Origin of the sequence: Bacillus sp. USDA818B3_A (assembly GCF_009928415.1) — a bacterium.
Lineage (GTDB): Bacteria > Bacillota > Bacilli > Bacillales > Cytobacillaceae > Neobacillus.
Map to the genome: position 1 here is coordinate 57672 of NZ_JAABNN010000015.1, position 57671 is coordinate 115342.

General features: G+C 39.5%; 54 protein-coding genes (2 of these 54 cut by a window edge). 6 read left to right on the plus strand and 48 right to left on the minus strand.

The genetic code is table 11. From position 1 onward, the window contains the following. Together GXK58_RS19550 and pdxA are read right to left on the minus strand one after the other, a co-directional pair. Positions 1-712: the 5' portion of a four-carbon acid sugar kinase family protein gene (locus GXK58_RS19550; protein ID WP_160724863.1), read on the minus strand. The gene continues 650 nt to the left of window position 1, outside the view; the window shows 712 of its 1362 coding nt (coding positions 1-712); the start codon lies at positions 710-712; its stop codon lies beyond the left edge, outside the window. A gap of 78 nt (positions 713-790) precedes the next feature. Further along, complete coding sequence (gene pdxA, locus GXK58_RS19555; protein WP_160724864.1) at positions 791-1816, minus strand: 4-hydroxythreonine-4-phosphate dehydrogenase PdxA; 1026 nt, start codon at positions 1814-1816, stop codon at positions 791-793. A gap of 436 nt (positions 1817-2252) precedes the next feature. Here pdxA and rpiB (GXK58_RS19560) point away from each other — a divergent pair, with 436 nt between their 5' ends. From rpiB (GXK58_RS19560) to glpX, 3 genes are all read left to right on the plus strand, one after another. Then, positions 2253-2717: a ribose 5-phosphate isomerase B gene (gene rpiB, locus GXK58_RS19560; protein WP_160724865.1), complete on the plus strand. Its 465-nt coding sequence runs from the start codon at positions 2253-2255 to the stop codon at positions 2715-2717. Between the two features lie 48 nt (positions 2718-2765). Continuing rightward, a complete protein-coding gene (gene tkt, locus GXK58_RS19565; RefSeq protein WP_160724866.1) occupies positions 2766-4781 on the plus strand; it encodes a transketolase in 2016 nt (671 codons plus the stop codon). Positions 4782-4945: 164 nt separating this feature from the next. Beyond that, positions 4946-5920 carry a class II fructose-bisphosphatase gene (gene glpX / locus GXK58_RS19570; protein WP_160724867.1) on the plus strand — a complete coding sequence of 325 codons (975 nt, stop codon included), beginning with the start codon at positions 4946-4948 and terminating at the stop codon, positions 5918-5920. Positions 5921-6530: 610 nt separating this feature from the next. Here the strand turns inward: glpX and GXK58_RS19575 are convergent. The 33 genes from GXK58_RS19575 to GXK58_RS19735 form a co-directional block, all read right to left on the minus strand. Beyond that, a complete protein-coding gene (locus tag GXK58_RS19575) occupies positions 6531-7865 on the minus strand; it encodes an MFS transporter (protein ID WP_160724868.1) in 1335 nt (444 codons plus the stop codon). 207 nt (positions 7866-8072) lie between these two features. Continuing rightward, positions 8073-8558 (minus strand): ribose 5-phosphate isomerase B, encoded by a 486-nt coding sequence (rpiB, locus tag GXK58_RS19580; RefSeq protein WP_160724869.1) that lies wholly within the window; start codon positions 8556-8558, stop codon positions 8073-8075. A gap of 318 nt (positions 8559-8876) precedes the next feature. After that, entirely contained in the window at positions 8877-9212 is a 336-nt protein-coding gene (locus GXK58_RS19585) for a molecular chaperone GrpE (protein WP_160724870.1), read from the minus strand. 36 nt (positions 9213-9248) lie between these two features. After that, positions 9249-10127, minus strand: a complete 879-nt coding sequence (locus GXK58_RS19590) for a CoB--CoM heterodisulfide reductase iron-sulfur subunit B family protein (protein ID WP_160724871.1) — start codon at positions 10125-10127, stop codon at positions 9249-9251. Beyond that, entirely contained in the window at positions 10124-11083 is a 960-nt protein-coding gene (locus GXK58_RS19595; RefSeq protein ID WP_160724872.1) for a succinate dehydrogenase/fumarate reductase iron-sulfur subunit, read from the minus strand. The genes GXK58_RS19590 and GXK58_RS19595 overlap by 4 nt, the downstream gene beginning before the upstream one ends. After that, positions 11083-12792 (minus strand): FAD-binding protein, encoded by a 1710-nt coding sequence (locus tag GXK58_RS19600; RefSeq protein WP_160724873.1) that lies wholly within the window; start codon positions 12790-12792, stop codon positions 11083-11085. Before GXK58_RS19600 ends, GXK58_RS19595 begins: the two co-directional genes overlap by 1 nt. Positions 12793-12816: 24 nt before the next feature. Continuing rightward, positions 12817-13377 carry a Fe-S-containing hydro-lyase gene (locus GXK58_RS19605; RefSeq protein WP_160724874.1) on the minus strand — a complete coding sequence of 187 codons (561 nt, stop codon included), beginning with the start codon at positions 13375-13377 and terminating at the stop codon, positions 12817-12819. 12 nt (positions 13378-13389) lie between these two features. Then, on the minus strand, positions 13390-14235 hold the full coding sequence (locus GXK58_RS19610; protein WP_160724875.1) for a fumarate hydratase: 846 nt from the start codon (positions 14233-14235) through the stop codon (positions 13390-13392). A gap of 24 nt (positions 14236-14259) precedes the next feature. Beyond that, positions 14260-15732 carry an anion permease gene (locus GXK58_RS19615; protein ID WP_160724876.1) on the minus strand — a complete coding sequence of 491 codons (1473 nt, stop codon included), beginning with the start codon at positions 15730-15732 and terminating at the stop codon, positions 14260-14262. A 477-nt stretch (positions 15733-16209) separates the two neighbouring features. Continuing rightward, on the minus strand, positions 16210-16968 hold the full coding sequence (locus tag GXK58_RS19620; RefSeq protein ID WP_160724877.1) for a response regulator: 759 nt from the start codon (positions 16966-16968) through the stop codon (positions 16210-16212). Further along, the gene (gene dcuS / locus GXK58_RS19625) at positions 16965-18572 is read right to left on the minus strand and encodes a DcuS/MalK family sensor histidine kinase (RefSeq protein WP_160724878.1); all 1608 of its coding nucleotides are present in this window, start codon (positions 18570-18572) and stop codon (positions 16965-16967) included. The genes GXK58_RS19620 and dcuS overlap by 4 nt, the downstream gene beginning before the upstream one ends. Before the next feature lie 303 nt (positions 18573-18875). Continuing rightward, positions 18876-19919 carry a Gfo/Idh/MocA family protein gene (locus GXK58_RS19630; RefSeq protein WP_160724879.1) on the minus strand — a complete coding sequence of 348 codons (1044 nt, stop codon included), beginning with the start codon at positions 19917-19919 and terminating at the stop codon, positions 18876-18878. A gap of 47 nt (positions 19920-19966) precedes the next feature. After that, on the minus strand, positions 19967-20788 hold the full coding sequence (locus tag GXK58_RS19635; protein WP_160724880.1) for a carbohydrate ABC transporter permease: 822 nt from the start codon (positions 20786-20788) through the stop codon (positions 19967-19969). A 2-nt stretch (positions 20789-20790) separates the two neighbouring features. Next, positions 20791-21729, minus strand: a complete 939-nt coding sequence (locus GXK58_RS19640) for a carbohydrate ABC transporter permease (protein WP_160724881.1) — start codon at positions 21727-21729, stop codon at positions 20791-20793. A gap of 59 nt (positions 21730-21788) precedes the next feature. Then, complete coding sequence (locus tag GXK58_RS19645) at positions 21789-23090, minus strand: ABC transporter substrate-binding protein (protein ID WP_160724882.1); 1302 nt, start codon at positions 23088-23090, stop codon at positions 21789-21791. Between the two features lie 225 nt (positions 23091-23315). Beyond that, positions 23316-24332: a LacI family DNA-binding transcriptional regulator gene (locus tag GXK58_RS19650; RefSeq protein WP_160724883.1), complete on the minus strand. Its 1017-nt coding sequence runs from the start codon at positions 24330-24332 to the stop codon at positions 23316-23318. Between the two features lie 352 nt (positions 24333-24684). Continuing rightward, entirely contained in the window at positions 24685-25851 is a 1167-nt protein-coding gene (locus GXK58_RS19655) for a nucleotide sugar dehydrogenase (protein ID WP_160724884.1), read from the minus strand. Between the two features lie 88 nt (positions 25852-25939). Further along, positions 25940-27391, minus strand: coding sequence for an oligosaccharide flippase family protein (locus tag GXK58_RS19660; RefSeq protein WP_160724885.1), 1452 nt, complete (start codon positions 27389-27391; stop codon positions 25940-25942). 27 nt (positions 27392-27418) lie between these two features. Beyond that, positions 27419-28303, minus strand: a complete 885-nt coding sequence (locus GXK58_RS19665; RefSeq protein ID WP_160724886.1) for a glycosyltransferase family 2 protein — start codon at positions 28301-28303, stop codon at positions 27419-27421. Positions 28304-28385: 82 nt separating this feature from the next. Continuing rightward, the gene (locus GXK58_RS19670) at positions 28386-29210 is read right to left on the minus strand and encodes a glycosyltransferase family 2 protein (RefSeq protein WP_160724887.1); all 825 of its coding nucleotides are present in this window, start codon (positions 29208-29210) and stop codon (positions 28386-28388) included. Between the two features lie 54 nt (positions 29211-29264). Beyond that, positions 29265-29429: a hypothetical protein gene (locus GXK58_RS19675; RefSeq protein ID WP_160724888.1), complete on the minus strand. Its 165-nt coding sequence runs from the start codon at positions 29427-29429 to the stop codon at positions 29265-29267. A 433-nt stretch (positions 29430-29862) separates the two neighbouring features. Beyond that, entirely contained in the window at positions 29863-30024 is a 162-nt protein-coding gene (locus tag GXK58_RS19680; protein WP_160724889.1) for a hypothetical protein, read from the minus strand. Positions 30025-30100: 76 nt separating this feature from the next. Further along, the gene (locus GXK58_RS19685; protein WP_160724890.1) at positions 30101-30781 is read right to left on the minus strand and encodes a transaldolase family protein; all 681 of its coding nucleotides are present in this window, start codon (positions 30779-30781) and stop codon (positions 30101-30103) included. A 77-nt stretch (positions 30782-30858) separates the two neighbouring features. Further along, the gene (locus GXK58_RS19690) at positions 30859-31224 is read right to left on the minus strand and encodes a PTS glucitol/sorbitol transporter subunit IIA (RefSeq protein ID WP_160724891.1); all 366 of its coding nucleotides are present in this window, start codon (positions 31222-31224) and stop codon (positions 30859-30861) included. Positions 31225-31306: 82 nt separating this feature from the next. After that, positions 31307-32320 (minus strand): PTS glucitol/sorbitol transporter subunit IIB, encoded by a 1014-nt coding sequence (srlE, locus tag GXK58_RS19695; RefSeq protein ID WP_160724892.1) that lies wholly within the window; start codon positions 32318-32320, stop codon positions 31307-31309. Positions 32321-32339: 19 nt separating this feature from the next. Then, on the minus strand, positions 32340-32888 hold the full coding sequence (srlA, locus tag GXK58_RS19700) for a PTS glucitol/sorbitol transporter subunit IIC (RefSeq protein ID WP_160724893.1): 549 nt from the start codon (positions 32886-32888) through the stop codon (positions 32340-32342). A gap of 18 nt (positions 32889-32906) precedes the next feature. Next, on the minus strand, positions 32907-33356 hold the full coding sequence (locus GXK58_RS19705; RefSeq protein ID WP_202171404.1) for a transcriptional regulator GutM: 450 nt from the start codon (positions 33354-33356) through the stop codon (positions 32907-32909). A 27-nt stretch (positions 33357-33383) separates the two neighbouring features. Next, positions 33384-35306 carry a BglG family transcription antiterminator gene (locus GXK58_RS19710; protein WP_160724894.1) on the minus strand — a complete coding sequence of 641 codons (1923 nt, stop codon included), beginning with the start codon at positions 35304-35306 and terminating at the stop codon, positions 33384-33386. Between the two features lie 88 nt (positions 35307-35394). Further along, positions 35395-36195, minus strand: a complete 801-nt coding sequence (locus tag GXK58_RS19715; protein ID WP_160724895.1) for an SDR family oxidoreductase — start codon at positions 36193-36195, stop codon at positions 35395-35397. A gap of 616 nt (positions 36196-36811) precedes the next feature. Beyond that, on the minus strand, positions 36812-37717 hold the full coding sequence (locus GXK58_RS19720) for an ROK family protein (protein WP_160724896.1): 906 nt from the start codon (positions 37715-37717) through the stop codon (positions 36812-36814). A 53-nt stretch (positions 37718-37770) separates the two neighbouring features. Beyond that, positions 37771-39765, minus strand: a complete 1995-nt coding sequence (locus tag GXK58_RS19725; RefSeq protein WP_160724924.1) for a beta-galactosidase — start codon at positions 39763-39765, stop codon at positions 37771-37773. Between the two features lie 236 nt (positions 39766-40001). Next, on the minus strand, positions 40002-41267 hold the full coding sequence (locus GXK58_RS19730) for an MFS transporter (protein WP_160724897.1): 1266 nt from the start codon (positions 41265-41267) through the stop codon (positions 40002-40004). Between the two features lie 594 nt (positions 41268-41861). Then, positions 41862-44639 carry a glycoside hydrolase family 3 protein gene (locus tag GXK58_RS19735; RefSeq protein WP_160724898.1) on the minus strand — a complete coding sequence of 926 codons (2778 nt, stop codon included), beginning with the start codon at positions 44637-44639 and terminating at the stop codon, positions 41862-41864. A gap of 153 nt (positions 44640-44792) precedes the next feature. Here GXK58_RS19735 and GXK58_RS19740 point away from each other — a divergent pair, with 153 nt between their 5' ends. After that, positions 44793-45983 (plus strand): helix-turn-helix domain-containing protein, encoded by a 1191-nt coding sequence (locus GXK58_RS19740; protein ID WP_160724899.1) that lies wholly within the window; start codon positions 44793-44795, stop codon positions 45981-45983. A 6-nt stretch (positions 45984-45989) separates the two neighbouring features. Here GXK58_RS19740 and GXK58_RS19745 read toward each other — a convergent pair whose 3' ends face one another. The 7 genes from GXK58_RS19745 to groES form a co-directional block, all read right to left on the minus strand. Continuing rightward, positions 45990-46400, minus strand: a complete 411-nt coding sequence (locus tag GXK58_RS19745) for a glycoside hydrolase family 30 beta sandwich domain-containing protein (RefSeq protein WP_237389720.1) — start codon at positions 46398-46400, stop codon at positions 45990-45992. Positions 46401-46723: 323 nt separating this feature from the next. Beyond that, positions 46724-46987 carry a replicative helicase loader/inhibitor gene (locus tag GXK58_RS19750; protein ID WP_160724901.1) on the minus strand — a complete coding sequence of 88 codons (264 nt, stop codon included), beginning with the start codon at positions 46985-46987 and terminating at the stop codon, positions 46724-46726. Continuing rightward, complete coding sequence (locus GXK58_RS19755; RefSeq protein WP_160724902.1) at positions 46980-47696, minus strand: conserved phage C-terminal domain-containing protein; 717 nt, start codon at positions 47694-47696, stop codon at positions 46980-46982. Before GXK58_RS19755 ends, GXK58_RS19750 begins: the two co-directional genes overlap by 8 nt. Positions 47697-48112: 416 nt before the next feature. Further along, positions 48113-48742, minus strand: coding sequence for a MarC family protein (locus tag GXK58_RS19760; protein ID WP_160724903.1), 630 nt, complete (start codon positions 48740-48742; stop codon positions 48113-48115). 488 nt (positions 48743-49230) lie between these two features. After that, positions 49231-49464 (minus strand): hypothetical protein, encoded by a 234-nt coding sequence (locus tag GXK58_RS19765; protein ID WP_160724904.1) that lies wholly within the window; start codon positions 49462-49464, stop codon positions 49231-49233. Positions 49465-49729: 265 nt separating this feature from the next. Beyond that, positions 49730-51361, minus strand: coding sequence for a chaperonin GroEL (gene groL, locus GXK58_RS19770; RefSeq protein WP_160724905.1), 1632 nt, complete (start codon positions 51359-51361; stop codon positions 49730-49732). 69 nt (positions 51362-51430) lie between these two features. Then, positions 51431-51718: a co-chaperone GroES gene (gene groES, locus GXK58_RS19775; protein WP_160724906.1), complete on the minus strand. Its 288-nt coding sequence runs from the start codon at positions 51716-51718 to the stop codon at positions 51431-51433. 380 nt (positions 51719-52098) lie between these two features. Between groES and GXK58_RS19780 the strand changes: the two genes are divergently transcribed. Then, complete coding sequence (locus tag GXK58_RS19780) at positions 52099-52821, plus strand: CPBP family intramembrane glutamic endopeptidase (protein ID WP_160724907.1); 723 nt, start codon at positions 52099-52101, stop codon at positions 52819-52821. Next, positions 52818-53018: a YdiK family protein gene (locus tag GXK58_RS19785; RefSeq protein ID WP_160724908.1), complete on the plus strand. Its 201-nt coding sequence runs from the start codon at positions 52818-52820 to the stop codon at positions 53016-53018. Before GXK58_RS19780 ends, GXK58_RS19785 begins: the two co-directional genes overlap by 4 nt. Before the next feature lie 49 nt (positions 53019-53067). On the opposite strand, the gene GXK58_RS19790 is transcribed toward GXK58_RS19785, so the two are convergent. The 6 genes from GXK58_RS19790 to moaC form a co-directional block, all read right to left on the minus strand. Further along, the gene (locus tag GXK58_RS19790; protein ID WP_160724909.1) at positions 53068-54579 is read right to left on the minus strand and encodes an MDR family MFS transporter; all 1512 of its coding nucleotides are present in this window, start codon (positions 54577-54579) and stop codon (positions 53068-53070) included. 12 nt (positions 54580-54591) lie between these two features. Next, a complete protein-coding gene (locus GXK58_RS19795) occupies positions 54592-55302 on the minus strand; it encodes a cytoplasmic protein (RefSeq protein WP_160724910.1) in 711 nt (236 codons plus the stop codon). Positions 55303-55318: 16 nt separating this feature from the next. Then, positions 55319-56041 carry a polymer-forming cytoskeletal protein gene (locus GXK58_RS19800; protein ID WP_160724911.1) on the minus strand — a complete coding sequence of 241 codons (723 nt, stop codon included), beginning with the start codon at positions 56039-56041 and terminating at the stop codon, positions 55319-55321. 11 nt (positions 56042-56052) lie between these two features. Further along, the gene (locus GXK58_RS19805) at positions 56053-56676 is read right to left on the minus strand and encodes a YhbD family protein (protein WP_160724912.1); all 624 of its coding nucleotides are present in this window, start codon (positions 56674-56676) and stop codon (positions 56053-56055) included. Between the two features lie 104 nt (positions 56677-56780). Then, entirely contained in the window at positions 56781-57434 is a 654-nt protein-coding gene (locus tag GXK58_RS19810) for a redox-sensing transcriptional repressor Rex (protein ID WP_160724913.1), read from the minus strand. 33 nt (positions 57435-57467) lie between these two features. Further along, a protein-coding gene (moaC, locus tag GXK58_RS19815; protein WP_160724914.1) for a cyclic pyranopterin monophosphate synthase MoaC crosses the window boundary here: on the minus strand, positions 57468-57671 show its end. Its footprint extends 294 nt past the window's final position; 204 of the gene's 498 nt are visible here — the last part of the coding sequence; its start codon lies beyond the right edge, outside the window; the stop codon is at positions 57468-57470.

Sequence of the window (57671 nt, forward strand, 5' to 3'; positions counted from 1 at the left end):
CTGCCACAAACCCCCTTGCAACCGCCAGTTTCTCTGAAAACGGACCAGGGTCAACGGCTAGTACATTCCATTCTAATTCAGTAACCGCTTGCGCAATCGCTTCCACATCTTCGATTGAAATAGCATCGGCAATGATGAATCTCGCACCATGGTCACGCTCACTTTGTAACTTATTCTTTAACGCTTCTTTTCCTGCCAACAAGGCACTGAGTGGCACAAAACCAATTTGATGTGCGGTTTGCTCGGACATTAAGGTTGGGACATGCGATTCGGTAACTGGTGTTCTGACATCGTTGGCAACCGGCGTTTTTGACAGGGCTACCCCATCAATCACGGAATATCCACCGACGACAATCCGTCTTGATTGCGGCATCGATGGCACCATGACAGCAATCGTATCCGAGCTCAATTCCTCAAGCATGGCATCTACTTCAAAGCCAATTCCGCCTCTTAAAGTTGTATCAATTCTTTTTGAAAAATAAACCGCGCCTTTTTCTTTCAAGGCGGCAACGGCTGATTTTACTTTTTGCTGTGCGGCCTCCTTTGGCAGCGCCCGGCTGTCGCTGCTTAGGACCATCGCTATATGCCCTTTGTCTGAATCAAGGGATTGCTCATTAAAAAATGCAGCAGTTGAAATCCCGGCTCGTGCTAACAGGACGCCAACTGTAGTTGCTCCGGTTAAATCATCTGCAACTATACCGATTTTACACATAACTTCCCCTCCCCTTTTTATTTAAAAAGAACCTCAAACAAGGGGAAATATCCCTTCCTGTTTGAGGATAACATTCATTTATCCTTGAGCAACAAGTGCTTCCTGCTTCTTTTTCCAGTAATCAATAGCAACTAATGTAGCCTCGTGCATACTGATCGTTCCAGCAATCCCCTTACCTGCAATGTCATATGCAGTTCCATGGTCAACGGAGCTTCTCATGAATGGCAAGCCCCATGTAATTGTAATTGACTTCTCAAAATCGTAAGTCTTACAAGCAATGTGGCCTTGGTCATGGTAAAGAGAAAGAATCGCATCATAATTTCCTCTTAATCCAAGCATGAATACTGAATCGGCCGGTACCGGACCTACAGCATTGATACCAAGTTCTTGTGCAGCTTTAACCGCTGGAATGAGATGCTCCGCTTCTTCTGTTCCGAAAAGACCGCCATCGGAAGCATGTGGATTAAGTGCAGCTACAGCGATTTTCGCATTTGTTAGACCAATTCCGACCATTTCATTTTGAATTTGCTGTACGCAATCTAAGACCCTTTCTTTATTTGCATAATCACAAGCTTCTTTAAGCGCTTTGTGGCGGCTTACAAAGAATACTTTTAGGTTGTGGCAGTTAAACATTGTTAACGCATATGGTGAATTTGTTAATTCGCCGTAAATTTCAGTGTGGCCAGGTTGTTTAACTCCGCATAGCTTAATCGCTTCTTTATGGATAGGAGCTGTTGCAACAACGTCAACTTCTTTATTCATACCTAATTCGATCGATTTTACAACATAATCATAAGACATCTGGCCAGCCAATTTTTGAACTTTTCCGTATTCGATGCTGGCACAATCATAATCACCCGTTTCAAGAACATCGATCGTTCCAAATTCAAACTTACCTTCAGATGGCTTTTCAATTTTATTAATGGCAAAGTTGCAGTTTTTTACTTCCATAGCACGTTTAACAATATCGACTGATCCAATAAGGAAAGGATTTGATTCTTCGTACACTTTTTGATTCATCATGGTATCGACAGTAATTTCAGGGCCGATTCCAGCTGGGTCTCCGATAGTGATTGCAACGATTGGTTTTTTTATGTTTGTCATAATTATCGCTCCTTAAAGGTAGTATTCTAAATCTTCATGTTTATCAGTTTTAATAACGTTTTCAATTATTCTATAAACATATCTTATTGTTATTTTCGTTATTTGTCAATTACTATTTTAAATTTATAAAAACAACAAAAAATGAAAGAACTTTAATTAATAATGAAAGAACTAAATGAAAACACAAGCCCCTAAAATATAGGTTTCTTCCTTATTATATATATTGAGGCTCCCTCAGCTATACCTTCCTGATTTCTTCAACCATTACACATGATCCACTCTATAAACCGGTTAAAATTATTATGTTTTTTCATCATTTCACCTTTAATACTTTCATTTATTTTCATTATTTATCATTTATCGAAAAAATTATTGACAAAATCGAAAGAAAATGAAAAAATACAGTTAGATAAAACAAAAAGGGAGTTGGAGTTAAATGAAAATCGGAATTGGTTCAGATCACAATGCATTTCAATTGAAAGAAGAAGTCAAAGCATATATCGAAGGCTTAGGCCACACTGTTGAAGATTATGGCTGCCATTCTGAAGAAGAGGTAGATTATCCGGGCCTTGCTTTTAATGTAGCAACTGATATTACAAAGGGGAGTTTAGAACGCGGCATCCTATTATGTGGAACAGGCATCGGCATGTCGATTGCCGCCAATAAAGTACCTGGTATCCGTTCTGCTCAATGTCATGATGTTTACTCTGCAGAGCGTGCACAACTTAGCAATAATGCCCAAATCATTACCATGGGGTCAAAAATCGTCGGGCCTGAGCTGGCAAAGAAAATTGTCGAAGCGTACCTTTCTGTTTCTTTCCAAGGCGGAAACTCAGCACGGAAAATTGATCAAATCATGGATAAAGAGAAAGAGTACTTGCTTCAGGGTTCTTGCTGCTAACTTTACTTATCTATCAAACAATTAAATTGTAAAAGGAAGCGATTAGCCATGAAATTAGATAATCAAGTAGTTCAATCATTACGTGTCCTTTCTATTGATATGATTGAAAAATCAAAGTCCGGTCACCCTGGGCTGCCCATGGGAGCTGCCCCTGCTGTCACAGCTTTATGGAAAAATCATCTTAAATTCAGCCCAACGAATCCAGAGTGGTTTGATCGCGACCGCTTTATCCTTTCTGCCGGGCATGGTTCCGCCCTTCTTTACAGTTTACTCCATGTATTTGGTTATGACTTGCCGATGTCTGAACTGCAGCAATTCCGCCAAATGGGCAGCTTAACCCCTGGTCATCCGGAATATAAGCATACAGCTGGGGTTGATGCTACAACAGGCCCGCTTGGCCAAGGTATTGCGATGGGAGTCGGAATGGCGATGACCGAAGCCCATTTAGCTGCTTTATATAACCGCCCGAATTATCCGATTGTAGATCATTATACCTACCTCTTGTGCGGTGACGGCTGTTTAATGGAGGGAATTTCTTATGAAGCTGCTTCTCTTGCCGGTCATCTGCAATTAGGAAAGCTGATCTTACTCTATGATTCCAATAATATCTCCCTCGACGGCGACTTGGATAAAGCGTTTTCAGAGGATGTTCAGGCACGATTCCGTTCCTGTGGCTGGCAAACGCTTGTTGTAGAAGACGGAAATGATCTCGAAGCACTCAATAATGCGATTGTGGAAGCGAAGCTTGAGAAAAATAAACCCACTCTTATTGAAGTGAAAACCGTTATTGGCTATGGCAGTCCAAATAAAGCAGGTTCTTCTGCGGTACATGGTTCCCCGCTAGGCGCTGCCGAAGCTGCATTAGTTAAGCAAAACTACAATTGGGACCTTCCTCCTTTTACTCTTCCAGAAGAAGTAGAAGAACTTAAAGAAGTTTACCGTAAGCAGGGTGCCCAGTTAGAAAATGAATGGTTTGAAACCCTACAACGTTACTATCAGGAATATCCCGAATTACAAGAAGAAGTGGAAGCTGTTGTGTACAACAGTTTACCTGCAAACTGGGACCACGCATTAGAGCTTTACAACGAAGACCATAAGGCAGCGGCTACACGTGATGCATCGGGTACGGCTCTTAATCAAATTTCTAAGAATCTCCCTACTCTTTTTGGCGGTTCTGCTGACTTGGCTTCTTCTAATAAAACAATGCTAAAAAATGAAGGGGATTTTACAGCTTCCAATTACGCAGGGAAAAATATTTGGTTCGGTGTCCGTGAGTTCGCGATGGGCGGCATTTTGAATGGAATGGCCTTGCACGGCGGAGTCCAGCCGTTTGGTGGAACATTCTTCGTCTTTTCTGATTATCTGCGCTCTGCGGTTCGTTCGGCTGCCTTAATGGGTATTCCGGTAACCTATGTGATGACGCATGATTCCATTGCAGTTGGTGAAGATGGTCCGACCCATGAACCTGTCGAACAAATATCCTCTTTCCGTGCCATGCCTGGCGTGACCGTCATTCGACCTGCTGATGCTAACGAAACGGCAGAGTCATACCGCTACGCTTTAAGCCAAAAGGATAACCCGGTTATGCTTGTTTTAAGCCGTCAGAACCTACCGATTTTACCGGGAAGCCAAGAGAAGGCCCGCGTGGGAGTCAAGAGAGGCGGTTATGTTTTAGTTGAATCCGAAGGAAAAAGAGCTGATGTAATCTTAATCGGTACTGGTTCAGAGGTTTCTCTTCTGGTTGAGGCCCGCAAAGAGCTCGCGCAAATTGGAATTGATGCTTCTGTAGTCAGTATGCCAAGCTGGGAGTTATTTGAACAACAATCAGAGGATTATCGGTATTCCGTTCTTCCATGGTCAAATCCGCGCCGTTTAGCCTGTGAAATGGGTTCAACGTTCGGATGGCAGAGATATGTTGGACCGGATGGAAAAATCATTGGTATCAATACCTTCGGCGCCTCTGCCCCGGGCGAAGAGCTCATGAAGCATTTTGGATTTACGGTGGAAAACATCGTCAACCAAGCTAAGAAAATTGTTGTAAATGCAGGAGTAAAGCTTGTGTAGTCCATCTTTTCCATTCGCTGATAAAAGTGAAGATCCGCTGATAGAGATTTACAAGGCCATTTTTCAAACAAAAACAAGGTCGATTTTCATCTAATAGCAGGCTGTTGAACTAAAAATCGATAGTTTAACAGCCTTTTTTTCTAAAATTTCGAGGAGGTATTGATATGCTGCTAAAAAACAAAGTGGATAATACCGTTTGTAACCGCGCACTTGTTACGGAGTTTCTTGAGGCCTCACAGCAAGCCGTTATCGCTTCCTATTACTGGATTGGCAGAGGGAATAAGAATGAGGCAGATGGGGCAGGAACTGAAGCCATGCGAAATCGGATGAATCAAATTGATATGACTGGTGTGATCGTCATTGGCGAGGGCGAGATGGACGAAGCCCCTATGCTTTATATTAATGAACAATTAGGGACCGGGAATGGACCAGAAGTGGATATTGCTGTGGATCCAATTGAAGGGACCACCTTAATGGCAAAAGGCCAAGCCAATTCACTCGCTGTTATCGCAGCGGCTAAACGCGGCACATTATTACACGCACCCGATATGTATATGAAGAAGCTGGCTGTAGGCCCAAAAGCGAAAGGCTGTATTGATATTACTCGCTCTTTAACAGAAAATATGCACAACGTCGCTGATGCACTAGGAAAAAAAGTGGAGGACCTCACTGTCATGATTCAGGACCGCCCTCGCCATGAAGGATTAATTAATGAGGTCTTTGCAGCCGGAGCCCGTGTAAGTCTATTTTCAGACGTCGATATCACTGGAGCTGTGGCAACAGCATTAGATGTTTATGACGTTGACCTATTGGTTGGGACTGGCGGGGCTCCTGAGGGAGTAATCGCGGCCGCAGCGTTAAAATGCTTAGGGGGAGACTTCCAAGCCATCCTTCAGCCTCAAGATGAGGAAGAATATAACCGATGTATCAAGATGGGAATTTCTAACCCAAGCAAAGTGTTTACAATCGATGATATTGTCCAATCTGATGATTGCTTTTTTGTAGCAACCGGTATAACTGACGGAATGCTACTCAAAGGTGCCCAACAAAAACCAAACGGACAAATGCTTACCCACTCCCTCGTCATCATCGGCGGCAGCATCCAAACCGCTCAATTTGTAGATGCCGCTTTTTATTAATTGCATTTAGTAAGAATCACTACTAGATTTTCCATTATCTCCTTAATGATGGACCGTTTACCACAGTGTATTTCGTACCCCTTGAAAAAAAGCCGATTCACTCCAGAGACATGGGTAAATCGGCTTTTTCAATCTCTCAAATTATTTATTCAGTTCATTTATGGACTCCGGGTTCTCTTGTACTCACCCCCTTTTAAATAAGGTGTCTTGTCCTTAATCGAGTAACCAGCAAAGGGAAATAAACGGAGATTTTTCCGTTAGATGCAGAATGGAGCTCGTTTCGGGGCATATAAGGGAAGGTTTTCCGATTATGCAAAGCAAAATCTCTTATTTCTGAGCTTTCCGAGTCATTAGGCGGAATCTCTCCGTCTATTTAAGACTCTTTTTAAAATAATTACTAGTTAAGCGAAATTTTTCCGTCTATTTATCAGACCTGGTGCTTAACCTGATTCCCTAACCGATAGTGCGGACCCTCTTGATCCTAGCCCACCCTATTTCAATACTTTACCGTTATATAATGTTAGACAAACTAATAGAAAAAAGAGCTTAGAAAGAATTCTAAGCCCTGCCGAATTATTCATTTTTTTTCAAACAGTATTTATCAATCTAATTATTTTTGAACAGGTTCTTTTAACGTTGAGATAACAATAAATCCTAATACTAGCAACACTCCAAAGAATCCGAAGGCAAGGTTGTAGTTGCCAGTCGCATCAAGGATGGCACCAACGATCATTGGAGAGAAGAATCCACCCAAGTTACCTCCGCTGTTTATAGTAGCAATGGCAACTGGATAAGTATCTCTCGTAGTTAATCCCATTGGATATGCTGTGAATGCCGGCCAGCCGATATTTAAGAAGAAACCTGATAAACCTAAACACGGAGCAACGAGTACAGAGCTGTTGGGAATGTTCATTACAACAAGCATCATAATGGCAGTAAGCAATGCTGTAAGTAACATAGTAGGCTTACGTCTCTTTAAGAATACTCGGTCTGAAATAATTCCGCCTAAAATTGCACCCACTAAACCACCGATTGCAGGGGTGGATGCCAAGAAGCCCATTTTCATAATGGAATAGCCTTTTGCATTAACAAGATACATAGGAACCCAGGTTAACATTCCGTATAAAACACTATTCATGAAAAAGTAAGAAAGTGTATTACCCCAAATATTCCAAGACTTATAGATACTTTTATTAGTTGTCAGCGGTTCTACTTTTTGATAACGGATCAATTTATCAATCCAGCCAAGAGATGTACGTCCGCCTTCCTTAACTTCTTCAACCGTTTCACTTTGACGGATATAATTCAATTCAGCCTCAGAAACTTGCGGGCTGTCTTCTGGTTTTGAACGAACGAATAGGTACCAAACAAGCGCCATTACAATACCAGGAATCGCGAACCAGAAGAACACTGAACGCCAGCCATGTTCAACAGCAATCCATGCTGCAATAATCGGGACAAGGATTGGAGCCAGCTGTGTAGAAGCAATGTAAACACCTGTTGCAGTGGCCTTTTCTTTTGCCGGGAACCACTGGTTAATGGTTGAAGTCAAACTAACTGGAGCAGGACCTTCTGCAACCCCTAATCCTAAGCGAAGTAAAACAAGTGCTGTTGCATTTTTAACTGTACCTAGGAAGAAGGTAACCACCGAAAACGCTAGAATGGCAATAGCCGCAACCCCGCGTGTCCCCTTCTTTCCAAGAAGGAATCCTGCTGGTATTTGGGTAAGTGCATACCCAAGGAAGAAGAAACTCGCGATTGCACCAGCTTGGAAGTTATTAAGTGTAAATTCTTCTTTAATAAATGGCAGAACGACACCGATATTGGTACGGTCAGCCATACAAACTAAATATACCCCGAAAATAATTAATAGGACTACCCAACGATAACTGGACTTTTTCTTTAACGCAGGACGTGCGCTAAGTTTGGATTCAGGTAAAGCCATTTTATCTTCCCCCATTACGTTTTCAAGATCGAGTGTAAAGCTCCCCCTCACTCTATCCTGAAAAAATTGTTAGTTTGTTATTATAATAAAAATAAAATTATTTCAACCATAAAACTAAAGCGGTTTCATATCTGATTAAAGTTTACTCTATGAAACTATTATAAAGCTTACAATAGGCCATAGAGTTTATTTTTTATTTCCAATCAATTACGAACAAGTTTGAGTTTCTGTGATTACAGCTCCTGCTGCAATCAATTCTTGTTCTTTATCAATAATCTTCTGAACTTTTTTTCCAGATCTAGCTTCTTCAAATTCGGAATTCAGATATGCTTCAGCAAGTTTTTTTGCAAGCTCTGGTCCGATAATTTGAGCACCCATGGTAATAATCTGAGCATTATTGCTTTTGCGAGCTCGTTCTGCCGAATAGATATCGTGAGTCGTTGCGGCTCTTATTCCTGGATATTTACATGCAGCAATCGCCACTCCAAGTCCAGTTCCGCAAATTAAGATTCCACGATCAACAGACCCTTCGCTGATGTCCTTTGCCACTTCAAATGCAACATCCGGATAATCAACTGAATCACATGTGCGGCATCCATAGTCTACCATTTCGAACCCTTTTTCTTGTAAGAATTCTTTTAAAGTGTCTTTTAACACTACCCCATTGTTATCGCTGCCAATCGCAACTTTCATATCCAATCCCTCTCTTTCGATTACTTTCATTTGTTGTTAAATCAATTATATGATTCCGCTTTCACTTAGTCAATATTTTTTTCATTTTTAATCATAATGTAATTTTTCGATAAAATAATAATGAACATCAACAATAATCGGATGAACTCGTTTATTTATAACGATTTTTTAATAGAATCTTCTATTTTCTATAAAAACATTTGCAAAGATAAAATTAATAACACTTATTACTTTTAACGTTTTTTCCTTTAATTACTTTCGATTACTTTCAAATCATAAAAAAACCGCATGGTGCCCCATGCGGTCAAATTTGTGAACCTATTTCTTAACGTACTTATAAACACCGGTTTTTAGCTTAATTTTAATGAAGTCTTCAAGTCTAGCCGCCCAAGAGTCAGCCATGTTCTCTGGATTAAAAACTGCTGCACCATTTCGAACCTTAATCCATTTCTTCGTATCTTCATCTTGAAAATAGCCGGTAATAGTTGTCGACAATGGATGAAATGGGTCGCGAGAAGAATAAATCGTCCCATGAAAAATATAGCTTTCACCGTACTGGTCATGAATCCAATCATCATGGACATTTAGCAGCCAGAGACTTCCTTTATCCAATCTCCCCACCAATTTCGCTCTTTTTTCCATAACATATTGCATAGAAACTCCCCCCTTTATAGCGGACTAGAAACTTTACTAAACCAATACCTCATTTAGAATCGGAATGGCATTAACAACATGTCTTTGAATGGCGAGCTCTTCTGGAGAGAATCCTAATGCCAGCCCGATCAGCTGCGGCAAGTGGAGTATAGGCATCGTAATATCTTCACCAAACCCTTTCTGTGCATCCGGCTGATACGCATCAAGCTGCATTTGGCACAATGGACATGGGGTCACAATACAGTCAGCACCTTGCGCCTTTGGCGATAAGCAATTCTTTCCTGTAAGATCCATTACTTCTCGTTCTGCTGGAAAAACAGCATGGAAGCCGCAGCAGGCAAGACGCTGATCAAAATCAACACTCTCCGCGCCTAATACACTTGCAACCATTTCCATCGACTGCGGGTTCATGTGGTTCTCAAACCCCATGATATTTGGCGGCATCAGGATGTGACAGCCATAAAAGTTGGCTACCTTTAAGCCCGTCAACGGACGTTTCACCTTTGCCCTTAGATTTTCTAAACCATAGTCCTGGATTAATGCCCAAAGTAAATGAGTGACTTCAACGGTACCTTTATACTCCATTCCCGCTCGGTTAAGGCCTTCATTCACCTTAGTACGCATCTTTTCATTTTTATCCATTTTGAGCTTAGCCGTACGAAGCATTAAGGTACACGTATTACATACGGTGATAAGCTTATCTACCTTTAGCTCCTCTGCCAAAGCGATATTCCGGGCATTGATAGATGTGGCCAAAAGGTCATCGACATCTTGAATATGACTGGCGCCGCAACAGGTCCAGCCGTTCAGTTCAATTAGTTCGATTCCTAGAGCCGCGGCCACTTTTTTCGTAGAAATCATCAACTCTTCTGCTGCAGATTCCAATGTACAGCCTGGGAAAAATGCATATCTCATGATTCGCTTACCTCCTGTGCAAACTTATAAAGTTCTCTAACACCCTTAATCCCTTCTACTTCTTTCGGGATATGGAATGGGTTGATTTTTCCTTTTCGAATCATCCTTAGGGCAAATGGTACTTTTGTCATCGCAGTTGTGATTAGACCATCTGTTTTGACCGGGAGCATGACTTCATTTAAACGGCCTTTTTTCTTAACGTCATCATGAAATGCATAGGCATGCTTTGCTCCTTGGTTTCGTACCTCTCCCATCTTAATCGTTTCCTGGCGCAGATAGGAGATTTGCTCGGTTAATGGAATTCCTTTTGGACACTTGGTGACACACTGCATGCAGTGCAGGCACTTCCATAATTCATTTTCAAAAGCCGGCATGATATGTTCTTCAGGTGCAGCGTCCCTTGAATCAACGGCAAAGCGGTAGGCCCGGTTTAGGATAAATGGATCTAAATACGTTCCATCGTTGACTGCGAGCTGATTACATTCAGAAGCACAAATCCCGCACAGGATACAATCCGTTGGGGCTGCAATCTGATGAAAGTCTTCTTCACTCTGAATAAATCCATCTTCTTTGCTGCCTTCCTCAGAAGGGATAAGCCACGGCTTAACTTTCTCCATCTTTTCCATTTTGGGTTCCCAAGCAACAGCTAAGTCCTTGATAACCTCAAAGTTATTTAAAGGTTCAAATACAAGCCTGTTCGTCTGAAACGTCTCGAGCACTTCATCTAATGAAGTTTTACAAACTAGAAAGGCATTGTCATTAATTCTAACCGCACAGCTTCCACAAATGGCATGACGGCAAGCGGATGTAAATACTAGCGTCGGGTCGAGCTGTTTCCGAATTGTCGTTAACACCCAAAGAATCGTTTTGCCCTTTTCATATGGCAATTCATAATCCTGATACCATTCGCTTTCGCCATCAAATCTCTTAATTTTAAAATATAGGTTTGTATACATTAGTATTTCCGCTCCTCCGGCTGGTATTTTGTAATCTTCACCGGGCTATATTCCAAACGATATTGGTCTCCATCTTGATAAATCAATGTATGTTTAAGGAAATTGGCATCATCACGTGTTGGATAGTCGGCACGAGAATGAGAACCACGACTCTCCTTGCGGTTCAGCGCCCCCATGGAAATCGCTTTGGCCAACTTCAAAATATTTCCGATCTCAACGTAATTAATAAAGGCCATATTATACTTTTCAGAGGAATCTCCAATCATAGCATCTTTATATTCTTCCAAAAGCTCGGACACTTTCTGATAGGCCTTTTCCATATCACTTTCGTTTCTAAAAATTCCTACATTATTCCACATTGTTTCGGCTAGTTCATCGCGAATCTTGAACATATTAATGCCAGTTTTCTTCTCGCGTATGCTGTTGAACTTCTCCACCCATTCGTCTGTATCACGCAGTAACTTTTCTGTAGAAGTAAACGAACGACGCTTCGCACTTTCCTTTGCACCCAATCCAGCGTACTTTCCAAAAAGTACAACGTCAGCCACCGAATTGCCGCCAAGCCGGTTGGCGCCATGAATCGAGACGCTGCAGCATTCACCTGCGGCATGAATGCCTTCAATCGGAGTACTGCAAGTACTAAAGTCACTGATGTGAATACCGCCCATCGTATAATGGCAGCTCGGACGAATCGGCACCGGCTCTTTAACCAGATCGACACCTTCAAAATCCAACGCCAGCTCCCTTACCTGCGGAAGGCGCTCCATAATTTTCTTTTCGCCTAAATGGCGAAGGTCCATTAGTACATAGGAGCCCATTCCTTCCCCAAAACCGCGGCCTTCTTTAATTTCGGTCTCAATCGATCTTGAAACCAAATCACGCGGACCAAGCTCCATTTTTTCTGGAGCATAGCGGGCCATAAACCGCTCGCCGTCCTTATTGATTAAATAGCCGCCTTCTCCGCGGCAGGCTTCTGATAAAAGAACACCTGTGGAAGCTAGACCAGTTGGGTGGAATTGCACAAATTCCGGGTCCTTCAATGGAATCCCCGCATTAAAGCAGGCTGCAGTTCCGTCACCTGTCATATTAATCGCATTCGTGGTTCGGCTCCAATACACACGGCCAAAGCCGCCGGTGGCAATCACAACAGATTTTGCTTGAATCGAATGGATTTCACCGCTGCGAATATCCATTGCAACAATCCCTTCAAAATTGCCGTTGTTCACAGAAAGGGACAACAGGTACCAACCATTGTGGAAATTGACGCCATTTTTCAAGCATTGTTCATATAGGGCATGCAGGATAACGTGTCCAGTTTTATCGGCTGAATAGCAAGTTCTTGGGCTCGAAGCGCCACCAAATGGCCTTTGGGCAATCCGGCCATTCTCATCTCTTGAAAAAGGAACCCCGAAATAATCGAGTTCAGAAATGACCTTTGGCATATTTGTGGTAAAAAATTCAACGGCATCCTGGTCGGCTAAAAAGTCACTGCCCTTGACCGTATCGCGAAAATGGCTTTCAGGAGAATCATTGGCATCCCGATAGCCCATTGCCGCGTTAATGCCACCTTGTGCAGCTCCCGTATGCGAACGTGTCGGGAAAATTTTTGAAAGGCAAGCGACGCGAAGGCTCTTGTCCTCACTAGCAGAGAGGGCTGCCATCATACCAGCCCCACCCGCTCCTATAATTACGACATCATAGCTTAGCATGGTTGTTTCTCCTCGATTCATGTTTTAATCTACTACTCTATATTTTTCTACTCCAAATTTGTATAAGTCGTTTCCTTCACTGTCCACTGCGACAATGCAAGGGTAATCGGTCACTTCCATCCGGCGGATCGCTTCTGGTCCCAGTTCTTCATAGGCGACAATATCTACTTTTTTAATCGTATCGGCAATCAGGGCTGCCGCACCGCCGATGGCCGCAAAGTAAACCGCCCCGTTTTTCTTCATAGATTCAATCACCGCTTGGCTTCTCGGTCCTTTTCCAATCATGCCCTTTAAGCCCTGGTCAAGCATCTGCGGCGAAAAAGCATCCATCCGTCCGCTTGTCGTCGGGCCGCAGGAGCCAATGACCTTTCCCGGTTTAGCAGGAGTCGGTCCTGCGTAATAAATCACTTGGCCATCAACATCAATGGGAAGTGGTTGATTGTCTTTTAAGGCATCGACCATATTTTTATGGGCGGCATCCCTTGCTGAGTAGATGACGCCGGAAATGCTGACTTGGTCGCCAGCCCGTAAATCTTTGATCTGTTCATATGTTAATGGTGTGGTCAATTTTTTAATGGTTGTCATCTTGTACACCCCTTATAAAATGGCTTCTTTATGGCGTGCTGCGTGGCAATTTAATGTCACACAGACAGGCATCATCGCGATATGGGTTGGATATGTTTCAATGTGAACGGCAAGAGCTGTCACCTTTCCACCAAAGCCTTGAGGCCCGATGCCAAGCTTGTTAATCCGTTCGAGCAGTTCTGCTTCCATCTCGGCGTAAGCTGGATTCGGGTTCGGTTCACCGGCTTTTCTTGCTAATGCTTTTTTCGCGAGTAACGTACATTTGTCCATGGTGCCGCCGATGCCTACTCCGACAATCACTGGAGGACATGGATTTCCGCCTGCCTGGGTGATGGAATTGACAATAAAGTCTTTTACACCTTCCGCTCCCTCTGCCGGCTTGCACATTTTAACAGCCCCCATATTCTCACTGCCGGCGCCTTTCGGAAGTACTTCAAGCTTTACTTTGTCGCCTGGGACAATTTCCATATGGATGACAGCCGGGGTATTATCTCCTGTGTTTTTGCGGTCCAATACCGGGTCTTTGACAACGGACTTACGTAAGTAGCCTTCCTCATAGCCCTGACGGACACCTTCGTTGATTGCTTCCGTTAAATCACCGTCAACGATGCGGGCGTCTTGGCCCACCTCTACAAATACCACGGTCATTCCGGTATCCTGACACATTGGCGCGTGTTCAGCACGCGCTAACTTTACATTTTTTAAAATCTTTTCGAGACTATATTTACCGAACTCGGATTCTTCTTTTTCCAGACCTGCTGCAATCAGAGCTTCTACATCCTCTGGAAGGTCACAAGCCGCTTGCATGCAAAGTTCTTTTACAGTCTGGGTAATTAATTTAGTTGATATTTCGCGCATTGTATTTCTCTCCTTTAAAATGATTTACCATAGACCTAATACTTTCCACCACATGCCGCCGACGCCTAGCCAGACGACAATATGAATGATGGAAATGATAAAGCCAAGCGACCACCATTTATTCTGGGACACATATCCGCTTCCGAAAAATACCGGTGCCGGTCCGCAGCTATAATGAGTGATACAGCCAAAAAGGTTACTAAATACACCTAACACTAAAGCCGATACAACCGGCGGTGCTCCAGCTGCAACCAATACCGCAAGGAAAGCGGAGTACATTGCACTAACGTGGGCGGTGTTGCTGGCAAAGAAATAATGAGAGTAAAAATAGACCACAGACAGAATTACTAATGTCCACATCCATGGCATACCGTGTACGGCACCTTGCATGGTTTTACTGAACCATGGAATTAACCCTAATTCGTTCAGGAAGCTTGCCATCATAACCAGGACGGAGAACCAAATTAACGTATCCCAAGCTCCTTCTTCTTTTTTAATATCTGACCAAGAAAGGACTTGTGTGACAAGCAGTGCTCCTAAACCAATAAAGGCTGTTGTCGTTGCACTGATATTTAAGTTCGTTCCAAAAATCCAAAGTGCTAAGATCAAGAGGAATACACCGATCATGTAGTATTCTTCTTTTTTCAATGGACCCATTTCTTTTAATTTCTTTTCCGCCATTTGCGTTGCTTGCGGTGTTTCTTTAATTTCTGGCGGATATAATTTATAGATCACAAGTGGGATTAAGATTAAGCTAAGCAGACCCGGGACGATGGCTGCTGTTGCCCAGCCCATCCAGCTGATATGTTTTCCGGTAATGTCACCAGCGATCTGAACCGCCAAAGGGTTAGCCGCCATCGCCGTTAGGAACATCGCTGACGTAATCATGTCGCCTTGGAAGGCTACTTTTGTTAAAAATGCCCCGACTTTTCGCTCCGTTCCGTCTCCGACTTTCGAGCCGTAAGCTTCTGACAGAGAGCGGATGATTGGGAGCAGGATACCGCCTGCACGAGCAGTGTTTGAAGGCATCGCCGGAGATAAAATCAAGTCGCTGGCAATCAGCGAATACGATAATCCAAGTGTTCTTTTCCCAAACTTTTTCACAAACATATAGGCAACCCTTGTGCCTAAGCCCGTTTTAATAAATCCTCTTGAAATGAAAAACGCAATAACAATTAACCAAATCGTTGTATTTTGAAATCCGCTAAGCGACTGCTCAATGGTAAGTGTTTGAGTCAGGACGGTAGCCATTAAGGCTAAAATCGAAACACTTCCCATTGGAAGCGGCTTGATGATTAAGCCGACAATTGTCGCTACGAAAATTGCCAGCAAGTGCCATGCTTGAGTGGACAAGCCATGCGGCGGATGAATGAACCAAATAATCGCTCCAATTGCAACGGTAATCAACAATGGTACTAATTTTACTTCTGCAGGATGTTTTACCTTGACTTGCGGGTTTTTGGGATGCTGCGTTACTTTCGAAACAGGAATAGCCATTTTTTCATCTCCTTTTAGATTTGAATTACTTTGTTCACAAAATGTTCAATCTTGTGAAGTATTTCACAAACATTTTTAATAAAATAACTGCTAATCCAAGATTAGTAGTTTCCTAATGAAGCGGCTGATCTGTACGGATATAAATTTTTAACCATCGATCCCCCCGTCGCCAATCTATTTCTTAAATCTGTAATTAAAGAATAATAGATTCGGCAGTCCGTTTATAGTTTACGGAAGTTATTAAAAACTTTTGTAACTAAAGTTACTAATAACAAAAGCGGAAGCGCCTTGATCAGCCCCGACAAGCATAAGACAAGCCGGCCGAAAGGTTGCTTTTTAACCTTTTGGACGGATTGGCTTATGACCTCGAGGGGCTAGGCGCTGGAGCTGGACAATTCTCAAAGTTAAGAACTTTTATTCTTTCTCATAAAAAAAGCAGTGCTTCCCTTTTGAAAAGGAGACACTGCTTTAAAATTCTTATTCAAATGCTGCACACTTTTCATTGCACTTTAAACATTTATCACTAATCGGCCGGGCTGTCATTATTTTTCCGGCATCATTTGTCATCCTGTGCATATACACTGGTCGACCAATCGCACCATATTCGATTTCCGTTTCCAGAACCTGAATGTCCGCTAGAAAGTGAACATATTTTCTCATTGAAACCCTGGATATGCCCGTTTTACAAGCAAGCTCCTCTGTTGAACAAGCATCCCTGCCCATCTTGATGACCTGCTTCCATACTTTACAAAGCGTATCCTTTGTCAGCCCCTTTGGTAACTCATATGCCTCTGAAACCATTTGTTCTTTATGAAGTAATAAGTGGTCTAGATCTGTTTGATTAAGCTGATCCTGGTCATCGATCACCCTTTGTTCCTTTTGATAGGTAATGAGTGCAGATTGGAATCTCTCAAACTCAAACGGTTTAATTAAATAGTCTACTGCGCCAAATCGGAGCCCTTTCTTAATGCTCTCCTTGTCGCACGATGCAGTAATAACGATAACATCCATTTCACTTCCCAATCCGCGGATTTTAGACATTAAGTCCCAGCCATTTTCTCCCGGCATATGAATATCCAGCAGAAGCAGGTCCACTTTTTTCTTTTCCAGGATTAAAAGAGCAGTTTCAATCGTTCCAGCCATTCCAACAATTTCAAATCCCTCGATTTGCTCTAAATAACGGCGATTGATTTCGGCTACCATCGGATCATCTTCTATTATAACCGTTCTAATCATAACTCCTGCTCCTCTCCCTCTAATGAAATCGATACATGAATGGTGGTTCCCTGTTGGTGTTTGGATGAAATCGTCATTTTTCCATTTAACTTCTTAATTGTCTCAAAGACTAAATAAAGTCCTATTCCTCGGTTATCTCCCTTTGTGGAAAAACCTTTTTCAAGTACCTGCTCTTGAATTTCTCTATTCATTCCGGTTCCAGTGTCAGAAACTGTGATGGATAGTTGATGGTTTTCAACCGGACACACCTCTACCTCCACTATCTTCTCTTTGCAGCCCTGTAAGGAATCGATTGCATTATCAATTAAGTTTCCTAGGATGGTGACCAAATCCTGTATCCTATCATTATTATTTGATTTTGGAACATAACTTTTTTCTGTGACCATAAGCTTGGCCCCATTTTCTCTGGCATAACTAGCCTTACCAATGATAAATCCTGCAATTACAGGGTCTTTAATTCGTTTCGATAAATATCCAACCTCGGTTTGAAAAGAGTGAGAGATTTGTTTTACGTAGTCAGTCAGCTTATCATAAATTTTCATTGTGACCAATCCTTGAATGACATGAAGCTTATTCATGAATTCATGCGTTTGTGCCCTTAATGCCTCCGCATATGCCCTTGCCCCTGTAAGCTGTTCAGCCATTTGTTTAATTTCTGTTTTGTCACGAAAAGTGGCTACAGCTCCAGTGATTTGCTGATTTACATAAATGGGAACAATGTTGGCAACAATGACAAGCCCCCGAAACGAGTATTCTTTATCAAGTATCTTTGCTCCGCCGCTTATTAATGAGGACAACTGAAACTGAGGCATCACCTGTCCAATATCCATTCCAATTGGATCGTTATAAATTCCCATTAACTTTATTAATCTGGAAGCTTCCTTGTTGAGGAGCGTGATTCTTGAGAATTGATCCACTGCGATTATCCCTTCACGAGCATACTCCAGGATGGCACTCCTTTGTTCAAGTTGATGGGCTATTTCGACTGGTTCCATTCCAAATAATATTTTCTTCACCTTATTGGCTAAAAGAATCGCACTAATTAAACCAACGATAATTCCTAATAGCATACTGAAAAGGATGACTCTTGTACTCTTTGCGACTTGCCGCTCCACATCGTCTATTAAAACACCTACCAAGATGGCTCCGATTTGCTTGCCGTCTTGGCTGTATACGGGGGTAAAATATCGTAACGATTTTCCTAATGTCCCCTTGGCAATTGACATATGTTCATGGCCTTTAAAAACTTCCCCTGCATCACCGCCAGCATATTTCTTGCCAATTTTACTTGGCAGGGGATGGGACTTTCTGATTCCATTCATATCTAGGACAACAAGGAAGGAAACATTAGCTGCCTTCCGCATTTTCTCTGCATATTGCTGGATTGTTTTGTCACTATCCTTCCCGCTTAGTCCATTTACAAAAACAGGAGAAAGTGCGGCTGTTTTAGAAATATCCTTTGCTTTCTCTTCTATATTCGCGATGATCGTTTGCTCAAAATTTCTCTGTATGAAATAATTCGTTACTAATAAACATAGAATACTTACCCCGCATACTAGAAACGTGATTTTATAACGGAGGGGGAGGTTAAATTTTAACTTCATTAGAAATGGCCCCTTTAACGTGAATGACTTTCTTTTATTGTAATGGTGTAAAAGAAGAAAAGGTGTTTCAATATTGTGAAGGCGAAAACTTCTTAGAACATCCAAAAGCAAAAATGCGTAAAAAGAAAAGGCCTCCCAACAGTTTTATAAACTGATGGAAGACCTTTTCTAGATTCCCCTTTTGTTTAAATACAATAAGCATAAGAACCAAGTCTCCTGCTTATTCTTTTGCCAGCGATCTTATGGCCAATAATTAGTTACTGTTTTTGCAAATTGCATGCCTAATATGATCATAATTGTTTTTTAAATGACAGGAACAGGTTTCAAATTAACCATTCTCTTTGTCTCATTTGACTCAAGAGCAGCTAAAATCACATCAAGAGACCTCATACCTTCTTCCCCAGTAATAAGAGGGTCTCTGTTATTTAAAATGGCATCCACAAAATGGTCAATGACATGACTATTTGTTTGCCCGCCTTCATCATTTGTTTGAATCTTATCTAGTTCATACTTAACTACTTCTCCATTCTTGTATTGAACGATAAGTGAATAGTCAGGGTCATCTTCTAATCTTAAAATCGCATTTTCTCCATAAATAATTGTAGCGTTATTATCTCCTCTTGCTACATAGGACCAGCTTGCTGCTAACGTCCCAATAACACCAGATTCCATTTTTAATATGGCAACTGCATTGTCATCGACATCGGTATTATCTTTCGCACTTGTTTCAACAAATGCACCAACCTCTGCAACTTCCCCTAATAAATAGCGGATCAAATCAGATTTATGTACACCGAGATCTCCAAGCGCTCCTATAAATGCCTGCTCTTTATCGAAAAACCAGCTTGTTCTGCCATCAATGCTCCATGCTTCTGGCCCTGGATGGCCAAAAGCTGTACGGAAGCTATAGATCTTGCCAATTTCTCCACTCTCTATTATTTGTTTCGCCTTTTGATGTGAAGAAACAAATCGTTGATTGTGTCCGATCATTAATGTTTTTTGGTTACGATTTGCAGCTTCGATCATCTCTTCTGCTTCTTCTTTTGAGGTTGCCATTGGCTTTTCACAAAGGACATGTTTACCTGTATTTAAAGCAGCAATCGAAACAGGTGCATGAAGATTATTAGGAAGACAGACACTAATGATATCAATCTCTTCTAATTCCAGTACATCTTGATATTTAGTAAAAGCTCTTGCTCCATATTCTTTAGCCATCTCATTTGCACGGTCTTCAACAATATCACAAACAGCAACAATTTCAATCTCCGGATTAGCTGCATATTCAACTAGATGACGTCTTCTAGCAATACTTCCACAACCAATGACTCCTACTTTTAATTTCCCCATATTAAAAACCATCCCTTTCTAATATTTTTATTGTTTCGAAGCATCTCCTACTCCTTAACTGCACCACCAGCAAGACCTTTTACCACTTTTTCTTGTGAGAAAAGATACACAATTAAGATTGGAAGACTAGCAAGTGTCAAGGCTGCCATCAATCCAGGAATATTTACAGAAAATTCCCCTTTAAAATCTTGTAATCCTAGAGGCAATGTCATATTTTCCGGACTAGAAATCAGGACAAGAGCAAAGATAAATTCATTCCACAAATGAATGAAATTATAAATTAACACGGTCATTAAGGCAGGAGTCAGCATCGGAAGAATTACTCGCCAGAAGATCTGGAAATGATTGCATCCATCCATTTTAGCCGCTTCCTCAAGAGATTTCGGAATATCCTGCATAAATTGCGTTAAAATAAAGATCGAAATCGGCAAACTAAATGCAATATACGGTCCTAATAATGCCCACAGCGTATCAAAGATCCCCATGCTTTGTGAAAGCTTAAAAATTGGAATAAGCGTTGCATGAATTGGCAGCATCATTCCTGAAATAAACAATAAAAACAAAAGTTTGTTAATCTTAAATTTCATTCTGCTTAATGGGTAGCTTGCTAAAGCAGCGATAATCATAACCCCAAAAACTGCTACAATTGAAACTAAAATACTGTTAAAAAAATAACGAGTAAGCCCCATTTCGAAAACAGTCTGGAAGTTTTCGAGATTAAAAGAAGAAAACAACGCAAATGGCTCTTCAAAAAATTGACTCTGCGTCTTCAGAGATGTTGAGATCATATATAAAAAGGGAAATCCAGTGAAGACTAGCAACAAAACTGCAACGACATAAAGAGGTATCTTTTTAAATCCAATCGTCATACTTAGGCTCCTCTCTTTTTGCGATAATTGTCCATCACTTGAATAATTATTGTGACAACAAGTGCAGCAAAGAACATCACAAAGGCAATGGCACTAGCATACCCCATGTTAAAGTTAATAAAAGCCTGCTTAAACATGTATGTACCTAATAACTCCGTCCCATGGTTAGGACCTCCGCCAGTCATAATATAGAAAATATCAAACGCCTTTAATGACCCGACAATCGCTAAAATGGAAGAGCTGACAATTGTTGGCATTAGCAAAGGAAGAGTAATGTGGAAAAACTTAGTTAACGGATTAGCACCGTCAATTTCTGCCGCTTCATATAAATCTTCTGGAATACCGACAATTGCGGCTTTAAAAAGGATCATGTAAAATGGGGAAAATTGCCAAACAATAACAACTAATACAGCAAAAAGGGCAGTGTTGGACTGACTTAACCATGCAACATTTTCAAAGCCAAATACATTAATTAGCTGATTAATGATTCCGTTAATTGGGTCAAACATCAATACCCATAATAAACCGACCGCTACTGTTGACATAAGAAACGGGAAAAAATAAACGCTGCTGAAAAACCTAATTCCCTTTATTGGCGCAAACAGCATAAGAGCCATGATTAAACCTAAAGGAATTTGAACAAAAACGGATGTAAAAACAACCCAGGTATTGTTTGTAAGTGCCTTCCAGAAAATCGCGTCTTTGAATAGGTCTATGTAGTTTTGTAATCCAACAAAGACTCCAACTCCCATTCCGTCCCAATTATAGAAGCTGTACATTAATGTCGTTAAGACCGGGTACAAAACATAGACAGAATAGACAATTAACGCTGGTGCTACAAACAGTCCAATGGTTATTGCACCTTTCAACTTTTTGCTCCTTATTCGAGCAGCAGGGTTCACTAATGCCATAGATTCAGCTGCTTTAACCTGTGTTTCCATATCATTCTCCTCCCTTTTTATGTATGTGACATAAGGGGGAAAACTCCCCCCATTATGTGTTACTTTAAAACCTCTTTCGCTTTTGCTTCCATCTTCTTAGCGGCTTCTTCTGGTGTCATATCCAATCCAAAAATGGCTTGGGTTGTATCTTTATGCAATTCAGCTAATTCCGGAGGAAGTGTTTGATCATACGGCATTTGCAGATGAGTTGCACTTTTGACAACTTCATTAAAACGTTTTGTAAATTCATCCGACGGTTTAACATCTTTTATAGCTGATAGTGAACCTGTACGATCCATATAGTTTTGTGCGGTTTCTGCACTTGTAAGTTCCTTGACTAATTCAGCTGCCAAATCAGGATATTTGCTATTTTTCGCTACTGACCAAACGGGGGCTGTTACTGCTCCGACATTTGTCTGATCACCTTTACCACCTTTAACAGTTGGGAATAAGAAGAAATCCAGCTTTTTTTCAAACTCTGGTGCTTCTTGTCTTACGTTATTTACGAATGAAGTCGACATATCCATCATTGCGGCTTTTCCAGAATAAAGTAATTGGCGTCCTTGTCCTTCATCGTATGGAACTCCATTAAATCCTGGATTAAATGCATCTTTTTTTACCAATTCTTGAAGATACGCTCCTGCTTGAACATATGCCGGGTCATCAAAACCTCTACCTTCTCTATGGAAAGCACTGTTAAATAATTCAGGACCTGCAATGCGACTTGCAAAGTTCATAAACAAATATGCTCCAGGCCATTTCGTTTGATTTGCTAAAGCAATTGGGATAATACCATTTTCTTTTAAAGTATCGTTCACAGTAAGCCACTCATCATATGTCTTTGGTGCTGTTAACCCGTACTTTTTAAACATCTCTTTATTGTAAAACACGACATCAAGTGATAATCCTAGAGGCAAACCATACACTTTATCATCAAAGGTTGAATTAGCAAGAGAAAGTTCATTAAAATGAGCCTTATCCGTTGCATCCGTAATATCTAACACCTTATCTTGGTCGACAAAGTTTTTCAGCCAACCTCCGCCCCAACTATGAAACACATCAGGTGCATCATTACCTGACATAGCAACAGAAAGCTTTTGTTTATAAGCGTCATTTGGAATTTGGAGAACCTTTACATCAACATCAGGATGTTTTTTCTCGAACCTTGCAACGGCTTCCTCATATACCTTTTCTTTTTCACCTGGATCAATATGCCAGAACTCCAACACTTTCTTACCATTGTTTCCTTTGCTGCCCTCAGCCCCAGCCGATGATTTGCTTGATGAACCGCTGCCATTAAGACCACAAGCAGATAATAATAAAACCATTAAAACTGTTACTATAGAAATTAACTTTTTCAACTCTTTCCCCCCTGATTATCGTTAATTTATATGGAAGGTAAGGGGACTAACCCACTACCGTTCTCCCAAACTTAAACTTAATTGGATTACCTGTCATTTTGCGTTCTCTTATCACCCGTATGTAATCGATTACAAAAAATCCAGACTAAAAAACCTACTATCCCTTCTCTAACCACCTCCCTAAAATGTAATCCATTACATTTTTGAACAAAACCTATGTTTATTTCATTGGATCTCTATATTTTTGCTTGCCCCACACGATTCTCGAATGACTAACTCACTATCTAAAATATATTGCATTTTAGAAAGCGGCTTGCCTTGAATTTGTTGTAACAACAACTCCATTGAAGTCTGTCCCATTTTAAAAAACGGCTGTGAAATAGTTGTAAGTGCTGGCTCAAAAAGTGAGGAAAATTTGATATTATCAAATCCAATAACCGCTAAATCTTTTGGAACATGAATTCCATGCTCTTTAGCCGCTTTTATAGCCCCCATAGCCATCTTATCACTTGCAGCAAAAACAGCAGTCGGCGGCTTTTCCATTGCCATAAACTTTAACATTTGGTTATAGCCTGATTCATACTTAAAATCCCCCTCTTGAACTAGCATACTATCGATCTCTAAGTCGTTATGGATCATCGCTTGCTGGAAGCCTTTATATCGATCCCTCGCAATGGTATATTCTTCTAAAGGACCTGAGATATGGGCAATTCTAGTATGTCCTAGCCTAATAAGGTGTTCAACCGCTCTACGGCTGCTGCTAATATTATCAATCGAAACGGTAGGTACTTTCAAACCATCGAGATAAGCAGATGTAAGCACAATCGGGTAGTCCTTACTTAATTGCAGCAACGTTTTTCTTTCCATTTTCGCGGAAAACAAAATCATTCCATCTGTCTGTTTTTGTTTTAAAAGGTCAATAAGACCGTATTCATTCTCAACTTTCATATTTGTATTACCTAGGAGAACTCGATAGCCATTCTTTGCAGCTTCAGATTCGATCCCTGCTATTATTTCTGTAAAAACTGTGTTTAAAATATTAGGAACTAAAACAAGAATTGTATTAGTCTCGTTTCTTCGTAAATGACGAGCGAGAATATTTGGTTGATAATTCAGCTGCTCAATGACTGCATGAACTCTTTTCCTCGTATGTTCTTTTACTGTCTCAGGATTACGAAGAACCCTTGAAACTGTTGCTGTTGATACATTCGCTAATCTTGCAACATCACTCATTTTGGCCATAAGCGCTATTCTCCCTATTGATGACATTTTTTCAAAATGTAATCGGTTACATTTTTCAGTATAAAAAACAATATTTGGAATTGCAACAAAATTCAGTTAAGGAAATCAAATATCCTCCTTTTTTACCAACAACTTCATTTCTCCTTAGACGAAAGACCTAAAGGGAATTTATCTGCCTGTTCAATAGTTTTAATTCTTTAGGGTTTCTGGATATTAAAATCCTCTCTATTGAGATTCAAAGCTTAATTAGAATTGCTAAAGCAACTTTTAACAACAAAAAAAACCACTCCTTTATTTTTTAGGAAGTGGTTTTGCTATTGAAAAAAATTATTTACATGACACTGTTGAAATTTTAATCCCTACTAAATAAATCCCTTGTATACACTTTATCCTCAACATCAAGTAATTCATCCGATAATCGATTAGCAACAATCACGTCACTTAATCTTTTAAACTCTGCAGTTTCATTAATTACCCTAGAATTATAGAATTTCTCTTCATGTAAAGCTGGTTCGTGAACAACTACTTCAATGCCCTTTGCCCTAATGCGCTTCATGACCCCTTGAATAGCTGATTGTCTGAAGTTGTCCGAGTCCATTTTCATCGTTAATCTATAAATACCAACTATTTGAGGATTTCTCTTGATAATCATGTCGGCAATATGATCTTTCCTCGTTCTATTGGCATCCACAATAGCCGTCATGATGTTATTAGGTACATCAGCATAGTTGGCTAATAACTGCTTTGTATCTTTCGGAAGACAATAGCCGCCATATCCAAAGGAAGGATTATTGTAATGGTTCCCTATACGCGAGTCAAGGCCAACACCATCGATAATCTGTTTGGTATCTAATCCTCTGACCTCTGCATAGGAATCCAGTTCATTGAAAAAAGCAACCCTCATTGCCAGATAAGTGTTAGCAAATAATTTAATAGCTTCCGCTTCAGTTGAATTCGTAAACAGAACAGGAATATCCTCTTTTATAGCACCTTCCGCTAATAAATCAGCAAATATTTTCGCTCTTTCTGATTGTTCACCTACTACAATTCTGGAAGGATACAAATTATCGTAAAAAGCTTTTCCTTCTCTTAAAAACTCCGGTGAAAAAATAATATTGTCTGTTTCAAACTTCTCTTTTACTTTCTCCGTGTAACCTACCGGAACGGTAGATTTAATCACCATGACAGCATCTGGGTTTATGGAAAGAACATTGGCAATCACCGCTTCAACGGTTCTTGTGTTAAAATAATTCTTCTCAGGGTCATAATTTGTCGGGGTTGAAATAATAACATATTCCGCATCTTTAAAGGCTTTATAGTTATCTGTTGTTGCGGATAAATTAAGTTCTTTTGTTGCTAAGAATTCTTCAATCTCATGATCAATAAAAGGAGATCTTTTATTATTAATCATATCTACTTTCTCTTGAATAATATCAAGAGCTATGACCTCATTGTGTTGGGCTAAAAGTATCGCATTCGATAATCCTACATAGCCGGTTCCTGCAATGGTAATTTTCATTTTAACTACATCTCCGCTACTCCTAATATAATGTAAATAATCTCTATAGTACTTATGCCGCCCATTCATGATGCACATGTTTTGAATGTCAATTCTGCGCCTTATCATATTTTAAGAACATCCTATTGTAAAAACCTCTAACAGTCTTAAACAGAAGAGGATCCCTTACAATCAATAATCCAAACAAATAGACGAATACACCTGCGAGCAACTGGATCACCGTTAACAGCATTGGAGGAACCGATAAAACCTTCCCTAAATAGACTGCCACTATGAAAACAAACACACTTAGAATCAAATACTTAATAAATAACAGTAAAAAGTTTTTAAAATGAAAGTATTTCCTTGCATAATACATTTGAAAGACCGCTCCAACTCCCTCGGCGACCAATAACGCAATTGTTGTCCCGATGCTTCCATGTGAATGGACCAATAACAAATTAATAAGTAAACTCAAAAAAGCGCCAACCGTGATTGATATTGTGTATTTATTTTGCTGTTGTGTCGCAACCAATATTTGAATACCAAAAACATTGGCCAATCCTACAAAAATGATATCAGGACACATCAGAATCAAAATGTTTGAAACACTTGTGAATTCTGTCCCTAAAAACCATTTTACAAAGTTAGGGGAAATTGCCATTAGACCCAATGTCATCGGTAACGTAATCATCAATACAAACCGCAGTGTATAGTCAGTGTACCTTCTCAACTGTTCTTTGTTTCCCTTGGAAAACTCTGAAGCCATTCTCGGCAGTAAGACAGTTCCCATTGAACTGAATAAGCCAATTGCTATTCTCTCCACTTTATATGCCTGATTGTAATACCCCACCTGTATCTCACCAGAAACATTTCCCAGTACAATCCGGTTAATCAATGCATAGACTTGGATCATTAATTGCGGAATAAACAAGAGAAAAATAGGACGAATATGTTCTTTCATGTCCTTTATCGGAAGCTTTACAAATTTGATTTCCTTAAATAATGGCCTCCACATAATTAATTGTCCGATTAACAGCGTGCCACCATTAATTGCAACGTATAATGGAAGGTCCTGTGAATGCTTCACGAAGGTAAAAATCAAAAAAATGCCTGCTATCTTAGTGATCATATTTCGAATTGCAATCCTTTTAATCTGCTCTTTGCCGATAAAATACCAGGATACATCCAGGCTATAGGCTAATAGAGTTGAAATATGAATATAATACAGTTCTTTATGGGACGAAAGCGTCTGAATAAAAATCAAGTAAACGATTAGGTTTAAAATAGAGACAATGAGTTGAAAGGTAAATATAGACCAAAATTCAACGGATGCTTCTTCCTGATTTTTTTTTATGGCGATTTGCCTGCTTCCGTACATCGGCAAATTTAAAACAATAAATACAATGAAAATCTGTACGATCGATAAAACATAGGCATCCGTCCCGACTCCTTCAGCCTTCAAAATTCGAGCAACATATGGAGTTGTAATAAAGGGGGTTAACATTAATAACAACTGATGCAGGACGGTGAAAAAATAATTCGAAATAAGTTTACCCACTACATTTATAAACTCCTTTTTAATTGACTAGATGCGGTTTGAAACAAAATGTTTGATCATTTTTATTTTTAGCCTGCCCCCTGCTTTCTTTCGAAAAAATGGCAGGCTTCTCATCATGTCCCTTCTCATCGCTTTAAAGTGGGTCTCTTTTACAAACTGTTCTAATTCAGCATCAATTTGCGGATAACGCTGCAGTAGAATTTCCTTCGACCTTTTTTGCAGCAGTTCTTTTTCCGCTCCAAATGAACTGCCGCCAATGTGATGAACATAGGCAGCCTTTGCCACCGCTAGTTTATACCCCTTTTGTCTGGCCCTCATGCACCAGTCCGTTTCTTCTCCATATCCGCGTTTAAACGCCTCAGCATCAAAGACCCCAACCGATTTTAATGCCGTTCTTTTCATGTACATACAAAAACCGATTAACAGAGGTGATTCGATATATCCAGATTCTTTACTATTTCGGAAGGCCGTTATAAGCTCTTCAAACGAAAATAATTCATTTACAGTACTATTCGGAGTGGGAAGTCCTGATATAATGCCGTAGTTACTCATCGGAATAATTGAGGCGATTGATTCATCGCTGTATGCTACGTCAGTCAGGATTTCCAGCCAATTTTCAGTAACCAATGTATCACTATTCAGGATGATCACATCATTTTCAGTCATCGCAAACCCATTATTAACGTTCCCTGGAAAGCCGAGATTCTCCTTATTTCGAATCGCAAAGATATTTTTCGGATGTTTTTCCGAATAGTACTTTGTCAAGTATTCGATCTGAACACATGGACTTTTATCATCCAATAAATATAAATTAAATTTATCTTGTGGTGTATTCTCCAAAATGCTTTCGATGCAGTTTTGGGTTTCAATTACTGAATTGTAAATCGGCAACAATATATCGACTTTTTCCATTTTACATCCTTCCTAACGATTTTAAGGAATCGGTTAAAACTTTGTTGTTAACTACCAATTCTTTTACCAACTCCACAAATTCCTATAATTTCACCCTCTGATTGATCACCTTATCAAAATACCTATAGAAGTTATATTTCAATAAACTTAAGATGGACTTACCAGCTTGTTCCTGAATTATATAATCATGAACAAGGATTTTGTAATAAAGGGATTTATTGACCAGGTGTGTTTTGGTCAGATATGGATATTTGGTAAAGAATTTCTTTAATGCTTCTACTTCATTAATAGTTTTACTAATACTATCTTCTTGAACCTCTACCTCTACAAGAATTTCATTTAAATGGTGAATATTATATTCTCTTACTACTCTCAAAACAAAATCCCAATCTTGAAATCGTTTCAGGTCTTCGTCGAATAGAATGCTTTTTGCCACATTATTTTTTGTGAAAATGGTTTGGGTACTTATAAAATTACCTTTCTCAAGCTGCGTGGCCATTTCTTTAGGTGTCACTTGCCGCTTGGGCACAATTCCACGTTTACTCCCTATCAGATCCATGCTGCAGAAACACAGATCAACACTTGGATGTTCCATCATGTAATGGTATTGTTTTGCTATTTTTTCAGGTAACCATCTATCATCACTGTCTTGAAAGGCGATATATTGCCCCTTAGCCATCATAATTCCCGTATTTCTTGCACCATTTGCCCCTTTTTTAAATGAGTTAACAACATATTTTATTTTTTCATTATTAAACGACCGAACTACTTGTTCTGTGTGATCCGTTGAAAAGTCATCAACAATGATGATTTCATCGACGGGATAAGTTTGTTCCATAACACTTTCAATAGATTTATTAATCTTATTTGCTCGGTTATAAGTAGGTATAACAACAGTAATACTCAACTGATCACATCCCTTTCATTCTTTACCCGGGCCTATCAAGCTTCATAAAGAATATTACTCACGCTCAACTTTAAAAGAATCATGGTCATTCCTTTTTAACTTTCTAAATTCCATCGGTTCGTCTGTATCCAATCCTCTCAATTGCTCCAAGGAAATTTCTGTTTTATCCACTTCAAAAACCAAGTCATCTACCATGAGATAAATTTTTTGACGAATCACTTTTTTACCCTCCTCTTTCATCCAATTATCAATATAAGATAAAAACGTTGAATTTCTTTTAAGGGAGTGTAAATTTTCTGAAAAGTTCTCTATAATTTTTGTAAAAAACCTCTAGTCCAGATAAAGCGAAAAAAAGAAAAAGGAATTTAATTATAAAACTGGTTGGATGGATTTACTGAAAATAAAAAACCTAGAGGTGTTACCTCTAGGTTTTTCCTTACTTATAAAAGCACGCTAATTTAATTTGGAATGTGTAATAAAGAAATGTTCCAGCGGCTTGGACTTACATATATTGTATGAAAGTAAATATCTAATCTCATATGACCGCCAATATGGAAGAAAAGGCCTCCCAACAGTTTAGCAAACTGATGAAAGACCTTCTCTATAGTTAGCTTTTTGTTATAGGTTGCCATGTTTTTTCAAATTACCAAGTTTACTTTTTTATATTTATCTGATTATGCTTTATTTCTGAGAGATGCACTAATAAAATTTGATTATATTGTTCTCCTACTTTAACAATTTCACAATAACCAGATTCGTATTGATAAAGAAGAATGTAATCTTTACCTTGAAAAGTAATTGGGGTTCTTTCCATGTTTATCACCTTCTGGCTCTGTTCAATAATCTTAAATGATTATTATTCCCAAGTCTGTGGATATTTCATTTAAGGCCTATGAATTTACTAGATTGGATTTCTCAACCCCATACATGTTCTGCCATTCATTTTTAAAAGCACTCACATCTTGAAGAGTCGCTGGAAATGCTAAAAATTTCTCAATAAGATCTGTTCCAACTGTGACACTTTGTGCACCAGCAAGACAAACATCATGAACCTGTTGAACATTTTTAAAACTGGCAGCAATTATTTCCGTTGTCATTAGATACGATGAAAAGAATTGACTAATTTCAGAAACGACTTTGACTCCGTTACCCGTTAAATTATCAATCCGGTTCACATAGGGAGCTACATATTTTGCCCCAGCCATTCCGGCAATTAAAGCTTGAAAAGAGGTATAAATGGTTGTTGCCAGTGTAGGTATTTTTTCTGGAGCAAGTAATTTGATGGCTTTAATTCCTTCTTCGGTAACCGGAATCTTGACAACCACGTTACCTGTTATCTGGCGCTGGATAAATTTTGCCTCTTCCACTATTTCCTCTGCTGAACCACCTATTGCTTGAACAAATAATTCCTTTTCGTCGCCAATTACTGCCCTTATTTCCTTGAGAAGATCCAGATATGGGCGATTTTCTTTTACAATAATAGAGGGATTGGTAGTAACACCGGCAATCGGATAATATTCATTTATGTACTCAATTTTTTTTACATTAGCTGAATCAATATACAGTTTCATTGGATTTCCTCCTTAAAAAGTAAAGGCTTAATCTATAAAAGATTAAGCCTTTTTATTGGGATTTTGTTTAACAAAGGCTATTCACTTACAATCTTTAGTTCTGTGCCTAAGTCCATTGATGGAACGTCTTTATTTTCTAAATATAACGTTCCAGGTAATTCAGGTGATGTTGAACCATCAAAGCGCAGCGTAATATGTCCTAATGTTGTAAGGTTTCTTTGAACAACGTCCCCAACAGATGTGATTTCAAATGCATCATTATTAATATAAAGTTTTTGTCCTGCTTTAATTTCTTCAGCGGCATCCACAACCTCAATGTTGTAGCAAAAATCCTTTAGTTCTTGAGGAGCTCCATCTCCAAACAAAATAAACATTTTATCTTCTAAAAAGGAATTTGCTGCAATTCCAATGCTTTTTATTGTATTCTCGTAAATTGTTTTCATATTTCTTGCGCATCATCTATTCATTTTCGATGCGCCAACCCTCCAATACTTTATTTTTTGATAGCATTTTATCGTTACTTGATTATTCATAAAGTCCAAAACTTGCAAGCCATGCCACAAAGACCCTCGGTACACCTATTAAGAACCTCGAGTAGAGGACGGACGGAACCCCAACTTCAACTGTTTCTGCCTCTGCTTCTGCAAGACCTAATCCTACAGGAATGAAGTCACAAGCATTTTGGGTATTGATTGCGAACAAAGCAGGCAGCGCTAACTGTGGAGGGATATTCCCCTTACCAATTTCAACCCCAATCAGTGTTCCGATTACTTGTGCAATAACACCGCCAGGGCCAAGCAGCGGAGACAGGAATGGCAATGAACAAATAAATCCAATCAAGATCAAGCCCCAGATATTCCCTGCAAGTGGTGACATGACCTTTGCAAAAAGATTACCAATTCCAGATCCTTGGATAATCCCAATCAATAGCGAAACAAACGCCATGAATGGAATAATTGTGTTAATCATTGTTTGGACAGCATCCCGGCCGGCCTGGTAGAAGGTATTTATAACTTTTCCAGCACCCAGTCCAAATTTGGTGACGATGCTATTATTTTTATTTGCAGCCAAAGTTTGTGAAACCTTTTTATCTGCACTATACTTAAATTCTCTTTCAGGCTCTTGAATTTTTTCAGCCGCCGCCGCTGCCTCAACCTCACCACTTTCGGCAATCTGGATTTGATTCAAACCAACAGCAGATACATAAATATCTTCAGTAATGAATTTTGCCAATGGGCCGCTTTTTCCTGTCGGCATAATATTAACGGTTGGAATCCTTTTTTGCGGATAGATACCACAGCGTAATGTCCCGCCGCAATCAATAATCGCTAATGCAATGGTTTCTTCAGGAACAGATGTTTGGAATCCATTCACAGCCTCTGCACCTGTAAGTTCTACAATTCGATCAACAATGTCCGGCTTCGCTCCGCCGCCTGTGATGTAAACGATTTTATTTTTAGCTGCAGTTGGAGTAACTGTCAATGGACCCCCAAAACCGCCGCTGCCTTTGACTATTTTAATTGAACGATATTCACTCATCTTTAACCCACCCTATCTCCTAGTGTAATTTCACTTCGGATTTCAATTTAATGCCTTGCTGTTTCTCAACCATTTTGGTTGTAAAGTCTGTAATCCAGCCGGCGAAGAAGTTCATAACAAGACCTACGAGCATATAACGGACAGCTAATTCTGCTGAGTTTAAACCAAGTTTTTGAATCCCTGTTGCGATCCCTAAGTAAATAAACAATTCACCTGCATTGATATGCGGAAATAATCCATTGCTTGTATGGCAGAAATAAGCCCCAGAAGCATAGTAGCTTGGTTTGTACTTTTCTGGTAAAAATCGTCCTAATGACAGCGCCATTGGATTACCAAGCATAAATGAACCGATAAATGGAAGGACCATATATCTTAAGAGCGGGTTTTTGGCTGAAGCTTTTGCCAGCTTGTTAATCCGTTTTTCCCCAATCAATTGAATCAATGTATTCATGGCAACCATTAAAAGTAATACAACTGGAACAATGCCTTTCATCCATGAAAGAAATGTATCAGCACCAGTTTGAAACAGTTTCATAAATCCTTGTGCTAAATGTACGATAATATCCATTAGGTCTCACCCCGTAATTTATTTTCTTGCAAACGTAACGCGTTCAGCCTGCAGCATCACACGCTTAAAGAGACTATTCTTTTCGGGAATTTCTCCGCCGCTCATGATTGTTTTGTAATTATGGACTGCATCTAAAATCGCTAATTTCAAAAGTTTATTGCAATGCTTCATGTCGTTTTCAGTAAGCGTTTTAATGTTTTTACCTTCAAAGCCATTTAAATCCTTGACCTTCGCCATGACCGTGACCCCTTGCATTTTCTTTGCTTTGAGGATCTTGCCGCTATTTGAGATGGCAAACATGACAATGGTTCCAGCCCGGACCTTTCCTGGCCTTTTACCAATTGCGACTTTTCCGATTCGTCTTAACTCTGTATATGCTTTTGAGAAATGCTTGATTTGTAAAAAACCTAATCCCGCTTGTACGATAAATGCACCAGCGATAAGAATAATGATGAGCATAATTTGCATGAGTCCACTTCCTAAAAGATTGATTGTTTATGACCTGATTGCTTGTTCAAGGTACTTCGATAACTCTTCGTAGCTGGATGCATCAGCCAATTGGCCAATTATTTTTCTATTGGCTGCGATGCGAATGATCTCGTCGTAAATTTTGACTAAAAGACTTGCATCGTAATCGGTTTCTTCCGGTATGCCTAAAAGGAACACCAATTTAATTTCTTTTCCGTCTGTTTTTACTTTTTCCGGAAAGACACCCAGGGCCAGCTCGATTTTTGTGGACTGGTGGTTAATGGTATGCGGCAGCGCGATATATTGGTCAAATACCATTGACCCTTTTTTCGCCCTTTCCTCCAACCGCTCTCTAAAGCCCTCATCAAGGTACTCTTTCTTTGTTAACTCGTCAACCATCTCTTCCACATTTTCTTGATAACTCCGATTACTGTCTAAAATGAAGAATTTATCTTCATTTATTAATAGCTTTATGATGGAATGATAATTTCCTGTATCTTTTAGCTTGAACTTTTGCAGATAGGTCACTCTTTCAATTTGCCGTGAAACACTACTTTCATCAAAAATTTCATTAATCAGGATTAAAGGTGAATCTGGTTCAAATGCTAGTTTTACAGTTGAAAAAACGAGATTATAATCGGCTAAAAATTCCTTCGTGATCTCTGATTCTGAAAATAAATCGATTTGAGTATTTTGATTCAACACTCGCTGAAGTTGAATGCTGACCAACTTGGCTGTTCCCCTGCCCGTTCCGCAAATGACGGCTACCCGTTGTAATTGTTTAACATTTACTTCATTCTGAGCTATAAACACTCCAAAATAGAAAGCGATATAACCGAGCTCATCTTCTGATACCTTTAAGCCATATTCTCTTTCAATCACTTCTCCAGCAATTTCAGCCATTTTGTAGGCAACGGGATATTTCCCCTTCACATCGGAGAGTAAAGGGTTGTTAATTTTCACCCCAAACATCAAGCGAGTAAGCATAAAAGTTAAATGATATTGTAAATCCTCAAAAAAGTCTTTATTTTCAAGAATAATGTCCTGTTCAAACCCGACTTGTTCAAAAATCAAACTCAAAAGATGCTTTACATCATCTGTTATGGTGATATCAGCCAGAGATCGATTGTTAGTTGGCGTTCTTCTGCCAGCAATCGGTAAAGTAATAAATAAAATCTCTGACTGTGGTATAGTGATCGGCAAATGCTCTTCAATTGTCTTGACGATTTCTAAGGCAAGATGATAGTCTTTTGTATCTAGTAGCTTTTCAAGTTTTATATTCATCTCTGTAAGGGGATGATTTTTTAAAAAACGGTCCAACATAACGACTACAAACTTCATTAATCGATTGAAAGTGGTCGATTCTAAATCATTTTGATTGGCCACTTTGATTATCGCATCTTTTATATCTTCATCCAGAGGATAATCTCTATACAAATAATCATAGACATTATCCAGGATAAAGAAGCGCAGGTCTAGTTCCTTCCCGCTTAAATACATCCCCTTGTTTTGTTTTCCTCGAATAGATAAATGATAAGTTTCTAAAGCTACTGCTGCCTTTTTCAATTCATTAACAAGGGTTGTCCTGCCAATATTCATTTCAAAAGCCAATTCATCCAGTGTACTAACCTTATCCGTATTTACTAATTGATCTATGATAAATGCAATCCGGCTCTGTGGTGAATCAAACAGATGTTTATCTGAATTAATTTTTTCTACCAAGTTCTCAAATAATGGCTCATCCTTAACGAATAGGCGGTAGCCTTTTCCTTTTTCGTTCTCTAATGATGCAATTCCATTCAAATCGCTGTTCAGCTGCTTAATATCATTTCGGATGGTTCTTGTACTGACTCCAAGTTCTTCTGAAAGATATTCCAAAGAACAGTGGGTCTTTTTTCGTGTTAGCTCAATTATTTGAATGACTCGAGCATCCAACACTAAATCAGACATCTGATCACCACCTTCCGTTTATAAATAACTGTTGATTTTTTCTTTGGTACACAGAAAGAAATTTTACCTAATTTCGTTAATGTTGTCATTAACCACGAGATTTACCACCAGAGATATTTACTGTCGTACCGGTAATGTAACTTGAACGGTCAGAAGCAAGGTAAGATACAAGCTCAGCTACTTCAGATAATTTACCTTCCCTTGCCAATGGAATAGATTTGCTATAATCTGTGTTTAATCCATCCACAGTTACGCCTCGAGTATAAGCCAATGCCTCATTGTAAGCATCCGTCCTTAATCCAGTTGCTTCCATGATTCCTGGAGCGATTGCTACCACTCTAATGTTATATTTTCCTAATTCTTTTGCCCAAGCACGGGTAAAGGAAATAACTGCGCCCTTTGTTGCGGAATAAACGCTTTGACCTGCTGAACCTTCTTGACCTGCTTCAGAAGCAACGTTGATGATAACACCCTTATTTTGCTTTAACATTTGTTTCGAAGCAGCCTGTGAACAAAGGAATGGGCCCTTTTGGTTGACAGCCACCATAAAGTCAAAATCCTTTTCACTGATCTCATATTCTGGTCTTTCACCTTTTACATCCACTAAGAGTCTAGGAAGGTTTACACCCGCGTTATTAACAAGGATATCCACACTGCCAAACAATTCAACGGTTCGAGCAATCATTTGGTCAACGCTTTCTTTTTTGGAGACATTACATTTCAAAAAATAAAACCCGTCTGCTTGCTGTCCCTCTTCTACATTTAAATCTGAAATAACTACTTTGGCTCCGTTCTTCAATAATTCATTTGCTATATTTAAACCAATGCCTGATGCACCGCCTGTTACAATTGCCACTTTCCCGTCTAAGCCTAACCAAGATTCTTGCATTATGTTTTCCTCCCTATCTTTATCTCACCAATATTGAATACGCTTTTATTATAAGAAGGATTGTTTCTTGGATTAATACACACTTTTTCAAGCCATGTTGAAAAGGATTGCATTAATACCTTTTCCATAGTGGTAATAAAGCAATTTAAAAGATATTGCCGGACATGGCTATACGTAACGTCTTCATCGTAAATACTTGGTCCTCAATATTGAAATTCGAAGCTTCCCAAAAAAGCGACATGTTACACGTGAAACATGTCGAAGACCGTCGGTTACATCATGCCGCCGCCAATAGATTTTCGAATATAATAGTGGGAAATGAAGCAAATACCATGATAAATCATCATTGTCCAAACGTTAATTAAAATACTTTGAAATACTTATCCCTTGTAACTTAACGTTTATGTAAAAAAAGCCCTTCTCAACATGAGAGGGCTTTACTTAGCTTAATTTAGAGCCTTTTCTATAAAAAAGCAGGCTCTAAATTCATATATTATTAGAATTACAACACTAAAAGAAGGGATCGCATCCAGCATGTCCTGTATCCAATCATCCAAGTCTTCTACTGGGATGTGCTCTCCGGCCTTCCTTGACAGGTAAGCCCACAGTTTACGATTCAACTCCACATAAGCATTTCCTTACTCACAAAGAAGTGGTACAGGGCACCATATAGGTTTGCATCATTTTGAAATTTACAGGCAACGACTCTAGGATTTCCTATATGCAGCGGATTGGCCTTTTTGACTTCTTCTATCGCCCATTTAATCCGTTCCAGCAAGATGGACTGAGCACTAATTCCTCCACCAATTGCAAAGACTTCAGGATCTAAAATATATTGCAGATTTAATATCTGAGTTGCCAAGTAAATGCAAAATTCATCAAAGACAGCTATTGCTTCTTTATCATTTTGCTTAATAAATTCAAAAACTGTTTCTCCATCTGTTGGATCTTCTAACTTTTTAATTTCTGCGATGCGGCGTACCATTTCAACAGCTGAACAATCCAATCCAAAATATTGTCCGGTTTTTGTTACTGGATTAATTTGATGCATCACATAACTTACTTCACCTGCGGACAGATGAACACCACGATGAAGCTTTCCGTTGATGATAATTCCGCCTCCTACCCCGCTTCCAAGAACGAGTACGACCGAATCCTTTGCGTCCTTCACGCTGCCAAGCCATAATTCAGCCAAAGCAGCACATTTCCCATCATTTTCAATAAACACATCTTTTCCATACTTTTCTTCAATTCTCTTTTTCAAGTTCACTTCGTGCAAAAATGGAAATGATCCTCCATAATAAATCATTCCGGTATCCACATCAATTGTCCCTGGACAGCTGATCGCAATTCCCTTCACATCAGTAGAATCTTGATCATCTATAATTGAAAAAATGACATCTTCTAATTCTTCCAAATTTGTTCTTGGTGTTGGACGTTTACCTTTTGTTATGATATTTCCAGCCGAATCCATCTGTGCATATTTAGCAAAAGTACCTCCTATATCAATAACTAAATACATGCTCATTCTCCTAATCTATGTGTTTTCTCCGCTGTCAAAAAGGATTTTTATGATTACGATTCAATAATGACTAAATCCCATGGTTTTATCTGGAGGGTATCCCCTGTTTGCACATCTCTGTTCGTAAGTAACTCCTTACCTGATGCATATGGATAAAGAATTGTTTCGGGATTGTCGGAGTAGTTGAAGTAATAACGAATCTCCTTGCCAAATTGGTTTTCCCCTGATTTCGTAATGACCGGGAACGATACATTTGCTTTATCTAGGGATGGAATTTGACCTAGGATAAAATTAAACACTCCTTTTACAACCTCTTCACTTGGGAAAAAACCAATATAGGTTGCAGTTCCGCTGCCGAAACGATTGTGGGTAATCGCTGCATATTGACCCCAATGCTGGTGATCGTAATAGGCTAAAACCTCAGCCGTTGTCGGTGTTAGTAACTCCATCCAGTCCTGGACAGGTTGCTCTGATGAATCAATGTCAAAGAAAGATCCTTTTAATCCTGTTTGTCCAGGTTCTACAAACATACTGTATTCTACACCGCAAGCTTCCGAAATAATTCCTGGTTGTGTGACTGTCCGAACCTGGACATTTTCATTGGTGAAACCACTCTTAAATGTATAAACAACGTGGCCACCATCTCTGACATATTCGTTTAATTGTTGTAAAAACAAATCATTTACTGTATATAGAGACGGGATAATGATCAGATCGTAATCTTTTAAGTTGGTAAAACTAGTATTGATGACATCGCATCCAATATTCATCTTGTACAATTCATCATATAATCGTCTGAATACATCATTGTAGTTTTTGTTTTCTGAGAATGGGAACCAAGTCGTGCTTGTAAAGCTTTCATTACTAATAACAAAAGCGGCCTTATTTCTTTTTTTCAAATGGACAAGGTGTGGAGATAATTCTTCAAATTCCTTTCCAATTGTTTTGGCCTCATTATAAACAGGATTTGGTTTAAAATCATGGCTGAGCAGGCCTTTCCAATACGTTTCAGCCGAATTGTGAATGGAATGCCAATGCCAATATGCAACCATATCCGCCCCCGATGCTAAATGGCTATATGCCTGAAGACGAAGCTGGCCGGGATAAGGCGTCCAATTTTTAAAGGCCTGTGCTTCTGTTTCAAGAACGAAATAGTTTGTATTTTTTGTAGAACGCGCGATGTCACCACAATAAGAAATTTCTACACCTGTTAAATGGCTTTGTGATGGATGGTAAACATCGATACCTGTTATATCCATTGCTTTTGATGCCTCAAAATGGTCTACATCCGGTTGGATTCCATAAGAATATCCACGCCACTCAAAATCAAAGTTATGGGTAACAAATTGGTGCGGCAGACTGTACTCCTTCACAATATTTACCTGCCATGCCAAGAAGTCTGTAACTAATTTCCTTTGAAACTTTGAAAACTCTGACCCAAGACTTCCATTTATGGTACCGACCATGGAAGGACAATCTTCCCAGCTATTGATCCGATTGCTCCAATAAGATAAGCCGTAAGCTTTATTCAGCTCTTCCACTGTTGAGAATTTCTCTTTTAAGTACTTTACAAACTGGAATTGCACATTATCTCCAGCTGTTCCATAGTGCTTCGTTTCATTATCGACTTGGTAGCCAATGACCGCAGGATGATCTTTTACATGATCGATTAACTTGCGAATAATTCTCTCTGCATGGAATAGATAAACAGGATTGGTAATATCCATGATTTGTCTTGCGCCATATTTTCCAGGACCATTTTTCGTTGTTGCAAGTACATCTGGATGCTGTTTGACAAGCCATGTGGGAACAGCGTACGTTGGTGTTCCCACAATTACTTTTATATTTGCTTTATGCATGGCATCTAATACTCGGTCCACGGAAGTGAAATCGAATACACCATTTTGCGGTTCATGGGTACTCCAAGTGGATTCCGCAATACGAACAAAGTTAATACCTGCTTCTTTCATCATTCTGATGTCTTCTTCTAATCTTTCGTATGGCATGTATTCATCATAGTAAGCTACACCAAATAATAATTTATCCATCATCGTTTTTTCTCCTCACCACTATAAATTTCTAATAAGAAAACGTTTTATTAGATTATATTATAGATTGATAGTCTTAAATTTTATGGTATTTTTTAAAGGAAAATAGTAATTTTATTCATTTGCAATATCTTTACTATTTGTATTTGAATAGAAGTTTAAAAAATACCCTTAAAAAGGAAGGAGCTATTTCCTTATTAGGAACAGCTCCATTTTCCGGTTTAATTATTGCTATGCTACTTCGTAGAGCGAATAAGCTGAATAAAGATACAAGCAATTAAAGCAAATACAACTGCAGTTGGGAAGACCGAAGTATAGCCGCCAATCCCAACAACTATACTAGTAACGATTGGACCAACCATCTGACCAAGCGTAGTGGCAATGTTCAAAATTCCAAGGTCTTTACCAGCCTCCTCTTTATTAGGCAGGACGTCTATGTTCAGCGCCTGGTCTACCGCGCCATACACGGCATAACCCAGACCGGCAAAACCAGCGAACAATATCATTGAAAATGGAGTCTGCATAACCCACGGAAGGATGTACCCAACCACAAGCAAGATTGAAGCAAGGATGACAGGAAGCTTACGCCGACCGATGAAATCAGAAATTGCACCAGAGGCAAGAGAACCTATAAGACCAACAACCATTGTAATCACGGACATTGCAGAAATCGTAGCCGCAGCCCCAGCTTTGCTTTGACCAATGTAATCTTGCAAAATGTACAGCTGAAAGTTAACAATCATGTAGTAACTAAAGATTAAGAGAGTTCGTCCGGCGAACGCTAGCCAGAAGTCACGAGCACCTTTAACTGGTGGACGGAAAGATGCCAAAATATCAGCAAAGCCACTTTTTGCAGCCGGCATATCCTTAGATGACCTCTCTTTTGGCCAGACAATAACGGTGCAGATACCCGCAATCCCCATCAAAATACCGGCGATAGCAAAACCAGGTAATTGATTAGTGATGAAATAAGCACCAATCAGGATGCCAAGTGAAGAACCAACAGTCGTACCAGCAGACATGAATGCTGACATCGTCCCACGCATGTCATCGGGTACACGGTCAGACAACGTGGCGATGGCTGGAGCAATCATCATGTTCAGACCGAACATGCAGATACAGTAGAAGACGCCGATTGCCCATACATTACTCAGAATACCAATCAGAAATAAAGAAACGCCACCAACAACACCACCCATAACAATCCATGGGGTACGACGGCCGAAAACGGAACGGGTACGGTCAGAAAAGTTCCCAAACAAAAGGTTAGCTACAAGAGACGCCGCAGCGGTTGCAGCGTTAAGAACACCAAAAATTGAAGTGGAGGCGCTTGCTCCCACAAGATCCTTTAAATGTTGTGGAAGGAGCACAGCCGCAACAATCCCAAGGCCACCCATCCACAGTAGTGCGAAAATGAAGAAACTAATTGAGAAACGAATACGAGTTGTTTTACTAATTTTGATATCTGGTTCAACAAGATATTCTTTTTGTAATAATTCCATATTGACTTCCTCCTTGATGATTTGTGCTAAGAGGTGTCCATCCACCTCTTTTAATGTTTACCTGTTGCATTTTTCTGGGTACAACTCTACCAACTACAAGCGCTTCCAGAAACGTTTGTATAATAATAGATTAAAAATAATATGATGGCAGAATAAATAATATTTCCGGCAAAGTTAAATGAAGACGATTACATTGGTTTTTACATTCCTCCCATAACCCATAAGTTCATCTGAGTTAAGTTTTAGTTGGTTTCCAGACATCCAACACCCCATAAGTGATTTCGCTTTCATTTTCTGGTTTATTCCTCCTATGAAAGTTTGGATCGTTATTGATCTTCGCCAATGAAGGACCTTGAATGGGTTTTCATTTTACACTAAGAGTGCTTCTCTATACTGCCAATTACTAGAAAGCGAAGGCTTTGTGTATTTAGGATTGGAAAGCGTTTTACTTAATTACATTATAAAAAATGCTGCATAATATTTATGGTATATTTTAAAGAATAATAGTATTTTTATTAAGAAAATAATTCCACTAAAAAGGCAAAAAAGGCAGGTACTATACCCGCCTTTTTTTGTTTTAGTTCTAATTTTATTTTAAAAATTGTTCATACTAAAACCTTCTATTAATTTAAAATTGATAGTTTCCGTTTCAAGGCCGCCGAGTCCGAAGTATAGCTTTAAGTAAGCATGCTTATTGAAGAAAAATACTTTTGCTGACTTTGATACCCATTCGCCATTGGTTCCGTTAAAAGAGAAAGTCGCTGCCGGAGCATTGTTCTGAAATAATGTCACTGGCATCTGCGCCAATTCATTCGCAGAAGAACGTATGGTCATTGTTACTTCATATGTCCCAGGATGTTCAAGAGCAACCGCAAAGACATATTGACTGCCTGTAGAGGTATCAATGTTTTGAAGGCTAATGCTTCCACCGTCACTTACAGGTTGATAGTCAACATCAAAATCAAACTCTTTTTTGGTAGATTCCTCTAAACCAATAACCTCAATAGAAAAGTCATTTAATCCAAGGGTACGTTCCATAACAGGAGAACGCATGATAAATTGGCAGATATTCGCTGCACATCTTAATAGTTCTCCCCTTGTTAGTGAATCATTAGCAAGAGAAGACACTGTATTATCTTCAAAAGGATTGGTATCAGATTGACCAACAACCATATAAAGATCATTTTGTGCACGAGCCATTGCTGCAGTATTATTTTTGGCAGCAGGACCGCTTTCAATATTCATTTTTGCCCACCAGTCCGTCATGACAATCCCTTGAAATCCCCATTCATCACGAAGAATCCTTGTATTTTGATCATAGAGACCTGCAGTCCATAAGCCATTTATTGCCCCATAAGTAGTCATAATCGAGTATGCCCCTGCTTCTTTAACAGCCATTTCAAAACCTTTTAAGTAAATTTCCCTCAAAGCACGTTCAGAAACAATAGAATTGAGATCATGCCTGTGATATTCCTGATTATTGGCACTAAAATGTTTAAGCGTGCCAGTCACACCCACACGATGCATACCCTTTAACTGTGCTGCGGCCATTTTCCCTGTAACATAAGGGTCTTCAGAGAAGTATTCGAAGTTACGTCCATTTAATGGATTGCGGTGTATATTAATCCCCGGGCCTAGAAGAGTATCAATACGGTTCTTACGTAATTCCAGACCTTCCATTTCGTAAAGATCCTCAATTAACTCCAAATTAAAAGTGCATGCCAACAAGGTACCATTGGGAAGTGAAAATGCTTCTGTTCCGCAATCCATGCGTATACCAGAAGGCCCATCTGAACAGCATGCTGCCGGAATCCCAAACGCTTGAAGTCTGTCTGATACCCCGCCAAAGGCTGCGGCAGTACCCGGAGTTACTCTTGGCGAACACATTCCTTCTCCGCGGATCATACAAGCGAGATCTTCATCCGTCAGCTGATCAAGGAAAGTTTCAAGAGAAACCCTATGGTTATAGACATCAGTCAGCTTGTACCCAAGATCACCCTTGTACTCACGGTTTTCTGGAAGTTCAGCCAGACATCGTTGATGGGTGTCCACAGTACGTAATGGCACGTCTTCATAGGTTATTGTATAGCCCGAATCACTTACAACAGGCTTCATCCTGGTGAATGCTGTGACAGGAGCGATATTTTCACTTAAACGTAAAACAACTTGGAGTGTGTCTGCGTAATATTCAAAGCATGGTGTTGCAGTTCGCACATCTGTTCCAACAAACATACGATATGTACCTGCCTCTAACACATAGCAGGATTTATTACCGGTAACACCACCATCATCATAACAGGCAAAATCAGTAACAGGGATTAAAAATTCCAAAGTCTCACTGCAGCCAGGTTTGATTTGTTTTGTTTTAGCAAAAGAGACGAGACTACGGGTTGGATTACCCAACTGCCCCTGTGGTTTTTCTACATAAAACTGGACTACTTCCTTACCGGAAAAAGCACCAGTATTTGTTACTTTAACTGATATTTTAATAATACCATCTGATTCCGACGCTTTATCCGCTTCTGTTGTAAAGGTTGTATAGGAAAGACCGAAGCCAAAAGGATAAAGTACCTGATCCTTTGCAAAAGTTTCGAAGTAGCGATAACCAACATAGATATCTTCCTGATAAATCGCTTTGTCTTCATGGCCAAAGTTGATGGTTGATGGATGGTCATTGATTGATTTGGCTATTGTATCGGTTAATTTTCCAGAGGGTGCAACCTTACCCGTGAGTACATCTAAAAGACCATTACCGCCTTCCATCCCGCCCTGCCATGCATAGAGGATGGCACTTGGTTGAAAATCCACTGCCCACTGCATATCAATTATATTTCCGACATTCAAGACGACAGCCGTCTTTGCGAACTTTTTGCAAACTTTAGAAATCATGTCTTTTTCTATATCTGTCAGCAAAAAGCTTCCAGGATCTGCCGTATTATCCCGGTCTTCACCGGCAGTTCTTCCGATCATGATTAAAGCCATGTCAGAATTCGCTGCTGCATCGGCAATAAGAGTTTCGTTTACAGGCATTTCTTTTTGTGACCATGGTTCTCCTGCCCAGCCTTCCCCTTTATTAAAGGGATTTTCTTCAAGCCATGCTTCGTAAGTTTGAAGCAGTGACTCATTTAACTGAATATCGTCACAACCTTTTAAAGCATCCAACGGCGTTGTCACATAAGCAACATTTACCATTCCACCAGAACCTGTACCACTTTTATAATAAGAAAACTGATTACGGCCAAAAACGGAAATGGTTGTTCCTGATTTTATGGGCAGCGTTCCATTTTCATTTTTTAATAGAACAGCACCTTCTGCAATTGCAGTACGGGCCAATTGTGTATATTTATTCCAGTCTAATGTATATTTTGACATATGCAGCCCCCTTATAATTAAAAATACCATTCCTATTCCGTCTATGAGTCTGAAAACGGTTTATTTACAATATAAATAAAGACATCTATAATATATGGTATATTTTAAAGAAAAATAGTATTTTTTATCATTTATTTGAAAGGATAGAATTCAATGAAACTAACACACAACGACATTGAAACCGCTTGTAAATTAGTATATAACACAACGAATATCCCTATATTTTTTCTAAAAAAAAACCAGGAATACGCTTGGACATTTACTAATAAATATTCTTCCATTATTGATATAAAAAGTTTGCCAAAAGGACTAATAAATGAATTTTTTTCAATTAACTCAACTAAAAAAATACAGTTGGTTTATATAAAAAACTCAAATGATAAGGTTGCGATTTTACCCTATCCCGAAGATAACGATGCACTTCTCGTCCTTTGGCCCGAAGCTGAAAAACTTTTTTCGCCTAATGTAAATAAAGTGTTAGAATCATCCGGTCAAATTCCTTATGACACAAATCAATTGATGAACACAGCTATTTTACTGCACTATATTTTTTATAAAGAACAATTATCTTTGAGCCACGTTATTCAGGACAATCAAGATATCAATACTTCCCAGATGCCAGGCATTATTGAATTTCAGATTATGGAGCAGCGTGAAAACAGTAATTACCATAGCTCGTTTCTGGCAGAAAAGAAAATTTTCCAAAATGTTCAATTGGGGAATAAAGAAAAAATGCTCTATTACATGAAGCTGCATTCAGAGGAAGGGATTTACGGCACTTTGTCCAAAAGAGATACTTTAAGGAGTCATAAGAACCTAGTTATCACCGCCATCACTCTTGCAACCAGGGCTGCCATCGAAGGAGGGCTCTACCCTGAGATCGCCTATAATTTAAGTGATGCTTATATCCAACAAATCGAGGAAATTAATAAAATTAATTCAGTTAATGGATTACTTGAAGATATATTGGTAGATTTTACAGAACGGGTAGCAAAAGCAAACCGCTCTCATTATACAAAAACGATATTATTATGCCAGGAATACATTTTTAATCATCTATACGAGGATTTAACACTAGAATCACTTGCTGAACAATTGCATTTAAGCCCCTCCTATCTCTCTAATAAATTTAAAGATGAGACAGGAGAGACCCTAAAAGCCTTTATTCAACGAAATAAAATTGAGGAAGCTAAAAACCTTCTTGTTTATTCTAATTTAAACATAAGTGAAATTTATTCTGTTTTAAACTTTTACGATCAGAGCTACTTTATTAAAGTCTTTAAGAAGTTTACTGGCTGTACGCCAAAACAATATAAGAATAACTTTATCCTTAAGTCTTCTTGAAAGGGTTTACTTCAGTACCATTGTGTTAAAGGATTCTGCCTTTAACTCACATTGAAAGGATTTACCTTGAAATTCAAATACCAATTCCCGTTGTTTTTTTAGCGGATTGTTGACAATTAATACGGTTGACCCGTCCGGATTTTGAAATGCCAGTGAATGAGCGGTAAGATGTCCCTTTGTCTCGATTCTTACTGCTCCATTTTTAACAAAATGGGAGTGATGTTTAACGACATAGAATTCAGGATTGTAGGTGAACTTTTTTGTTACCGGGTCCACTGTAATCATGGAATTCTGTTTCCAAGCCCCAAGTGCTGCGTCCTTTCGCTTCCAATACTGCATTCCAGTAAACATACCCATTTGCTCCATTGACGAAATAATGCATTCCCAGTTCATTGAAACAGCTACCAAACCCTTCAACCACACGGCCTTTATTATTTGTAATTATCAAGGTATTTTGTTTATCAGTAGTTTCTACTGGTTTGCTCGTCTGCCAAAAGTTTTCTCTTGTTGATTCTATCCATTGAATTTTTTCAGACAAAGTACCCATTCCTTTCCTTTTTGAATTCCACTTTAGAGAACGCTTTATTCTGTAATAATAAATATTTATAGTCAAAGTTTATAGTATTTTTTCATGATAAATAGTATTTCCTCTATGTCTTCAACAGGCAATCGTCATCCTCGTTGGAACTCTAATACAACTAGCAAATATTCAAGGACAGACAGGGAGATATACTCCCTACCTATCTATCTTCTTCCCCTGCAGTTAAATCGAGTACAAAAGTTTTAGGGATATAACGTCTCCCCTGTGAATTGTGGACCAAATCACTAATCTTTGGTGGATGCGGAAATTCTCCCACAAATTTCAATAGATTCTTCTGCACATTATCATACGAATATTTTTGCAGGACCATGTACCAGGCATCCAGCTTATGTTGATCAAACTGAAACTTTTCATAATAGACTTGTATAAGGTTCATTAACTTATAACACTCTTTCTTATTCATCAAGGTTAAAATCCCCCTCAGTTAGCCTCTTCTTCCCTTCCTGCTGATTGAGATACGATTCAAATTTTGTCCCAAACAATGTCTCCGGCCGCAGGAACTTATTCCAAGCTGGATCGGACCGCCAATCAGCTGTCTTCAAATCGATGACTCTATTAAAATCCTCGAGCGTAAAACCTTCTTTATATCTGGCATGAATCAGTTCCCTTGTTTTAATAGAACTAAGTTTAAAGCTCTTTCCCGTCTTCTCATTCAAATAGCCAATAATTTCATCATAGGGAATCACCTTTTTCACGGATGAATTGTCTGCCGATTCCCACGCCTTCTCCGAATCTTCCTCAGGAGCTGCTTCCTCTATGGAGGTAGCTTCACTCTCGGGCGGGCTATCTTCAAACTCCTGCAATTTTTTATAGTCAATGCTGTACCATTTTGTCTTATCCATTTTCATCCGATTCCAGTTCTCAGATAGAAGTAATCCTAGCATCTCTAACGAGCGAATCGTCCGCTTAATCGTACTCACTGACCAAAATGGCAGCTGCTTCTGCCACTCTTCATATGTATTATAAACCCAGGTTCTACCCTCAATATGATGCTTGCTCATTCCAAGCCAATAATGAATTTGCTGCAATACCACTGCCTCATTTAAACCGATTTTAGCTGCCAAACTAGGAATAATCATGACCGGACTTTCATTGACTAATAGCCTGCTCAACTGAACCTCTCCTTTAATGAATTTTATAAAGGAACCTAGGCTCTGTCGTAAGACACGAGTAGCCCACCGATTGGTTCAAGTCCCTTCACTGGTTATATAAAAATAAAATCGTAAAAAGGACAGGTTCTTTAAAAAATATTTTTGCTTGATGGAAAAATTAAAATGGGAGAGGACCTATTATATTTTTCTTTGTAGTAATCTTTGAAGTACTTTAATGAAGAAATCTATGGTATTGGTTGGGTCAACAAGAGTATTTCTATGTGTCATTCTGAATCAATCCAAACGTCAGGATGATCGAATAAGCTTGGTCATTTTGGGCTGATGAAGGATTCAAAAACCTGGTGTAAAGATAGGCATAAGAAAGAGGTTTCCGACCAGAAGATACAGTTGGAAACCAAGAATTTAAAGAACTTGCATTATAAATGAGGGAAAAGGCCTTTTATACCTTCTGCAATCATCTGGATAGAAATAACAGCAAGAATCAACCCCATTAATCTTGTTACAACATTTAAACCACCTTGGCCAAGTTTGTTAATAACAGGAGTTGAATAGTAAAACAGCACATAAGAAAGTGCTAATACTAGCGCAAATCCAATAAACACAAGGATTAGATTATAGATGTCAAAGGAACCGGAACCTGTGTGTGACATAACCGTTGCAATAGTACCAGGGCCAGCCATAATAGGCAGCGCAAGAGGCGTAATTGATATATCCTCCTTTTCTTCCGCTTCCTGTTTTTCTGCAGAATGTGGTGTCTGAGCGTTTGAAGTCTTTGCATGTAAAAGATTAAAAGCAATTCCGAAAATAAGAATTCCTCCAGCAACTCGAAACGCATGAATAGTAATACCAAATATAGAAAATATAAAGTTGCCAAGCACCAGAAATACAGTAAGAATACACAAGGAAACGATTGCCGCTTTCCTTGCCGTATGTTTCTTTTGCTGTTGAGAATATCCGTTGGTAAGGGAAATAAAAATTGGAATATTCCCTATCGGATTCATGACAGCGAAAAACGATACCGTCATTTTAAGAAGTAGACTAACCAAAAAGTTTCCTCCTAACTCACTTTAACCATTTTTGAATTCATCCTTATATATTACCCACATTGAGAAAACCAAACAAAAACAAGGAAAACACTAAACAATTCACTCCAAATAAGAAGAGCGCAAGGTGCCAGTTTACAGTCTGAATAAAAAAGATCTCTCAGGAAAAACTCTGAGAGATCTTTTTTTATATGTGGCCAAATTGTTTTAAACAGCTTTGCCTCTAAGGACAGGCCTTGTATAAAAGGTTTTTAACCTCTTATTACATCATGCCGCCCATATAGTTTTATGCTGTAACATTTTTAACCGCATTAGAAGAAAGCCGCATAGAATCCGCATTCTGCAGGTGGTGCGGTAACATCTTTAACCTAGAAGTACTGTGATTTATTGTACTTCGTTAGCAAAATGTTAGCATGTTGTTACCGGTCAATGATGTAATCGACTTGATGATACTTATAACAAAAGCGATGCAGATTTTATATGCATCGCTTTTATTTGCTTTTTTTATTATTAAATAGAATTAAAAGGGCTCCAACAACCACGATAGCACCCAACAAAATATATGTGCCTGTCCCCAGGTGGCCGCCCCAACTGATTGTAATATCATCACTCTTTTGATATGCTGACGCCATTAATATCGAATCGGATATAGAGTTCATACCATGTAGGATCAGACCTGTAAGGATGGCTTGCACTGCTATGAAAATACCTACTAATTCTCTCATTCTTTTTGTACCCCTCGCTGTTCTTTTTCTTTATTCTAATTTACCATTGCTATGTAAATCTACATAAATTTTCATATAAGAAAAAGCAAAGTTTTACAACCCTGCTTTATCTTCGTGTAACCAAAGAAATGAAAAAAGAGGCTTCCCACAAGTTTGCGCAACTCATGAGAAACCTCGAATTTTAGGAGAGAAATGTTAGCAAGATGTTAGCATTCCGCTCCCCTCTTACATAAAACCCTCATATATCAAGGGGTTTGGGCGATGATTACATCATGCCGCCCATTCCACCCATGCCGCCCATGTCAGGCATTCCAGCAGCACCAGCTGGTTCTGGCTTATCAGCCACAACTGCTTCAGTAGTTAAGAACATAGCCGCAACAGATGCTGCGTTTTGAAGTGCAGAACGAGTAACCTTAGTTGGGTCAACGATACCAGCTTCAATCATGTTTACCCACTCGCCATTAGCAGCGTTGAAACCTGTGCCAACTTCTTCACGCTTTAAGCGGTCAACGATAACAGATCCTTCAAGACCTGCGTTCTCAGCAATTGTGCGAACTGGTGATTCGATGGCACGAAGAACGATATTAATACCAGTTTGAACATCGCCTTCTTCTTGTAATTGAGCTACTTTGTTGTATACGTTTAGAAGGGCAACACCACCACCGGATACAATCCCTTCTTCAACAGCCGCACGAGTTGAGTTCAATGCGTCTTCGATACGAAGCTTGCGCTCTTTTAATTCAGTTTCAGTAGCCGCACCAACTTTGATGACTGCTACACCGCCAGCTAATTTAGCTAGACGCTCTTGTAATTTTTCACGGTCAAATTCAGAAGTAGTTTCTTCTAATTGAGAACGGATTTGGTTAACACGAGCTTGGATTTCTTCAGTAGCGCCAGCACCTTCAACAATTGTTGTATTTTCTTTTGTTACAACAACTTTAGCGGCACGTCCTAAAGAAGAGATGGTTGCAGATTTAAGGTCACGGCCAAGCTCTTCAGTAATTACTTCACCGCCAGTTAATGCAGCGATATCTTCAAGCATTGCTTTACGACGGTCACCAAAGCCAGGAGCTTTAACAGCAACAGCATTGAATGTTCCGCGAAGCTTGTTCACTACTAATGTAGATAATGCTTCACCTTCGATATCTTCAGCAACAAGTAATAGTGGCTTGCCTTGTTGGACAACTTGCTCTAATACTGGAAGGATTTCTTGAATGCTAGAAATCTTCTTGTCAGTGATTAAGATATATGGATTGTCTAAAACAGCTTCCATTTTGTCAGTATTTGTAACCATGTATGCAGAAACATATCCACGGTCAAATTGCATACCTTCAACAACATCTAACTCAGTTGTGAAGCCTTTAGACTCTTCGATCGTGATAACGCCGTCGTTACCAACACGCTCCATTGCTTCAGCGATTAATTGACCTACTTCTTCATCAGCAGAAGAGATGGCAGCAACTTGCGCGATAGAAGCTTTGTTTTCGATTGGTTTAGAGATTGATTTTAATTCTTCAACAGCAGAAATAACAGCTTTCTCGATCCCTTTACGGATACCCATTGGGTTCGCACCAGCTGTAACATTCTTTAAGCCTTCGCGAATCATCGCTTGAGCAAGAACTGTTGCAGTTGTTGTACCGTCACCGGCCACATCGTTTGTTTTGCTTGCTACTTCAGCAACAAGCTTAGCACCCATGTTTTCGAATGCATCTTCTAATTCGATTTCTTTTGCGATGGTTACACCGTCGTTAGTGATAAGAGGTGAACCAAATTTTTTCTCAAGAACCACGTTGCGTCCTTTAGGTCCAAGAGTCACTTTTACTGCATTTGCTAGAGCATCAACACCACGAAGCATTGCGCGGCGTGCATCTTCACTAAACATAATTTCTTTAGCCATTGTAAAAAAACCTCCTCGTATTTTTTACTCTGAATCTATTATAGAATTTTCGCGCCGAAACGCTTTTCTTTACTCGCCTACTACAGCAAGAATATCGCTTTCACGAAGGATTAAGTATTCAACACCCTGGTATTTCACTTCAGTACCAGCGTATTTTGAGAAGATAATGCGATCGCCTACAGCCACATCAAGTGCTACGCGCTCACCGTTTTCAAGGACACGGCCATTACCTGCGGCAACAACTTTCCCTTCCTGAGGCTTTTCTTTCGCTGAATCCGGTAAAACGATTCCGCTTGCAGTTTTTTCTTCAGACTCGACAAGCTCAATAATAATACGATCACCTAATGGTCTTAACAATTCAAACAACCTCCTCAAATATATGTAATTTCGTCTTTATTAGCACTCTCTTCTAATGAGTGCTAACACAATTATTATAATAATGAATCTGCCATTCTTTTGCAAGTATGATGAATAAATTTTTAAAAAGAAATTTTGTTTCATACAACCTTATAAAGTATGTGAATATGTACGCATTCTATACCTCTTTTTTTAAAGGTGCGGACAAATTTTTAAGGCTAGTTTTTTAAGCCAGGCTGGTTAATTTTTTCATAACAAATCATCAAAATTGAAACAATTCCAGCTTTAAGAGTAAAATAAATATTAGTGCTTTTCTTTGACCAAATCTTAAACGTTGGTACTCTTTGCATAATTTAAATGTGATTAAAGGAGATTATCATTTGAAAAAGGAATATTGGTGGGTCATTATTGTTTATATTGTTATGCAGTTTTCAAGTCTTGTGGGGCTCCCCATCTTACTCTTTGGCTTCAAACATTTCAATATCAATCAGAGCCTTGCGGTTCCCGTTTATCTCATTGCCAGTTTCTCGATTGCTTTAATCATCATCCTGTTCCTGTTACGAAAAGAAAGGGATACCAGCAGGCTGGATGAAAGAGGAACTTCGTTCGGCTACTCGGCTATGTGGGCGGTTTTGGGTGTCTTTTTAGCCTTATTTTCTCAGTACGTGGCTGCCATCATTGAGAGCCTGTTAGGAATCAATATGGGGTCCGAGAATACTCAGGATATCCTAAAAATTATCGAAACACTCCCGCTCGCTATTTTAGTAACCAGTGTGATTGGTCCGATCTTAGAGGAAATTGTCTTTCGTAAAATTATCTTTGGTTCTTTATTTAAAAGATATAACTTTTTCATTTCAGCATTAATCAGTTCCGTTATCTTCGCATTAGCTCATATGGAACCAGTACATATTATTCTTTACTCTGCCATGGGCTTTACGTTTGCCTTTCTTTATGTCAAAACCAATCGTATCATTGTTCCCATTTTTGCTCATGTGGCAATGAACACCATGGTGGTTTTAGTTCAATCCGTTTATAAAGATGATATTGAACGATTAAGGAGAGAAGCAGAAGCGATTCAAAACTTTATCGGAGGCTTTCTATGAGACGTTCACCCTTGTTTTCCGGCTTTATCTACCTTTTGCTAGGCTCATTATTTACCTACTTTGCCATCGACCATGTCCAAACACACGGCTGGGGCTTCTTCAGCTATTTACTCGTTCTGCTTGCGACATTCGACTTTGGCTCTGGTGTCAAAATGATTCTATTTCATATAAAGTATAAGAAAACGTTGAATAAGTAAGAAAAGGTGACAGGCACCATGTGAAACATGGTGCCTGTCACCTTTTTTATTATTTCGAAGTTGCTTGCCTGGTTATTCTTAACCGGTCTTTTCCGAGGATGAAGATAAGGAGAAAGGCTATTCCAGAGGGGACGAGTGCCCATGTGAAGGTGTGGACGATGCTGCTTGATAGGACTTCTGTGATTTTGTCTAAGATTTGTGGCGGGATGTGACTTCTTGCTCCTTCTGATAACAGAGCCTGTGAATCCCCAAACGCTTGCCCCTTCATTGCGCCCATACCGGAAAAGGCGTCTTCTAGTCCTTCCTTAAGATTACTTCTTTGAATGGTTCCGAATATAGTGATCCCAATGGTCATTCCAAGTGTACGAATGAAATTACTTGTAGAAGTAGCAGATCCTCTCTGTTCTATGCCAAATGGATGAATCGCCGCCATGCTTAAGACTGAGAAGGAAAACCCAACGCCGAGACCAATGACAATCATATACACCGTGAGCAATGCCCTGCTCGTGTCGGGTGAAATGCTGCTTAACAGCAAAAAACCTATAATTAAAATGGCACCTGACAGAAACATAATGTTTCGATAACTCATCTTGGTCGTCAGGAACCCTCCAGTTTGAGCAGTAACTACCGAACCAAGCATCATCGGCAGCAAGATTAAGCCAGAATTCGTAGCCGTTCCCCCGTACACTCCTTGCACAAAAATCGGGATATACACAGTGGCTGCCATAAACGCCGCCCCATAAAACAAGCTGACAAGCGTACTCCCAGCAAACAGACGGTTCTTAAACATAGAAAAAGAAATGATGGGATCCTTCGCCTTCGTTTCGGCGTATAGAAAGAGTATAAAAAGAGTCGCAAAGCAGGCAAATAAGCTCAATATCACTCTAGAATCCCAATCATATTTCTGGCCGCCGAGTTCGAGAGCAAACATTAAACAAACAACCGCTCCGATTAAAGTAAAAGCCCCCCACCAATCAATGATTTGTTTTTGATGAATGGGTGATTCCTTATAAGCAACAGAAACGAAAACCAAGGACAAAATCCCGAGCGGTAAATTGATATAAAAGATCCAATGCCAGCTGATATGGTCCGTAATATAGGCTCCTAATAGGGGACCAAAGATACTGGATAGCCCAAAAACAGCGCCAAATAATCCGCCCATTTTTCCGCGTTTCTCAGGAGGAAATAAGTCAAACATAATTGTAAAAGCAATCGGGACTAAGGCTCCTCCGCCAATGCCCTGGATCGCCCGATAGATGCTTAGCTGTGTAATGGTTTCCGCAGTACCGCACAGTACTGAGCCTATCATAAATAAAATCAACCCAAAGATAAAGAAACGTTTACGTCCATACATATCGGATAACTTTCCGAAGATGGGCATTCCTGCCATTTCTGCCACCATGTAGGCCGAAACCACCCAAACAAAGCTTTCCAGCCCTCCAAGATCGCCAACTATGGTTCCCATTGCTGTAACAACAATGGTATTATCCATGGAGGCCATCAGTATCCCCAATAACAATCCCGCTACAACCAACCCTAACTTACTTTCTCTTGTATTCATCTCATTCCCCTTCTACACTTTAGTTTTGGTTTTGATAGCCGAAGATGAGTCGATTTTCATTTCCGTTGTGTATTCAACAAGGCCTATTTGACAGCCCGGGCCAATTTTAACCGTATGACCGCGGACCACTTCAGCCGTTGTATTTTCTAAGTAAATATCATCACCCTCAATTACTTTGGCCGTAAGAGTTCCTTCCTCTCTTCCAAACGGGAGTAGAGAGCTTTTCTTCCGTTTTACGATAATTTTGCTGCCTCCTATTTCCTCAGCTGTGCTTTCCCCAAATCGCAGCGCGATCTTAATCTTTTCTGCTGTAAGTAATCCTTTTATTTCAAACCCGCCGCTGGAGTCAAACGTTTCATATTCCACATCCCCCTTTACGGAGATACTCCCTTTAATAGTGGCTTGATCCCCGCTTAACTTTTCACCAACCTCCAACAAACCAAATACCTTCATCTTTTTTAAGTGGGCGTTCCTTCCGACCATCATTGTACCCATAATCAGGGTTTCTCCTGCCGCCATATCCCCTTTAACATTTGCCTCGCCCATTATTTTAACTGAGCCCGTTTTCATATTTTCACTCGCCTCACTTGTGCCATACACATGAAAGGCAAGACATTCAACGTCCGTTATAATGGCTCCTTCTCCACGGATACTGACCTTATCATATATGCCGCCTGGATAGCTTCCTGAACCATTAATAATTAAATTTTGACTACTGCCCATTCTTTCATCCCTCCTTCTAAACCTTCTTGATATCTTCCACAACCGAATTTTTATGCTGAGAGAATTCATCCGAATATTCAACTACACCAATATGGCAATTAGGGCCAATCTTAACATTGTGGCCTCGAACAATCTTTGCCGCCGTATTTTCCAATACAATTTGGTCACCCTCGATTAGATCGGTTTCTAATTGTGTTTTATAAAACGGTTTAAATAGGTTTCCGATAAATGAACCTTTATGTGGTTTAACTGTAATAGTTTCTCCGCCTATTTCTTTTGCTTTACAATCACCATAGATCTCCACATCGATTTGTTCTGCATTCAAGAGTCCCCCAATGCTAAATCGGTATTTTCCTTTAAAACTCTCCGCTTCACAGTCTTCACCCACTGTGAAAACACCATGAAGGTTTACCTCATCAGCTTTCACTCTTCCCTCAACATTGGCTTTGCCGGAAATCTTTAAGGATTTCACCGATAGATTTTGATTAATTTTAATCGTCCCATCAACTGTCAGTTTCTCGCACTCTATATTTCCATGAAAGCGGAAAACTCCACTTACCTTTGTACTAGCAGCAGCCACGTTTCCCTTTAAGGTCCCTGTGCCGTTACATTCTAGCTCTTCACATTCAATGTCACTGTTGACCGTCCCGCTTCCATTTAACGTCACTCGAGAAAAAACGCCCCCGTTTGATGAACCTAATCCATTGATGACCAGATCTCCCCTGCGATTCGTTTCCATAGTCATTCTCCTTATAATAATTTCGCTTTAATTTCTTCCATACAAGTCATCATCGATATAACGGTGATCACTTTAGTTCCCTGTTCAAAATAAAAGCCCTCTGAATTTATAAGCAGCAAGCAGGAAGAAACACCTAGCTTTCTAGTTATTACTAGTTCACATTTTTTCTGTTTAATCAGCTGTGCATTTTCCTTTAGTACCTGAAGGAGCATCCTGCCCTCATCTAAATTTATTTCCCCGGACTGTAAAAGTATCTCTAATACATAAACTTCAACCATTCTAGAAAAAGTAAACTGATGGCTGCCCTGATCCAACTCTAAATAAATTTTCAATACAGCTGACGTAACAATGTTTCGTTTTATTAGTTCATCCTTCTCCAGCTTTAAATCACTGATATTGGGTGAAAACATATCTGCCAGCTCATCTAAGGATAAATTTTCTTTCATCGTTTGAATTTTATTAATCCGCTCTAAGATTTTTTCTTTAGGAAAAAAGGTTTCCTGACCAGTGAAGGTGGATTTTCGTATAAACCATTCTTCAGGAATGAGATCCTTCCGTTTCCATCGGTACAGCTGTCCATAAGAGATTTCCGCAAGTTCTAGCAGCTCTTTTTTCGATATTAACTCCTCGCTCATATTGAAAACTCCTTTCTGGTAACAGTGTAACATAACACTGTTACGTTGGTAAAGCGATAAAAAAAGTGTTTCACTATATTTTGGAAGTGAAACACTTTTTGATATTATTCTTCGATTTCTTCGGTCGGATAATGTTTTAGGAAATAAACCAAGGACTGAAGTTCGACGGCTAAGTCGATATGGTGAACCCTGATAGAAGACGGAACATTTAATCGTGCCGGTGTAAAATTTAAAATCCCTTTTACCTCCGCTTTTACAAGTCTGTCGGTTATGACCTGTGCAACAGGGGCTGGAACAGTAAGAATAACAACAGAGACTTTTTCTTCTAAAAGGACCTTTTCTATCTCATCCATATGGTAAACAGGAACTTCACGAATCTTCGTACCTACTTTTTCCGTATCAACGTCAAAGGCAACCTCAATTTTTGTGTTATTGTTTTTTAAAAAGTTATAATTTAAAAAGGCCGTACCCAGATTACCAACACCAATTAATGCAACCTTGGTCAATTCATCCTGATCGAGCGTTTTTCGGAAAAACGATAACAAATAGTTGACGTTGTAGCCATAACCCTTTTTCCCCAGGGCACCGAAATAAGAAAAATCCCTGCGAATCGTTGCACTGTCTACCTTTACTGCCTCACTTAGTTCCGCAGATGAAACTCTTTGTTTCCCGGAAGTATGCAGATTTTTTAAAAATCGATAATAAAGGGGCAGCCGTTTTGCTGTCGCCTGTGGTATCTTCATTGTTTCGTTACTCATAATCTCCCACACCCCAATAATAAAATTTAATCATTATCTCACTTGTTCAGTTCGTTGGAAGTCTCCATTTTTGCCGCCGGTTTTCTCGACTAAGTAGGTCGGCCCAATAATCATTCCTTTATCTACTGCTTTGCACATATCGTAAATGGTTAAGGCACAAACGGATGCGGCTGTGAGCGCTTCCATTTCCACACCTGTATTCCCTTTTGTTTTTACTGCTACACCAATATGTAATTG

Excerpts from the sequence above, each read along its gene's own strand:
- pdxA (WP_160724864.1), bottom strand. The coding sequence starts at position 1,816 with ATGACAAACATAAAAAAACCAATCGTTGCAATCACTATCGGAGACCCA.
- rpiB (WP_160724865.1), top strand. The coding sequence starts at position 2,253 with ATGAAAATCGGAATTGGTTCAGATCACAATGCATTTCAATTGAAAGAA.
- tkt (WP_160724866.1), top strand. The coding sequence starts at position 2,766 with ATGAAATTAGATAATCAAGTAGTTCAATCATTACGTGTCCTTTCTATT.
- glpX (WP_160724867.1), top strand. The coding sequence starts at position 4,946 with ATGCTGCTAAAAAACAAAGTGGATAATACCGTTTGTAACCGCGCACTT.
- GXK58_RS19575 (WP_160724868.1), bottom strand. The coding sequence starts at position 7,865 with ATGGCTTTACCTGAATCCAAACTTAGCGCACGTCCTGCGTTAAAGAAA.
- rpiB (WP_160724869.1), bottom strand. The coding sequence starts at position 8,558 with ATGAAAGTTGCGATTGGCAGCGATAACAATGGGGTAGTGTTAAAAGAC.
- GXK58_RS19585 (WP_160724870.1), bottom strand. The coding sequence starts at position 9,212 with ATGCAATATGTTATGGAAAAAAGAGCGAAATTGGTGGGGAGATTGGAT.
- GXK58_RS19590 (WP_160724871.1), bottom strand. The coding sequence starts at position 10,127 with ATGAGATATGCATTTTTCCCAGGCTGTACATTGGAATCTGCAGCAGAA.
- GXK58_RS19595 (WP_160724872.1), bottom strand. The coding sequence starts at position 11,083 with ATGTATACAAACCTATATTTTAAAATTAAGAGATTTGATGGCGAAAGC.
- GXK58_RS19600 (WP_160724873.1), bottom strand. The coding sequence starts at position 12,792 with ATGCTAAGCTATGATGTCGTAATTATAGGAGCGGGTGGGGCTGGTATG.
- GXK58_RS19605 (WP_160724874.1), bottom strand. The coding sequence starts at position 13,377 with ATGACAACCATTAAAAAATTGACCACACCATTAACATATGAACAGATC.
- GXK58_RS19610 (WP_160724875.1), bottom strand. The coding sequence starts at position 14,235 with ATGCGCGAAATATCAACTAAATTAATTACCCAGACTGTAAAAGAACTT.
- GXK58_RS19615 (WP_160724876.1), bottom strand. The coding sequence starts at position 15,732 with ATGGCTATTCCTGTTTCGAAAGTAACGCAGCATCCCAAAAACCCGCAA.
- GXK58_RS19620 (WP_160724877.1), bottom strand. The coding sequence starts at position 16,968 with ATGATTAGAACGGTTATAATAGAAGATGATCCGATGGTAGCCGAAATC.
- dcuS (WP_160724878.1), bottom strand. The coding sequence starts at position 18,572 with ATGAAGTTAAAATTTAACCTCCCCCTCCGTTATAAAATCACGTTTCTA.
- GXK58_RS19630 (WP_160724879.1), bottom strand. The coding sequence starts at position 19,919 with ATGGGGAAATTAAAAGTAGGAGTCATTGGTTGTGGAAGTATTGCTAGA.
- GXK58_RS19635 (WP_160724880.1), bottom strand. The coding sequence starts at position 20,788 with ATGACGATTGGATTTAAAAAGATACCTCTTTATGTCGTTGCAGTTTTG.
- GXK58_RS19640 (WP_160724881.1), bottom strand. The coding sequence starts at position 21,729 with ATGGAAACACAGGTTAAAGCAGCTGAATCTATGGCATTAGTGAACCCT.
- GXK58_RS19650 (WP_160724883.1), bottom strand. The coding sequence starts at position 24,332 with ATGGCCAAAATGAGTGATGTTGCAAGATTAGCGAATGTATCAACAGCA.
- GXK58_RS19655 (WP_160724884.1), bottom strand. The coding sequence starts at position 25,851 with ATGAAAATTACCATTGCAGGAACCGGCTATGTAGGATTATCGAATGCG.
- GXK58_RS19665 (WP_160724886.1), bottom strand. The coding sequence starts at position 28,303 with ATGGAAAAAGTCGATATATTGTTGCCGATTTACAATTCAGTAATTGAA.
- GXK58_RS19680 (WP_160724889.1), bottom strand. The coding sequence starts at position 30,024 with ATGGAAAGAACCCCAATTACTTTTCAAGGTAAAGATTACATTCTTCTT.
- GXK58_RS19685 (WP_160724890.1), bottom strand. The coding sequence starts at position 30,781 with ATGAAACTGTATATTGATTCAGCTAATGTAAAAAAAATTGAGTACATA.
- GXK58_RS19690 (WP_160724891.1), bottom strand. The coding sequence starts at position 31,224 with ATGAAAACAATTTACGAGAATACAATAAAAAGCATTGGAATTGCAGCA.
- srlE (WP_160724892.1), bottom strand. The coding sequence starts at position 32,320 with ATGAGTGAATATCGTTCAATTAAAATAGTCAAAGGCAGCGGCGGTTTT.
- srlA (WP_160724893.1), bottom strand. The coding sequence starts at position 32,888 with ATGGATATTATCGTACATTTAGCACAAGGATTTATGAAACTGTTTCAA.
- GXK58_RS19705 (WP_202171404.1), bottom strand. The coding sequence starts at position 33,356 with ATGCAAATTATGCTCATCATTATTCTTATCGCTGGTGCATTTATCGTA.
- GXK58_RS19710 (WP_160724894.1), bottom strand. The coding sequence starts at position 35,306 with ATGTCTGATTTAGTGTTGGATGCTCGAGTCATTCAAATAATTGAGCTA.
- GXK58_RS19715 (WP_160724895.1), bottom strand. The coding sequence starts at position 36,195 with ATGCAAGAATCTTGGTTAGGCTTAGACGGGAAAGTGGCAATTGTAACA.
- GXK58_RS19720 (WP_160724896.1), bottom strand. The coding sequence starts at position 37,717 with ATGTATTTAGTTATTGATATAGGAGGTACTTTTGCTAAATATGCACAG.
- GXK58_RS19725 (WP_160724924.1), bottom strand. The coding sequence starts at position 39,765 with ATGGATAAATTATTATTTGGTGTAGCTTACTATGATGAATACATGCCA.
- GXK58_RS19730 (WP_160724897.1), bottom strand. The coding sequence starts at position 41,267 with ATGGAATTATTACAAAAAGAATATCTTGTTGAACCAGATATCAAAATT.
- GXK58_RS19735 (WP_160724898.1), bottom strand. The coding sequence starts at position 44,639 with ATGTCAAAATATACATTAGACTGGAATAAATATACACAATTGGCCCGT.
- GXK58_RS19740 (WP_160724899.1), top strand. The coding sequence starts at position 44,793 with ATGAAACTAACACACAACGACATTGAAACCGCTTGTAAATTAGTATAT.
- GXK58_RS19750 (WP_160724901.1), bottom strand. The coding sequence starts at position 46,987 with ATGAATAAGAAAGAGTGTTATAAGTTAATGAACCTTATACAAGTCTAT.
- GXK58_RS19765 (WP_160724904.1), bottom strand. The coding sequence starts at position 49,464 with ATGAGAGAATTAGTAGGTATTTTCATAGCAGTGCAAGCCATCCTTACA.
- groL (WP_160724905.1), bottom strand. The coding sequence starts at position 51,361 with ATGGCTAAAGAAATTATGTTTAGTGAAGATGCACGCCGCGCAATGCTT.
- GXK58_RS19785 (WP_160724908.1), top strand. The coding sequence starts at position 52,818 with ATGAGACGTTCACCCTTGTTTTCCGGCTTTATCTACCTTTTGCTAGGC.
- GXK58_RS19790 (WP_160724909.1), bottom strand. The coding sequence starts at position 54,579 with ATGAATACAAGAGAAAGTAAGTTAGGGTTGGTTGTAGCGGGATTGTTA.
- GXK58_RS19795 (WP_160724910.1), bottom strand. The coding sequence starts at position 55,302 with ATGGGCAGTAGTCAAAATTTAATTATTAATGGTTCAGGAAGCTATCCA.
- GXK58_RS19800 (WP_160724911.1), bottom strand. The coding sequence starts at position 56,041 with ATGGAAACGAATCGCAGGGGAGATCTGGTCATCAATGGATTAGGTTCA.
- GXK58_RS19805 (WP_160724912.1), bottom strand. The coding sequence starts at position 56,676 with ATGAGCGAGGAGTTAATATCGAAAAAAGAGCTGCTAGAACTTGCGGAA.
- GXK58_RS19810 (WP_160724913.1), bottom strand. The coding sequence starts at position 57,434 with ATGAGTAACGAAACAATGAAGATACCACAGGCGACAGCAAAACGGCTG.